Raw genomic sequence first — 56,881 nt, 5'->3', positions numbered from 1 at the left:
GCGGGGCACGGGTCCCGCCGCCGCGCCGGCCGTCGTCAGGCCAGACCCTTGAGCATCCCCTTGAAGTAGAGCTGCGGCAGCCCGTAGCGCTTGAGGAACCACATATCGGTGCGCTCCCGGGTGGTGTCGATGAACGGGATCGACGGGGTGGGCTCCAGGTCGTAGTCGAACTCTGCGAGCAGCATCTTGTGCCGGGCGGTGACCAGGGGGCAGGAGGTGTAGCCGTCGTAGCGGGCGGTGCCGGGGCGTCCGCGCAGACCGGCGAGGAGGTTGGCGACGACGACCGGGGCCTGCTTGCGGATCGCGGCACCCGTTTTGGACGTCGGCAGATTGGCGACGTCGCCCAGGACGAACACGTTCGGGAAATCAGGGTGTTGGAGGGTTTCCCGGTCGGCCTTGACGTACCCGTACGGGGAGGCGGGGTCGGCGAGCGGGCCGTCGGCCAGCCATGCGGGGGCGCGCTGCGGCGGTACGGCGTGCAGCAGGTCGTAGCGGATGGTCTCGTCCGTGCCGGTGGTGTGGTCGGTGATCACCGCCTCGCGCGCCGCGCCGTCGAGCCGGGTCATCTCGGAGCTCAGCCGCACCTCGATGCCGTACCTCCGGGCCGTCTCCGTCAGCGCGCGGGAGAAGACCGGCACCTTGAACATCGCGGGCTCCGGGAGCACCAGGATGGTGCGGATCGCGTCCAGTACACCGCGCTTGCGCCAGTGGTCGGCCGCCAGGTACGCGATCTTCTGCGGGGCGCCGCCGCACTTCACCGGCCCGGACGGCATGGTGAACACGGCCGTGCCGCGCCGCATCCGACGGATCAACTCCCAGGTGAGCGGGGCGAGATCGGGCCGGTAGTTGCTGCTCACCCCGCCGTGTCCGAGGGCCCCGGCCAGGCCGGGCACGCCGTCCCAGTCGAGGTGCAGGCCGGGGCTGAGGACCAGCCGCCCGTAGGAGAGGACCCGGCCGGAGGCGGTGGTGACCGTACGGGTGGCCGGGTCGACGGCGGTGGCGCGCTCACGCAGCCAGCGCACGCCGGGTGGCATGACGTCGGCTTCGGTGCGCAGTGCGGCGCGCAACGGGGCCTGTCCGCCGCCGACCAGCGTCCACAGCGGCTGGTACCAGTGCGTTTCGGAGGGCTCCAGCAGTGCGATGTCCCGGATTCCGGCGCGGCGTAACCGGGCGGCGACGGTGATGCCTGCGGTGCCGCCGCCGACGATCAGGACCTGGTGGTGGGACGGGGCGGCGGGTGCGGGGGCCATGTGTTTCCTCCTGGTGGGTGGAAAGGGTCGGTGGAGTGGTGGGTGGGCGAAGTGACGGGCGGGTGGCGTGGTGGCGGCCGGGGCGGTCAGGGGGCCCAGAGGCGGGGGAGTGCGGCGGCCGCCATGGAGACGGCGAGGACGGTGACGAGGCAGGCGAAGGCCGTGGTCAGGGTCTGCGGGCGCAGGCGGGTGGTGAGGCGGTTGCCGAGGTGGCTGCCGACCGCCGCGCAGGCCGCGAAGCCCGCCAGCAGCGGCCAGTCCGGCGCTCCGGTGCCGGCCCGGGTGCCCAGCGCCGTAAGGGAGTTGATGAGGATGACGAGGAGGGAGGTGCCGATCGCGGCCGGCATCTCCAGGCCCAGGACCAGAGTGAGGGCCGGGACGACGACGAAGCCGCCGCCGACCCCGAAGAAGCCGGTGAGCAGCCCGACGGCGGAGGCGGTCACGGCGAACCGGGCGGGACGGGTGGGGTGGGCGGGACGGGTAGGGCGCAGGGGATGCGCGGGGCCGGGCTGCGGGTGACGGGCGGGGCCGGTGCGGCCAGGGGAAGGGGCCGGATCCGGGGTGTCCCGGAAGGGTGCGGGCTCAGGGGCGTCCGGTAAGGGCATGGGCTGCGTGAGATCTCGTAGGGGCACGGGCTCCGCGGCGTCCCGTAAGGGCGCGGGCTCCTCGGGGTCGCGTAAGGGCGCGGGCTCCTCGGGGTCGCGTAACGGCCGTGAAGGCACCTGCTCCGCCGGGTCCCGTAAGGGCACAGCCCCCGTCGGGCCCCCTGAGGACGCGTTCTCCGTGGGTATCCGTAAGGGGCGGGCGCCGACCGCCGTCCGGCGCTCGCGCAGCACCCGTAACAGCAGCGTCGCCGCCACCACGAGCAGCAGACCGGCGAAGGCGGCCATCAGCACCGCAGGGTCCAGCGCCGCGCTCCACCGGGAACCGAGGTAGCTGCCGGCCGTACCCAGCGCCCCGAAGGCCGCACCGGCCGCCCACCGGACCCGCCCGGCGCGGGCGTGGCAGGCCATTCCGGTCACCGCGCCGACCGTGACGACGATCAGCGCGCCCGCGGTCGCCTCGTGCGGCGACTGCCCCAGCAGATAGACCAGCGCGGGCACCGCCAGCACGGAGCCGCCGCCGCCGAGCGCGCCCAGCAGCACCCCGATCAGCAGTCCGCACGGCACCGCCGCGGCGGCTATGAGGACGGACACGAGGCCCGCGGCGCAAGGGCGACGGCCGGGCTTGCGTCGGACCACTCCGCGACGAAGGTGAACCGGTCGCCGCGGACCACCGTCTCGCGCCACTCCACCGGCCGCTCCCCGGCCCGCCCCAGCCGTTCGATGGTGAACGCCGCCTCCCGGTCGGCGAGCCCCAGCAGCCACGCCTGCCGGATGTCCGGCAGGAACGGCTGGATCCGCTCGCGGCCGCCGGTGACCTTCACCCCGCAGCGGCGCGTCAGTTCGCCGTAGAGCGAGGTGTGCCCGAAGTCGGCGTCCAGCAGCGGCTCGGCGACCTCGGCGGGCAGATACGCGGTGTCGTGGGCGAGCGGTTCGCCGTCCGCGAGCCGCAGCCGCTCCAGTACGACCAGCGGCGCGTCCGCCACCAGCCCCAGATGCCCGGCGATCGTCCCGTCCACGGTCCGCTCCAGCCGCAGCACCTCGCTGCGCTGGTCCACGCCCTGGCCCTCCAGCTCGCGGAAGAGGCTGTAGAGAGAGCCCAGTGGCTGCTGTATGCGACGGGTGTCCAGCCGGCTGGTGCGGCCGCGTTCGGCGATCACCAGGCCGTCGGCGCGCAGCTTGCGCAGCGCCTCCCGGACGGTGTGCCGGCTGACCTCGTACTCGCCGGTGAGCCGGTGCTCGGCCGGGAACTCCGCGCTGAACTCGCCGGTTTCCATCCGGCGGCGCAGATCGTCGAAGAGCTGGGCCCACAGGGGCAGCGGCGAGCGCCGGTCCAGGGGGCGCGGGCCGTGCGCGCCATCCGGCGGCTCGGTCGTCATGGTGGGTTCCTCCGCGGGCGTACGGGGTGGTGAGGGTGCGGTCGGTGATGCCGGGTCAGCCGGGGCGAGGCCGCCTGGGGCGCCGCATCTGGCACGAAGTCACCTGTGACCCTGCGGTGCGACGTCACGTGCGACGCCTGAGGCGAGGTGGGCGAGGCGAGGTCGTGCGGGTGCGTCCGAGGGCGGGGTCCCTCGTGTTCGTCTGATGGGCGGTCATATGGGCGCCGGACGGCGGCCCCGGCTTGTTCGCCCGCCACCCGGCTCCCTAATGTACGTACATCCGTGCATCCGCACAACGCACTCTGCCCGAGCGGGCCCCAGCCGCCGCGCACGGGCCCCGCGCACCCCTGGAGGCCGACCGTGCACTTCGCGCAGTACTACCTCGACTGCCTCTCCCAGGCGTCGTATCTGATCGGCGACGAGACCACCGGACGCGCCGTCCTCGTCGACCCACGCCGCGACATCGACGACTATCTGCACGACGCGGAAGCCGCCGGCCTGCGCATCGAACTCGTCATCGAGACGCACGTTCACGCCGACTTCCTCTCCGGCCACCTCGAACTCGCGCGGGCCACCGACGCCGCCATCGCCTTCGGCGAAGCCGCCGAAACCGGCTTCCCCATACGGCGGTTACGGGACGGCGAGCGCATCTCGCTCGGGGCGGACGACACCGAGGGGGTCACCCTCACCGCCCTCGCCACCCCTGGCCACACCCTCGAATCCATCTGTCTGGTCATCCGCGAACACCCCGACGACGAGGTGCCGTTCGGCGTGCTCACCGGTGACACCCTCTTCGTCGGCGATGTCGGCCGCCCCGACCTGCTCTCCGCCGCCGGACACTCCCCGCACGACATGGCCGTCCGTCTGTACCGCTCCCTGCACACCAAACTCCTGACCCTCCCGGACGCGACCCGGGTCTTTCCCGCACACGGCGCCGGTTCCGCCTGCGGCCGCAGCCTCTCCACCGAGACCAGCTCCACCATCGGTGACCAGCGCCGCCTCAACTACGCCCTCCAGCCCATGCCGGAGGCCGACTTCGTCCGCCTGGTCACCGCGGGCCAGCCCGCCACCCCCGGGTACTTCGCGCACGACGCGGCCCTCAACCGCGACGGCCACCCCCTCCTGGACCCCGGCCCGCCGGCCGCGCTCACCCTGGACGAGGCGCTCGCGGCCCGCGACCGGCAGGGCGCCGCCCTCCTCGACTGCCGCCCGTCGGCCGCCTACACCCGCGCGCACCTGGCCGGTTCGCTCCATACAAGCCTGGACACCCGGTTCGCGGAGTACGCCGGCAGCGTGGTCGCCCCGGGCACCCCCGTCGTGCTGATCGCCGACCCCGGTACGGAGCAGGAGGCCCGCCTCCGCCTCGCCCGCATCGGCTACGACCGCGTCCTGGGCCACCTGTCCGACCCGGCCGCCGTACTGGAGCGCACGCCCGCCCTCACCCGCCGCAGCCGCCGCGTCCGCCACGACGAACTCGCCCTGGAACAGCCGCAGCCGGGCGATGTCGCGGCGGTCGGCGCAGCAGTACCCGGTGCACCCGCGGCCGGCGCCCCGGGGCCCGGCGCGCCGGCACCCGGTGCACCAGCGGCCGAAGCGCCCGCGGTCGGCCTTCAGTTGATCGACGTCCGCAACCCGGCCGAGTACGAGGCGGGCGCCCTCCCCGGCGCCCGCAACATCCCGCTGGCCGGCCTCTCCCAGCACCTCACCGAACTGGACCCGGCCCGCCCGGTGGTCCTGTACTGCCGCAGCGGCGGCCGGTCGGTGATCGCGGCGGCACTGCTGGAGGCGCGCGGGTTCGGCGATGTGTGCGACGTGGTGGGGGGATACGAGGCGGTGGTGGCGGCGGCCGTGGGGTGAGCGCGCCATCGGTGGGCCGCTACCTCAGCCGCGACGCCCCCGCCGGCGACGCCCCCGCCGGCGACGCCCCCGCCGGCGACGCCCCCGCCGGCGACGCCCCCGCCGGCGACGCCCCCGCCGGCGACGCCCCCGCCGGCGACGCTCCGGCTGGCGACGCCCGCGCCCCCGTACGAGCACCAGGGCCGCGGCGGTGACCAGGCAGGCGGCGGCGGGGAGGGCCAGGGACGGGCGGCCGCCGCCGCTGCGTGTCGTGGCAGTACCGGCGAGGGCGAGCCCGACCCCCGCCGTGGCTGTCATCACGGCCTTGGTCACGCCGGACGCCTCCCCCGCGCGTTCGCGGCGTACGACCGCCTGGGTGCCGGTGAGGGCGAGCCCGCCGGCCACGCCCAGCGGCGCCGCGGCCCCCGTCGCGGCCGGCAGCAGGGCGGACGTGTCCGTAGCGTGCTCGCAGGCCCCCAGCGCCACCGCGGCGGCGGCCAGGCAGAGCGCCATCACCGGCACGGCCGCCGCGGGACGCACCCGGCCGGCCGTCGGGCCGCCGGCGGCCAGCGCGGCGGCGGGGGCGAGAAAGGCCACCCCCGCGGCCGGCCCCGACCACCCCTGGGTCCGCTGCAGCATCACAGGGACGACGTACAACAGCGTCACGATCGCGGAGTTGGCGACCGCACCGGCCACGGTCAGCGCCACGTAAGGGCGGTTACGGAACAGCGCAAGGTCCACCAGCGGGGCGGGGGAGCGCCGCTCGGCCCGTACGAACAGCGCGCCGAGCAGCGCCGCGCCGGCCACCCAGCCCCAGGCCGCGGTGTCTTCCAGCCAGCGGGCCAGACAGGCCAACACGCCCGTGGCGGTGACCGCTCCGGCGGCGTCGAGGGAAGGGCCGGCCGGAGCGCGGGACTCCGCCGCCCGGCGGGCGCACAGCGCGGCGGCCAGGGCGAGCGGCACCGTCAGCCAGAAGACGGCCCGCCAGGACACCGACTGGGCGAGCATGCCGCCGAGCAACGGCCCGCAGACGGTGGCCAGTCCGGCCAGCCCCAGCGCACGGCCCGTCACCCGGCGCGCACACCCCGGCGGACAGGCGTTGGTCAGCAGGGCCAGCCCGACGGGCATGATCAGCGCGCAGCCGGCGCCCTGCCCCACCCGCGCCGCCACCAGCAGCGGCAGCGACGGTGCCAGCGCGCACAGCACGGCGGTGACAGCGAAGAGGGACAGACCGAGGATCAGCATCCGGCGCCGCCCGTAGAGGTCGCCGAGACGGCCGGCGACCGGCATCAGGGAACCGGCGGCCAGCAGATAGCCGCTGACGACCCAGGGCGTGGCGGTGGCCGAACCGTGCAGGGCATCGCGGACGGCGGGGAGCGCCGGGGCCAGCGCAAAGGAGTCCAGCTGGACGCAGAAGGCGCCGGTGGCGACGGCGGCCAGCGCCCAACGGGCCTGCGGGCCAAGGCGGGTGCACGGGCCGTGGCGGGTGTGTGTGCCCAGGCGGGGGTGCGGTTCGGGTTTCGGCATGACGGGCATCGGGCCGCCTCTCACGGGTCCGGCTCTCGCATCTGCGGAGGGAAACGGGAAAAAGGAGGGGAGAGGGGGGATGAAGTGCACCGGAGAGGGGCAGGACGCCTGGGGCGCAATGTGCGCACCGGCCGAAGGGGCTGTTGCGGTGAGCCGAGCGGCCCGGCGCGATATGCGGGGGCCGGGTGCGGTGGAGCCGGAGTGCCTGCGAGGCGGCGGAGGAGCACGCTGCGGTGAGCCGGAAGGCCCGGCGCGAGTGCGGCCGCGCGGGTGCGGGAGAGGCGGGCGCAGGCCTCATACAGCGGACGTTCAGCGAACGTTGATCGGTGATCTACATCCTGATCCGCATGTTGCGCCGTATGACCTCAGAGCATGCAGATGACGCCCGGGAAGTGCAAGAACCGGAGGCGTCACGAATCGCCCTCACCTGGAGCGGGGAGCCCGGGCGCCAGGAGGAGTTGACGCACGGCATGCTCCTCGACCAGGCCGAGCGGGCCGCGGCCACGCTCACCCGGCTCGGGGTACGGCCCGGCGACCGGGTCGCGGTGCATCTGCCGCTCGTGCCCGAGTCGGTGATCGCCACGCTCGCCTGCGGCCGGCTGGATGCGATACGCACCACGCTGCCGGTCTCGTTGACGGTGCCCGAACTGGTCGCACGGACGCGTGAGTCCTCGGCCCGGGTGCTGATCACGGCCGATGCGGCGTTCTGGGACGGGGCCGTACGGCCGGTGAAGGCGCTGCTCGACCATGCGCTGGCGCGGGGCGCGGCCGCGGGGGGCGCGCCGGACCGCACCGTGCTGGTGGTGAACCGGTGCTCGCGGCCGGTCTCCTGGAAGCCGGGCCGCGACCTGTGGTGGCACGAAGCACTGGGCGCCCGGCCCGTCACCCGCTGACGGGGCAGCTGACGGGGCCTTCCACCCCGGGCACGGACGGTCCGCGCCCCAGGAGAGGGCGCACCCTTCGCTTGCCGAGGGCGCATCCTTCACCTGCCGACAGCGCACCCTTCACCCGCTAAGGCCACAGAACAGGCCAGGTGCCTCGTCCGTGCCTAGCGTGGGGTACGTGCCACAGCACTCAGATGCCCCACCTGCCCCGGCTGCGGACCCGGAGGCACCAGTGGCGCCGCCTCGGCCGAGGCCTCCGGTGCTCCATGCGACGCCGGTGGGCTCGGCCGTTGTGTTTCTCGTGATCCTCGCCATCGCCCTGGGCGGCCGCCTGCTGCCGCACGTCCACCCCGCACTGCTTCCCGAGGTCGCGCTCACCGCCTTCCTCGCTCTCGGCGTCGCATTCCGCCCTACCGCCCGGGTCAACGAACCGGCCGCCCGTCGACTTCTCCGACCGGGCCGCCGCACCCTCCCCCGACCGGAAAGGCCGCCGTCCCATGGCCCGCCATGAGTACGCACACCCCCGCCACCCCCTGCCCGGCTCCGACCGGAACCGGCCCCTCAGGCGCAGCCACGCCTCACAGAGCCCGCCGACCCGCCCCCGGGACGGCCACCGCCCGCACCCCATACCCACCCACGACAAGGGCCGCTAGAGGGAGACGCCCCCTACGAGGAGACGCCCCTGAGGCGGAGACGCGCCGTCCCCGGTGCGAGAGGGTTCACGGCCTGTCTCCCGCGCGCCGCGCGTGGCTGCCGGTATCCCGCCGCCCTGTGCGACGGACGGCAATGACACGATGGCGCAATGGCGACAAAACCCATGGACTCCTCGGCACACTGCCCCGCAGATCCCGAGCCGTGGACAGGTGGGGAAACGCTGCACGAGGACCTTCGCGCGGCGCGGACGAGGGTGTACGACCCGTGTGGCTTCACCTGCTCCCGTCCGGTGCCCGAAGCGGAGAGCGCCGAGTACGCGGCACATGAGTTCACCCTCGATGGTTCCTGCGTCAGGTTCCGGGTGGCCAAGACGACCCCGACGAAGGCCGGGCAGTTCGTCACGGTGTGGAAGCGGTGCCCCGGAGGGCCCATCCAGCCCTTCGACGCCGGGGACCCGGTCGATCTCTTCGTCATCAGCAGCCGCCAGGACCGGCAGTTCGGGCACTTCGTCTTCCCGCGCGACGTGCTCGCCGAGCGGGGCATTGTTTCCCGCAACGGCTCGGGCGGCAAGCGGGCGTTCCGCGTCTACCCGCCGTGGGTGGAGACCGCCAATCGCCAGGCCCGCAGTGCACAGGCATGGCAGGTGGACCACTTCCTGCCGATCGGTGCGGACGGCCCCCTCGACCAGGCCCGTGCCCGAGCGCTCTATCACCCGTGACCGACGGGCCCCGTGCCGAACGGGAGCGCTCGTGGCGCGCCCGTACCCTGGAGGGGTGAGCACCACCCCCGAACCCGAGTCGGCCCCCGCACCCGAGGACGCGTCCGAGGCCGCGCAGGCCCCCGCGCCCGCGCCGGCTGCGCGCCCGGCCCGCAAGCCCGCGGCGAGGCTGATCTTCGACGACCCGCTGAACCAGCAGTCCTCGGACGACACCGACCGTGGCTGGGGCGAGCGCCCGAGCGGCAGTGACAGCGCCGCCGACCTCGCCCGCTTCCTCGACGAAAAGCCGCCCCACCACCTCTGAGCGAGGCGAGGGGGCGGCGTGTGCCGGCCGCCCTGGGCGCCCGCTACTGCTGGGTCTTCTGCGCGCCGATGATCCCCGCGGTGGCGGACGGGTCGGACGGCGGGCCGGTGCGCTGCGCGAGCAGCGCATCGCGGATCTCGATGAGCAGCTCGACCTCGGTCGGGTTCACGGGGATGTCGTCGGCTCCCCTCTTGGCTGCCTGGCGCTCCTTCCACTTGGTGATCGGAAGGATCATGAGGAAGTACACGACCGCGGCGGTGATCAGGAACGTCAGGGCGGCGCTGAGCACCGAGCCCCACAGGATGTAGATGCCGTCGGTGAATTCGCCCGTCTTCTTGTCCGTGTGGCAGACGGTCAGGCAGGCCTTGTAGTTGTCGAGGTTCTGCGAGCCCAGGGCGCCGATGATCGGGTTGATCACGCCCTTGACCACGGCGTTCACGATGTTCGTGAAGGCAGCACCGACCACGACCGCGACCGCGAGTTCGATGACGTTGCCGCGCATCAGGAATTCCTTGAACCCCTGAAGGACGCCCTTGCTCTCGCTCACCTGACAGCCTCTTTCCACGCTCACTACGGATGGTGCACAAACACTCAGCACCGCAACTTACGGCAGGGCGGGGCGGAGGTGTCCAGTCGTCGACCACTTGATCTCGGGGCACCGGTCACCGCCCTCCCGCCGCCGCAGCCGACGGACAGCCGGGGGCGGGTGCGGCTCGTACGGCACCGTACGACGCTCCGCCGGCCAGTACTGCGGCGGCCGTCGCCAGTCCCGCGGCCAGCAGCCGCCGCTGCGCACTCCGTCCTCCCCGGCGCCGGCCGCCACCGGCCCGTACGGGAGGGAAGTGCGGCACTTCACAGGGCGGGGGAGCAGGGAGCGGCGGGGAGAGGAAGGCGGGGTCGGTGTGGTGAGGGGGCGGGGAAGAGGCACGGGGCATGGTGGGCACCGCCTGTGGTGAGGGGTTCGGACGAACCGGCGATCACCACCGTGCCGGAATCCGCACCGGCCCGCTCCGGGCTGTGGACGACCCCGCCCCTGGGGACAACCCGGCCACCCGGGAGAGGGAGGCCGGGCCGTCCGTCGCGGCGTCCGGGGCGCTACGGCAGGTCGATGCCCAGGTCCCAGCCGGTGTGCACCTCGGTGCACAGGCAGTTGCGGGCGGCGTTGTCAGGGAGGCCGGAGACCGCGTCGAACAGGACCTCGCGCAGTCGGCCGACGTTCTCGGCGAAGACCCTGAAGACTTCCTCGTGGGAGACGCCGTCGCCGGTCTCGGTGCCCGCGTCCAGGTCGGTGACCAGCGCCAATGACGTGTAGCACAGGCTCAGTTCGCGGGCCAGCACGGCTTCGGGGTGGCCGGTCATACCGACCACCGACCAGCCCTGTGCGGCGTGCCAGCGCGACTCGGCGCGGGTCGAGAAGCGGGGGCCTTCGATCACGACGAGGGTGCCGCCGTCGACCGGCTCCCAGTCCCGGCCACGGGCGGCCGTGAGGGCGGCCTGCCGTCCGGTGGGGCAGTACGGGTCGGCGAAGGTCAGGTGGACGACGTTGGGGGTCTTCCCGTCGGGGAGCGGTTCGCCGTCGAAGTAGGTCTGGGGGCGGGCCTTGGTGCGGTCGACGAGCTGGTCGGGGACCAGGAGCGTGCCGGGGCCGTATTCGGCCCGCAGGCCGCCGACCGCGCACGGGGCGAGGACCTGGCGCACCCCGAGCGAGCGCAGCGCCCACAGGTTGGCGCGGTAGTTGATGCGGTGCGGCGGGAGGTGGTGGCCGCGGCCGTGCCGGGGCAGGAACGCCACCTGGCGGCCGGCGATCTGTCCCAGGAACAGCGAGTCGCTGGGGCTTCCGTAGGGGGTGTCCACCGTGATCTCGGTCACGTCGTCGAGGAAGGAGTAGAACCCCGATCCGCCGATAACGCCAATCTCCGCGTCAGCCATGCCGGTCACACTATCGGGGCGCGGCGGCCCGGGGCGGGCGGGTGGCGGAGGCGAAAGGAAGCCGTAAGACAGCGGACCCCGCCGTCGGTGACGGCGGGGTCCGAAGAGCTGTGGGTCAGGCCGCGGAGCTGGTGCCCGAGGAGCTGCCGGAGGACGACGAGGCGGCCGGGGCCGAGGACTTGGTGTCCGAGCTGCCGGACGAGGAGCCCGACGTGTCCGAGGAGGACGTGCTGCCCGCCGCGGAGGGGTTCTTCGCGGGACTGCTGCTCGACGACGAGCCGCGGCTGTCGTTGCGGTAGAAGCCGGATCCCTTGAAGACGATGCCGACCGCGGAGAACACCTTCTTGAGGCGTCCGTCGCAGGCGGGGCACTCCGTGAGCGCATCGTCGGTGAACTTCTGCACCGCCTCGAGGCCCTCGCCACACGCGGTGCACTGGTACTGGTAGGTCGGCACTTGTCTTCCTCCTGGCACTCTCACTCGATGAGTGCTAACGACGCTCCATCTTGCAGTATTCCCGGCCGACAGTCCACCGTGACCGGCCCACGGTGACCGACTCCACGTCCCGTCAGGTGCGCGCCAGCTCCCGCTCGCGGTCGTCGGAAACGGCCGGGACCTGGGCATCCGTGCTGTGCGCGGGGCCCGCGGCGGTCCTCGTCGAGGAGCGCGGCAGCAGGTGGGCGCGGAGCGCCAGCAGCACCGTCAGGGCCAGCGCCGTACCGGCCAGCGGCACCAGGAACCCGGTGCTCGGCCCGAAGCGGTCGGCGAGCTGGCCGGCCGAGGTGGCCGCGGCCGCCTGGCCCAGCGCGACCGCGCCGGTCAGCCAGGTGAAGGCCTCGGTGCGGGCGGCGGCCGGCACCAGCGACTCCACGAGGGTGTAGCCGGTGATCAGGGCCGGGGCGATGCACAGGCCGACGACCAGTCCGACCGCGCCGAGCAGCGGCACCGCGGTGACCGCCCACAACGGGGTGGTCGCCAGCGCCAGCAGCCCGTAGGCGACCAGCAGCCGGCGCCGCGGGCCGACCTTCCAGGCGATGAGGCCGCACGCGATACCGGCGAGCATGTTGCCGCCCGCGAAGATCCCGTAGAGCACGCCGTTGATGCCGGGCTGCCCGATGTGCTGGGTGAACGCGGTCAGCGAGACCTGCATACCGCCGAAGACGGCGCCGATGCCGAGGAACGCCACGATCAGGACGCGTACGCCGGGCACCGACACCGCCGAGACGCGCGGCCGGTCGCCGGCCCGGTGCCGGTGCACCGGCGGCTGGCTGCGCCGCTGGGAGGCGAACAGCAGCCCGCCGGCCAGCGTCAGCGCGGCCTCGGCGACCAGTCCGGCCGCCGGGTGGATGCCGGTGCACAGCGCTGTCGCCAGCACCGGGCCGACGACGAAGGTGAACTCGTCGGTCACCGACTCGAAGGCGGCGGCCGTCGGCATCAGCGGGCTGCCGCCGAGCCGGGAGGCCCAGCGGGCCCGCACCATCGGGCCGACCTGAGGGGTCGAGGCGCCCGTGGGGACGGCCACCGCGAACAGCGCCCACAGGGGCGCGTGGGTGAGAGCGAGGGTGATCAGTGCACAGACGCCGGCGACGTGCACCAGTACGCCGGGGATCAGCACCGCGCGCTGGCCGAAGCGGTCGGCGAGCTTGCCGCCCTGCGGGGCGAACAGGGCCATCGAGACACCGGTGGCGGCGGACACCGCGCCTGCGGTGCCGTACGAGCCGGTGGTGGATTCGACGAGCAGCACGATGCCGATCGTCAGCATGGCGAAGGGCTGCCGGGCCAGAAAGCCGGGCAGCAGGAATGTCCATGCACCAGGGGTGCGGAGCAGTGAGCCGTAACCGGTACGGGAGTCCTTGACCGCGGATGCCACGGCCGGGCCTTTCTGCCGCCTGGTAGCGCGCCACCCGCGAGGTCGTCACGGGTACGCGCCGAGAGCTGTCCTCTCGCGCAGGACCGAGTGATACCGCGTGGTCCGCACCGGGAGGGTGGCTGCGTGTGGCAGGGGACCGCGGCCGCCGAGCGGTCGCGCCAGCTCTGCATCAGGCAGAGTTGGTTCGTCGATGTTGCGTCTTCATACTACAGGCCGCTGTGCGCGAAGCCCTGGGATTAGCCAGGGCTCCACGCACATTTTCCTTGGTATCCGTGGAGATCTGCACCACATTTCCGGCTCTACGCCGGTTCCGCCGGACGTCAGCGGGGGCCGTGCCTGCGCCGCCCCGAGGAGCCGTCCGTGCCCAGCCAGCCGGCCAGCTTGCCGCCCTGCGAGACGGCCTGGAGCCGCCGTTCGGCCGCGTCGCGCACCGGGTCGGTGGCGACCACCAGCAGTTCGTCACCGCGCCGCAGCACCGTCGAGGGCGACGGCACGAAGCTGGAGCCGTCCCGGACGATGAGGGTGACCGCGGCGCCCGCGGGCATCCGTAGCTCGCCGACCTCGACGCCGTGCATACGGGACGAGGGGCCGATGGACGTGGACAGCAGATGGCCGCGCAGCCGCTCCAGGGGAGCGGACTCGATGCCCAGGTCGGCTGCCTCCTCGTCCTCGCCCAGCCGCAGCCGCCTGGCGAGCCACGGCAGCGTCGGCCCCTGGATCAGGGTGTAGACGACGACCAGGACGAAGACGATGTTGAATACGCGGTCGCTGCCGGGGACATCGCCCACCATCGGGATCGTGGCCAGCACAATCGGTACCGCGCCGCGCAGCCCGGCCCACGACAGCAGGGTCTTCTCCCGCCAGGGCACCCGGAACGGCAGCAGCGCCACGAAGACGGACGTCGGCCTGGCCACCAGTGTCAGGATCATGCCGATCAGCAGCGCGGGCACGAAGTCGTCGAGCAGGTTGTGCGGGGTGACCAGCAGGCCGAGCAGTACGAACATGCCGATCTGGCCGATCCAGCCGAGGCCTTCGGCGAAGCCGCGGGTGGCCGGTGAGTGCGGCAGCTTGGCGTTGCCGAGCACCATCGCGGCCAGATAGACGGCGAGGAAGCCCGAGCCGTGCGCCAGCGCACCGGCCGCGTAGGCGGAGACCGCGATGGCCATGACGGCGATCGGGTACAGGCCGGACGCCGGCAGCGCCACATGCCGCAGGCCATACGCGCCGAGCCAGCCGAAGGCCAGTCCGATGGCGGCGCCGATCGCCAGCTCCAGGGTGATCTCACCGAGCAGGGCGTACCAGTGTTCGACCGGTCCCGCGGTGGAGAAGGCGACGACGAGGATGACCACGGGGGCGTCGTTGAAGCCGGATTCGGCTTCCAGTACACCGGTCAGGCGGGCCGGCAGCGGCACGCTGCGCAGCACGGAGAAGACGGCCGCGGCATCCGTGGAGGACACCACGGCGCCGATCAGCAGCGCCTGGCGCCAGTCGAGCCCGGCCAGATAGTGCGCTCCGGCCGCGGTGACCCCCACGCTCACCGCGACGCCGACCGTCGACAGTGCCACCGCCCTGGGCAGCGCCGGTTTGATCTCTTTCCACTTGGTGCCGAGTCCGCCCTCGGCGAGGATCACGACCAGCGCGGTATAGCCGAGGAGTTGGGTCAGCTCGGCGTTGTCGAAGACGACACCGCCCAGGCCGTCCTGCCCTATGGCGATGCCTATCCCCAGGTAGATGAGCAGGCTGGGGAGCCCGCTGCGCGAGGAGAGCCGTACCGCGGCAACCGCGATGAGCAGTACGAGCGAGCAGAGCAGCAGGAGTTCGTTGAGGTGGTCGACAGACAGGAGCTGGTCCTTCCTCGCACGGGTTCCGGAGTGGTCTTTCCTTACCGTATCTAGTTACTGAGACTAACAATTTACCATTGCTTGAAGGTTGAAGGTGCTGGTGGTGACTCCGCGTAGGGGTCGCCGAACCCGTGCGCCTATGGTTGCTCCAGCACTCCCACCCTGCCCCTCGAAGGACAGAGATGCCCGCCAACAAGTCCGGCCCAGTCCCCAGGAAAAAGAAGGGGCGGCGCGGCCGCCTCGTCGCGATCACGGTCGTGCTGCTGCTCGTGGCGGGCATCGGCTTCGGCGCGTTCTGGGGTGTCAGTACCGTCCGCGCCTCGTTCCCGCAGACCACCGGCTCGCTCAAACTCCCGGGCCTGACCAACCCGGTGGACGTCACGCGCGACGCCAACGGCATTCCGCAGATCTACGCCGACAGCGACGAAGACCTCTTCCGCGCCCAGGGATACGTCCAGGCCCAGGACCGCTTCTGGGAGATGGACGTCCGGCGCCACATGACCGCCGGCCGGCTCTCGGAGATGTTCGGCAAGGGCCAGGTCAAGACCGACTCGTTCCTGCGCACCCTCGGCTGGCGCCACGTGGCGCAGAAGGAGTACGACACCAAGCTGTCGCCCAGCACCAAGAAGTACCTCCAGTCCTACTCGGCGGGCGTCAACGCCTACCTCAAGGACCACGAGGGCTCGGCGGCGTCCCTGGAGTACGCGGCGCTGGACCTCGAGAACGACTACAAGCCCGAGAAGTGGACGCCGGTCGACTCGGTGGCCTGGCTCAAGGCGATGGCCTGGGACCTCCGCGGCAACATGCAGGAGGAGATCGACCGTTCCCTGATGACCAGCCGCTTCACCCCGGAGCGGATCGCCGAGCTCTACCCGGCATATCCGTACAAGCGGAACAAGCCGATCGTCGAGGGCGGCGCGGTCGACCCCGCCACCAAGAAGTTCTCGCCCAAGGGTTCGGCGAACAGCACCCCCGCCGGCGCCACCACGGGCGTCCAGTCGCAGCTGTCCTCGCTGTCCAAGACCCTCGACAAGGTCCCGGCGCTGCTCGGCCCCAACGGCAACGGCATCGGCTCGAACTCCTGGGTCGTCTCCGGTGCGCACACCACCACCGGCAAGCCGCTGCTCGCCAACGACCCGCACCTGGCACCGCAGATGCCCTCGCTCTGGTACCAGATGGGCCTGCACTGCCGTACCACCGGCCCCAAGTGCAACTACGACGTCTCCGGCTTCACCTTCTCCGGTATGCCCGGCGTCGTCATCGGCCACAACCAGGACATCTCCTGGGGCATGACCAACCTGGGTGCCGACGTCACCGACCTCTACCTGGAGAAGGTCAATGCCGACGGCTACCTCTACGACAACAAGCAGCAGCCCTTCATAACCCGCAAGGAGACCATCAAGGTCGCCGACGGCGAGAGCCACGAGATCACCGTCCGGTCCACCAAGAACGGGCCGATCGTCTCCGACCGCGACGGCGAACTGGCCAATGTCGGCAAGGACGCCCCGGTCGGCAACGCCGCACCGGACCGCGGCGACGGCTACGCCGTTTCGCTGCGCTGGACCGCGCTGAACCCCGGCAAGTCCATGGACGGCGTCTTCGAACTCAACCGCGCCAAGGACTGGAACGGCTTCCGCAAGGCCGCCGGGCACTTCGAGGTCCCCTCCCAGAACCTGGTCTACGCCGACACCAAGGGCAACATCGGCTACCAGGCCCCGGGCCAGATCCCGGTCCGCGGCAAGGGCGACGGCCACTTCGACGGCACCTACCCGGCGCCCGGCTGGGACCCGAAGTACCAGTGGACCGGCTACCTCCCGCAGAAGTCCCTGCCGTACGAGTACAACCCCCAGCGCGGCTACATCGTCACCGCCAACCAGGCCGTCACCGACGAGAAGTACCCCTACCTCCTCACCAAGGACTGGGGCTACGGCTCCCGCAGCCAGCGGATCAACGACCTGATCGAGTCGAAGATCAAGGACGGCGGCAAGGTCTCCACCGACGACATGCAGGCCTTCCAGAAGGACAACAGCAGCGAGATCGCCCGGCTGCTGACGCCCTACCTGACGAAGGTCGACATCAAGGACAAGTACGTCCGCGACGCCCAGCAGCTGCTGGAGGGCTGGGACTTCAGCCAGGAGCCCGACTCCGCCGCGGCCGCCTACTTCAACGCCGTCTGGCGCAACACCCTCAAGCTCGCCTTCGGCAACAAGATGCCCAAGGAGCTGCGCCCCGACGGGCAGTGCCTGACCGTCCGCCCGGCGGACGAGACCGGCCCCGCCGACGAGAGCGACAAGTACATCCGCGAATGCGGCGAGCGGGACGGTGACTCCGCCCAGCCCGACGGCGGCGACCGCTGGTACGAGGTCGTCCGCGGCATCCTGGACCACCCGGACAACGCCTGGTGGAAGACCGAGGACCGGCCCAACCGCCCCGGTGACAAGAACCGCGACCAGCTCCTGGCACACGCCATGAAGGACGCGCGCTTCGAGCTGACCTCCAAGCTGGGCAAGAACATCGACAACTGGAGCTGGGGCCGGCTGCACCAGATGTTCCTGAAGAACCAGACCCTGGGCACCGACGGCCCCGGCTTCCTCCAGGGCCTGTTCAACCGCGGCCCCTGGAACGTCGGCGGCGGCGAGGCCGCGGTCGACGCCACCGGCTGGAACGCCGCCGGCGGCTACAAGGTCACCTGGGTCCCGTCGATGCGGATGGTGGTCAACCTCGCCGACCTCGACAAGTCCCGCTGGATCAACCTCACCGGCGCCTCCGGGCACGCCTACGACGCGCACTACTACGACCAGACGGACAAGTGGGCCAAGGGCGAGCTGCTGCCCTGGGCGTACAGCCAGGACGCCGTCAAGAAGGCGGGCAAGGACACGCTGACCCTGTCGCCGTAGGGGCGGGCGGCGCTCCTGCCGTCACGTGCTGATCGCTGCGCCGTCGGGCGGGCCGGAGATTTCCGGCCCGCCCGACGCGTTTTGGACCCCGCTCCGGCCGCGGCTCCCGGCCCGCCCGTATACGGCCCGCTTCAGTCCTCCGTACGGGCCCCCGGCGCCGTGAACCGGTGCACTGCCGAGGGGGTCACCGCGGCATGCACATGCCGGTCGTGTACCTCGGCCGGCACCTCGGCCAGCACCTCCGCGTCGTAGAGCAGCACCACCAGCGACGTCCGCGCGCCGGCCCGTTCCAGCCGCGCCAGCACCCGGTCGTAGGAGCCGCCGCCGCGGCCCAGCCGCAGCCCGCCGTGGTCCACCGCGAGCCCCGGCAGCAGCACCACATCCGCTTGTGTGACGGCCTCCGGGCCCAGCCGGGGCCCGTCCGGCTCCAGCAGCCCGCGGCCGGCCCGTACGAGCCGCTCGGCGCCCTCGTAGAGCGCCCAGTCCAGGTCGTTGTCCGCCAGCAGGACGGGCAGCAGCACCCGCACCCCGGCCGCCCGCAGCCGGTCCAGCAGGGCGCGGGTGGAGGGCTCGCCGCCTATCGAGACATAGGCGGCCACAACCGGCGGGGTGCCGGGCCGCGGGGAGACCGGCGCGGCCAACTCGTCCAGCTCCAGCGTCCGTCGGGCCAGCGCCTCGCCCGTCACGGCGACGACATCCGGCGGCAACGCTCTCCTCACCTCCAGGAGATGTCGCCGCAACCTGCGCTTTCTATCGTGATCAATGCTCACTGTGCGCCCTTGCTCCCGCTCTCATGCTCTATTCACCAGACCCTCATCATCGTTCCGATAGGGCCGGTTATGGTGTCGCGCATGACCCCATCGCACGCACGGATCAGCAAGGCTGTCATTCCCGCAGCCGGCCTCGGCACCAGGTTTCTCCCCGCCACGAAGGCCACGCCCAAGGAGATGCTCCCGGTCGTCGACAAGCCCGCCATCCAGTACGTGGTGGAGGAGGCGGCCGCCGCCGGACTCTCCGACGTTCTGATGGTGACCGGCCGCAACAAGCGCCCGCTCGAGGACCACTTCGACCGTAATTACGAACTCGAAGAGGCCCTGCACCGCAAGGGCGACGAGTCCCGGCTCGCCAAGGTGCAGGAGTCCAGCGACCTGGCGACCATGCACTACGTACGGCAGGGCGACCCCAGGGGTCTGGGCCACGCCGTGCTGTGTGCCGCACCGCACGTGGGCGACCAGCCCTTCGCGGTCCTCCTCGGCGACGACCTGATCGACCCCCGTGACCCGCTGCTGGCGCGCATGGTCGAGATACAGGAGCAGTACGGCGGCTCCGTCATCGCCCTCATGGAGGTCGACCCGGCGCAGATCCACCTCTACGGCTGCGCGGCCGCCGCCCCCACCGGCGACGACGATGTCGTGGTCGTCTCCGACCTGGTCGAGAAGCCCGACCCGGCCGAGGCCCCCAGCAACCTCGCCATCATCGGCCGCTACGTCCTCGACCCGGCCGTCTTCGAGGTGCTGCGCAAGACCGCCCCCGGCCGCGGCGGCGAGATCCAGCTCACCGACGCCCTCCAGGCGCTGGCCGCCGACCCCGCCCTCGGCGGACCGGTGCACGGTGTGGTCTTCAAGGGCCGCCGTTATGACACCGGCGACCGCGGCGACTATCTGCGTGCCATTGTCAGACTGGCATGCGAACGTGAAGACCTGGGCCCGGACTTCCGGACCTGGCTGCGCAGTTACGTCACCGAGGAGATGTAAGACGTTGAACGGCACCACCGGCCAGACCCGCCACCAGGACCGCGTCTGGTCGGTGGCCGAGCATCTCGAAGACGTCCTGTCGAAGATCGCCCCGCTGGACCCGATCGAGTTGCAGATCCTCGAAGCCCAGGGCTGCGTCCTGGTCGAGGACATCACGGCCCCCGTCGCCCTGCCGCCCTTCGACAACAGCTCCATGGACGGCTACGCGGTCCGCTCCGCCGACGTCGAGGGCGCCACGGAGCAGGCACCGGTCGCCCTCACCGTCATCGGCGATGTCGCGGCGGGCAGCGGCGAGCTGCCGGAGGTCGGCCCCGGCCAGGCCGCCCGGATCATGACCGGCGCCCCGCTGCCGCCCGGCGCCGAGGCCGTCGTCCCCGTCGAATGGACCGACGGCGGCACGGGCGAGGGACCGGCCGCCGCGATGCGCGCCCACAGCGCCGCCCCCCAGGACGCCGCCGGTGAGGTCCGCGTCCACCGCCCGGCTGCCGCCGGCGCCCACATCCGCGCCCGCGGCAGCGACGTCACCGAAGGCGAGCCGGCCCTGTCGGCGGGCACGGTGCTCGGCCCCTCCCAGATCGGTCTGCTCGCCGCCATCGGCCGCGGCACGGTCAAGGTGCGCCCCCGCCCCCGCGTCGTGGTGATGTCGACCGGCAGCGAACTCGTCCAGCCCGGCGAGGCGTTGGGCCCCGGCCAGATCCACGACTCCAACAGCTTCCAGCTCACCGCCGCCGCCCGCGCCGCCGGCGCCATCCCCTATCGCGTAGGTGCCGTCGCCGACGACGCCGAGACCCTCCGCTCCACCCTGGAGGACCAGCTCATCCGGGCCGACATCCTTGTCACCAGCGGCGGGGTCAGCGTCGGCGCGTACGACGTGGTCAAGGAGACCCTGACCGCCCTGTCCGCGGAGGACGGCACGGTCGAGTTCCGCAGGCTCGCCATGCAGCCCGGCAAACCCCAGGGCTTCGGCCTCATCGGCCCCGACCGCATCCCGCTGCTCGCGCTGCCCGGCAACCCCGTCAGCTCGTACGTCTCCTTCGAGCTGTTCGTCCGCCCCGCCATCCGCGCCCTGATGGGCCTGCCCGAGGTGCACCGCGCGGTCACCCCCGCCCGCTGCACCGACGCCCTCGCCTCCTCACCCAAGGGGAAGCGTCAGTTCCTGCGCGGTTCCTACGACGCCGACGCCGGCACGGTCACCCCCGTCGGCGGCGCCGGCTCCCACCTGATCAAGGCCATGGCGCACGCCAACGCGCTGATCATCGTCCCCGAGGAGACCACGGAGGTCGCCGCGGGCGCGGACGTGGACGTCGTCCTGCTCGGGTAGCCCGCTGCCGCCGGGGGTACGGTGTCGTCCCACAGGCGGCAGTTTGGTACCGGGAGAACGATGAGCAGCGGCCAGCAACACCTCACCCACCTCGACGCGGCGGGCGCGGCGCGGATGGTCGACGTCTCCGAGAAGGATGTCACCGCCCGCACGGCCAGCGCCCGCGGCCGCGTCCTGGTCTCTTCGCAGGTCATCGAGCTGCTGCGGGGTGAGGGCATGCCCAAGGGCGACGCCCTGGCCACCGCCCGGATCGCCGGCATCATGGGCGCCAAGCGCACTCCCGAGCTGATCCCGCTCTGCCACCCGCTGGCCGTCTCCGGCGTCAAGGTGGACCTCTCCCTCACCGACGACGCCGTCGAGATCACGGCCACGGTCAAGACCACGGACCGCACCGGCGTCGAGATGGAGGCGCTGACCGCCGTCTCGGTCGCCGCCCTCACGGTCGTCGACATGATCAAGGCCGTCGACAAGGCCGCGGTGATCTCCGACATCCGCGTGGAGGAGAAGACCGGCGGCAAGTCCGGCGACTGGAGCCGGTCATGAGCCACGACCGCGCCCTGGTCGTCACCGCCTCGCACCGCGCCGCGGCCGGCGTCTACGCCGACAAGAGCGGCCCGCTGCTCGCCGAGGGCCTGGCCGCCATGGGCTTCGAGGTCGACGGCCCGCAGGTGGTGCCCGACGGCGACCCGGTGGCGGCCGCCCTCCGCGAAGCCGTCGCCTCCGCCCGGTACGCCGTCATCCTCACCACCGGCGGTACGGGCCTGACGCCCACCGACCGCACCCCCGAGGCCACCCGCGGGGTCCTGGACTACGAGATCCCCGGCATCCCCGAGGCGATCCGCGCCGCCGGCCGTGCGAAGGTCCCCACCGCCGCGCTCTCCCGGGGGCTGGCGGGCGTCGCCGGTACGACCCTGATCGTCAACCTCCCCGGCTCCTCCGGCGGGGTCCGCGACGGCCTCGCCGTCCTGACGGACCTCCTGCCGCACGCCGTCGACCAGATCCGCGGCGGCGACCACCCCAGACCGTCCGGGAGCCCGAGCTGAACGCGCCCTGGCCGGTGGTCCTCACGGACGGAGCGGTGACCCTCCGTCCGATAAAGCTGCGCGACCAACGGGCCTGGCGCGACGTCAACCGCCGTAACCGCGACTGGCTGCGCCCCTGGGAAGCGACCATCCCGCCGCCCCCGCCCGGCCTCGCACCGCCGCACCGCCCCACGTACCGTCAGATGGTCCGCCATCTCCGTGCCGAGGCACACGCCGGCCGGATGCTGCCGTTCGTCGTCGAGTACCGGGGCCAGTTGGTGGGCCAGCTGACGGTCGCGGGCATCACCTGGGGCTCCATGTGCTCCGGCCACGTCGGCTACTGGGTCGACCAGGAAGTCGCCGGCCGCGGTGTCATCCCGACGGCCGTGGCGCTCGCCGTCGACCACTGCTTCCGGTCCGTGGGACTGCACCGCATCGAGGTCTGCATTCGCCCGGAGAACGTCCCCAGCCGCCGGGTCGTCGAAAAACTCGGTTTTCGCGAAGAGGGCATCCGCCCGCGCTACCTCCACATCGACGGCGCCTGGCGCGACCACTTGGTTTTCGCCCTGACCGCCGAAGAACTGCCCGAAGGCCTGCTCAACCGCTGGCGCAGGGAGAAGCCCAGTACCCCCGGCGCATCCCACAAATAAAATAAACGTTCGAATGCATTCCCTGATTGACCGGATTGGTGGAGGCGCTGATCTCTACCATCACAAAAAAGTTCGAGATATCAGCCAGATCGTGCGACACACCGGCTCAATTGGCGGATGGCCCCCTGCAAACCCCTCTACCGTGTGAGTCGTGAGAAGCAGCGGCCTCATCTACGCAGTCATCGTCGGGGCCTGGGCCGCCTACTTGGTGCCGATGTGGCTCCGTAGGCAGGACGAGCTCAACGAGGCCCGTCCGACCGAGCGCTTCAGCACCGCCATCCGGCTGCTGTCCGGACGGGCGGCCATGCAGCGGCGTTACGACAAGGCGCACGGGGAGTACCCCGCCGACGATGCGGGCGACGACGTGGACCCGGACGCCACGGCCGACGAGGCCGCCGCCCGGGCCTTCGGCGACCCCGCTCCGGCGGAAGCGCCCGACGCTCCCCACACCCGTGTGCAGGCCGCCCCGCCGCGCCCCTCCGCCGCCGAGCGGACCAAGCGCGCCAAGGTCCTCGCCCGGCGCCGGCGCACCACCACCATCCTGTTCCTCACCTTCACCGCCGGCGCCATCGTCGCCGCGGTCGGCGGCCTCCCCTTCCTCTGGGCCCCCGCCCTCCCCGCCCTCCTCCTGACCGCGTACATCATTTACCTGCGCGCCCAGGAGCGGCGGCGCTTCACCTTCACCATGGACCGGCGCAAGGCGGAGGCGGCAGCGCAGCGGCTGCGGGAAGGCAGGTCCCGCCCTCAGCAGGCGGCCGACCAGCCGCCTGCCGACGAGCACCCGGCCGCCGCCCGCGTTGACCCCCCGGCCGACGCCGCCCCGGAACCGCCCCGTCCCGCCACCCCCGCCCACACCGCGGGACGCCGGGCCCTGGTCGAGGAAACCGACCACGCCGAGTGGGTCGACCAGCAGCGCGAACGCGAACGCCCGCGGCCCGCCGCCGGCAGCTGGGAGCCGGTCCCGGTCCCCCTGCCCACATACGTCACTGCCCCGGTCGCCCCCCGCGCCACCAGCCACGTCGACCTGGACGCCGAGGACGCCTGGAGCTCCGCCCGCTCCAGCGCCGCCCCCGACCACCCCCAGCCCGACCCCCAACAGGACCGCCCCACCCACCCCGGCCGCCGCACCCGCGGCCGCACCCCGCTCTTCGACCAGTACGAGAACGAGGACCGGCCGCGCGCGGCGAACGAGTGACGGCCCTCCGCTGACCAGCACCGGAAGCGATTTCCGAGCACCGCGACCGAGATGCTAGAGTTTCACTCGTCGCAAGGGCCTGTGGCGCAGCTGGTAGCGCACCTCGTTCGCAACGAGGGGGTCAGGGGTTCGAATCCCCTCAGGTCCACAGACAAAAACCGTTCCCGAGTCAGCTTGGGAGTGGTGGACGGGATCCCGCCGATCGAGATGATCGGGCGGGATCTTTGTCGTTTCCGGGGGCGTTCGCGTCTGTCCGGGGTGGTGGAGGGGGCGGGCCGCGGTGACGGGCGTGCTGATCGGCCGTCATCCGGTTGCGTGAGCAGGATGGCCGGCCTCCGTGGGTGGCCGGGGCCGGCCAATTCGCTACCTGGGGGTGCTGGTTGCCGCGTGGCGCTGTCGGGCGGCGCCGGGCGGATTCGGGGGCAGGTATGCCGTCGCTGTCGGGAGGCGGCGCCTGCCGGTTATGCGTCGCGCAGGAAGGCCAGGACGGAATCGGTCTGACCGAGGATTGCGTGGCCGGTCTCGGGCAGGAGGTTCACGGTTGCGTGGGGGACGCACTGCCGTACGCGCCGGGCGGTGCCCCCGGAGTCGAACAGCGCGTCGCGGGCGCCGGCTATCACCAGTACGGGCATGGTCAGGCGGCGCAGTGCGCTGTCGGGGAATACGGGCAGCCGTTCCGTGCGCGGCTTGAAGTGCGAGAAGGTCAGCATCACGTGGTCGAGGACGGGCCCGGTCTGGGGTGTGTCCAGGCCGGTCACGGCTCGCGTCGAGCGAAGTGCCCCCCGGCGTCCGAAGGGGCGCAGGAGCAGGGCCTTGAACAGCCAGCCCACCTTCTGCCTTCCGACGCCGCCGGGGCACAGCAGGGCCAGGCGGGTCACCCGCTCCGGCCGGCGGGTGGCGTAGTCCAGCGCCAGCCAGCCGCCGAGGGAGGTCCCGACGACCGAGGCGCCGGTGATCCCGAGGCCGTCCAGTACCTCGTCCAGCCACCGCGCATGGGCGTCGGAGGCCAAGGGCGGGCGGGACGGCGCGCTCAGGCCGGGCTCGCCGATGACGTCGAGGGCGTAGGTGCGGAAATGCCGTGCCCAGGAGGCGATGTCGTCCTGCCACATCGTCGCGTTCGCCCCCGAGCCGTGCAGCAGCAGCACGGGCGGTGCGTCTTCGGGGCCGGAGACGACGGCGAAGGTCTCGCCCTCGCGGGTCGGGATCCGGACATGCTCGGCGGGGACCGGCCAGCTGCGCAGCATCTCCCGGTAACGCCGCTGGATCTCGCGCGCGCCGGCCTCGGACTTGTAGATCGTGCTCACGATGAGAGCACCCCCTCGATGTAGTCGAACAGCCGGGCGGTGACGCCCAGGCCGCCCAGGACAATGATCTTCATCCGGGCCCGTTCCGCGTCGTAGGCCGTCTCGACCCGCAGTGGCTCGTCCTCCGGGCGACGGTTGGCTGCCGCGCCCATCAGGAGGGTGGTCACACGGTCGGCCGTCTCGGCGCTGATCGCGTCGATCTCCACGATGCTCGACACCTCGGTGTGCCGCTGTTGCCCTGCCGTCTCGCTCGGGGGCGCGGGCACCGGACGCCCGGTGAACGCTTCCAGGTCCTCGTGCGCGATCCGGTACTGCTTGCCGATGCGGACCGCGGGGAGCCGCCCGTCCCGCACGTAGCTGCGGATGGTGCGGACGTGCAGCCCCAGGCGCTCGGCGACTTGTTCCACGGAGTAGAAGCGTTCGTTCACGAGACTACTCTAACCTTCCCTATGGGGGGATTGGATAGGGAAGGTTGAGGAAGGTTAGGGAGGGTTAGCGGGTGAAGGTGCGTGAGGTGAGGCGGACGCCGTGTTTGGCCAGGTAGGCGAGGGGGTTGATGTCCGTGCCGTAGCGGCGGCTCTTGCGCACCTCGAAGTGGAGGTGGGGGCCGGTGGCGCGGCCGGTCGCGCCGCTGTAGCCGAGGCGGGTGCGGGCGTGGACCTTCTGGCCGGGGCGGACGGTGATGCGGGAGAGGTGGCCGAAGAGGGTGTAGCGGCCGTCCTTCATCCGGATCGTCACGGCTTTCCCGTAGGCGCCTGATCTCCTGGCGAGGACGACGGTGCCCGATCCCACGGATCTGACCCGGGTGCCGGGGCGGACGGCGAGGTCGATGCCGGTGTGGTGGCCGGCGTGCCAGGTGCCGCGGATGCCGTAGGGGGCGCTGATGCGGTGGTGGGTGGTCGTGGGGTGGGTCCAGGTGCCGGCGGGGGCGGCGGGGGCGGCGTGGGCCACCTGGGAGGCCGTCAGTGTGAGGACGGAGCCCACGGCCGCCGTGGCTATGGCGTGGAGCAGCATTCTGCGAAGCGGGGGGCGTTTGCGGAATGTGGTCATAGTGGTGAGCCCACGCCTTGTGACGGGTGGTCGCATCCCGGGGCGGGGCCACGGGCCGCCGAACGGGTGGAGGTTGGCGCGGAGGAGGGGCCTGGCCGCTCCGGGCGTCCGGATGGGTGAGGGGGTCAGACCCCCAGCCGCGCGACCGCCTTGATGACCTCGTCGGCGCCGTCCTCGGCGGCGAGACGGCGGGCGGCCTCGGTGGCGTGGTCACGGCGGGCGGGGGAGGTGACGGCCTGGGTGACGGCGTCGGCCAGGCGGGCGACGGCGTTGTCGGCGGACAGGTCGGCGAAGGGGACCGGGGCGGTGGCCGCGCCCAGGGAGGCCAGGCGGGCGGCCCAGAAGGGCTGGTCGGCGGTGACCGGGACCGGGACGGTGGGGACGCCCGCGCGCAGACCCGCGGCGGTGGTGCCGGCGCCGCAGTGGTGCACCACTGCGGACATCCGGGGGAAGAGGAGGGCGTGCGGGACGTCGCCGATGGTGAGGAGGTCGGCGTGCTCGGGTGTGTGCCGGGTGGTCAGGCCCGCCCAGCCGGACTGGAGGATGCCGCGGACCTCGGCGCGGCGCAGGGCGGCTGCCGCGAGGGTGCTCAGGCGCTCGCCGTCGCCGCCCGCCATGCTGCCGAAGCCGAGGAAGACCGGGGGTGGGCCCGCGGAGAGGAAGTCCTCGACGGTGTGCGGGAGTTGGGTGTCCGGGGCGTGCCAGGGCCACCAGTTTCCGACGACGTCCAGGCCGGTACGCCAGTCCGCGGGGCGGGGCACCAGGACCTCGCTGAAGCCGTGCAGGACCGGCCGGCCGGCGGCTTCGGTGCGGCGGCGGACCGTACGGGGAGTGGCGGGCGGCAGACCGAGGCGGGACCGGAGGTCGCGGGTCGCGTCCGCGTAGAGGCGGTCGATGATGCGGAGCGAGAGGCGGCCGGCGGCGCGGTTGCCCCAACGGCCCAGCGAGCGGCCGCCGCTGACGACCGGGGCGAAGTCGCCGGTGGGGGCGCCGGGTACGAGGGGCAGGTCCAGGGACGGGATGTCCAGCGCCTCGGCGAGGTGATGGCCGAGTGGTGCGGTGGTGGCGGAGAGCAGGAGGAGGCCGGTGTCCTCGTGGGCCGCGTCGGCGATCCCGCCGCCCAGTTCCTTGACGAAGGCGGCGGCCTGGCGCATGAGGGCGCGTTTGCTGCCGGGGGCGGCGGGCCGTGCCTGGCCGGGGCGGCGGGTGCGGGGGTCGGCCGGCAGCCGGCGGAACTCCAGGCCGGCGGCCTGGACGAGGGGGGCGTAGGTGTCGTGCGTGGCGAGCGCGACCTCGTGGCCGGCGTCGCGGAGCCGGGCGCCCAGGCCGGTGTAGGGGGCGACATCGCCGTACGAACCGGCGGCGGTGATCAGGATCTTCGTCATGGGGCGGTCCGCTTTCGCTTCGCTTCGGGGCAGGGGAGGGCGGCCAGGGAGGGGAGGGGAGGGGGACGCGCGTTCGGCGGTGGGCATGGGGGCGCCCGTGCCGTGTTCAGGACTCGTGCAGGCTCGTTCAGCCGTGCGCAGGCTCGGTGGTTCAGGCGTCGTCCGCCGGAGACCGGCGTACGGCGTTGGCGTGTACGGCGGTGCGCAGGTACGGGGCGAGGCCGGGCCGTTGTTCGGTGGGCGGGACGGCCAGGGCGAAGGCGCGGGGATCGGTGACGAAGCCGTCGGCGATCCGGCCGTGCACGTCGGTGGGGCACGGGGTGAACCAGCGGGCGATGTGCTGCCGGTGTTCCTCGGCGAGGTCCATGGCGCGCTCGCCGTCCGCCGGTTCCCCGGCGTCGAAGACGGCGGTCAGCCGCAGGCGCCAGTCGGCGGCCTCGGCCATGATCTTCGCCCAGTCCTCCTTGGAGTGCTCGGCGGCCCGTGCCATCGACCGCTGGTAGCTCTCGCGGTGCTGCCACTTCAGATGGGCCTGGGTGGCGTAGGTGAGGTCGAAGGTCACCTCGCCGAAGACCTCGAACCGCTCCTCGGGTGACAGTTCCACGCCGGTCTGCTGGACCTCCATGGCCTGCTCGGCGACCTCGACCAGCCGCTGGAGCTTGCTGATCTGGTCGTTGAGGAGGCGGTGCCGGGCGCGGAGGTGATCGAGGGCGTTGGCCTGGGGGTCCTCCAGGATCGTGGCGATCTCGTCGAGGGGGAAGCCGAGCTCCCGGTAGAAGAGGATCTGCTGGAGCCGGGAGAGGTCGGCATCGTTGTACAAGCGGTAGCCGGCGGGGCTGCGGTCGCCGGGGGAGAGCAGGCCGGCCTTGTCGTAGTGGTGCAAGGTCCGCACCGTGATCCCCGCGAAGCCGGAGACCTGCCCGACCGAGTAGCTCATCGCAGCGCCTTTCGTCCCGTCCTGTCCGGCCGTCGTGTCCGGTCGGCCCGTCCCTCCGGCGGTGGTGTCACCGGTGGCGGGGCGGGGCCGTTCGTCAGGCTGGGGCCTGACGTGGCGTGAGGGTCAAGCGCGGCCGGTACGGGCGGCGGGCCGTGGCGGGGCGAGCAGGCGGAAGCGCGCCCCGCCCCGCTCAACCGTCCGGATACCGGTCCTGGAGTACCGAGTTCACCAGCGCCTGGACGTCCTCCCGGTCGAGCCCCTCCGTGCGGGCCCGGTCCATCCAGGAACGCAGCTCCTCACGCAGCAGGGCGTCCGCCGCGGACTCGGGGCGGGCGAGCGTACGGCTGACGAAGGTGCCGAGACCGGGGCGGGGTTCGACCAGGCCCTCGCGCTCCAGTTCGCGGTACGCCTTGAGGGTCGTGTTGGGGTTGACCTTGGTCGTGGCGGCGACCTGCGCGGCGGTCGGCAGGCGGTCGCCCTCCACCAGGATGCCCAACCGCAGTGCCTGCTGGACCTGTTGGACGATCTGGAGGTAGGTGGCGACGCCGCTCCGCCGGTCGATTCGGAACTCGACGACGCTCACCACCTCTCTGCTTCTTCCGCCTGTCGCGCCCGGTGCGCCGCCGGGGCCGCGCGGCCCGACCGCTTGATGATCGGGCCGGCCGTGCCGGGTGTCAAAGCGCCGCCCGGGGGGTGCCACGTACGGGCGGAACCCGCGGTCCGGCACCCGCACCGTCCGTCGTGCGCCACGCCGTTCAGAGGGGCCGCCGGTGCGCCCGCCACACGACGAACGTGAGCACCACGGCGGCCAGCGCCAGCAGAATTCCCGCGCCCAGCCACTGCATCCCCGCCATCTGCCCGTAGTCGAAGTACTGGGTCACCCGGTTGACGATGCCCAGCTTGGCCCGGCAGGACTCGGCGTCGCCGTGGACGCAGGTGCCGTAGCCGTAGAGCTTGCCGTCCGCGGTGGACACCCAGTCGTCGATCCGTACGGCGTCGGGCGGCAGGTCGGGGCCGTCGCCGTCGTAGGGGTAGCTGACGCTGCGCAGGGTGCCCAGGCGGCCGATCAGCAGCTCGGACCAGATCAGGGACGTGACCAGGGCGAAGACGGCGGTGGCCGCCATGGCCCGCACCACCCGCTTGACCAGCATGCCGAGGGCGATACCGCAGACGGTCAGGAACAGGGTCCGGGCGACGGGAACGGGACCGGTGCTCTCGAAGGCCCCGCCAGTCAGCCAGTCGCCGCCCATGGCCAGGTTGTGTGCCGGCGTCCACAGCCAGGTGAAGGCGGCCGACAGCAGGGCGGTGCACAGCACCGCGACGGTCAGCGGCAGGGCGAGGGTGGCGGCCACCCAGCGGCCGCAACTCACCGACTGGGTGCTGACCAGCTTGATGGTGCCGTGTTCCTGCTCGCCGGCGATGAGCGGAGCGCCCAGGAAGACGCCGATGAGGACGGGCAGGAACTCCAGCAGCTGGCTGCCGGTGGCGAACAGCCGGCCGTAGGTGTTCTGGAAGTCGTTGGCCAGCCGCCCCTCGGTGTCGGGGGTGGCCCCCCGGGCGTGCAGGAAGTCGATCAGGCCGCTGTGCTGGTAGGCGAAGGTCGCGCAGCCCACGACGGTGACCAGCAGGGCGAGGCGCAGGAACGTGCGGTGCCGGCGCCAGACCAGCCAGGGCAGGCCGTGCAGCAGTTCACGGCGGGCGGCGGGGCCGCTGCCGGGGGCATCGCCGGGCTCCACCGCGTTCGCCGCTTCGGCTCCCGTGGTGCTCGTCCTGGTCACGCGGCCGCCTCCCGCGGTCCGCCGACGCGGGCATCGTCCGCGATCAGAGTGGGTGCTTCGGGCGACCGCAGATAGGCCAGCAGGACCTCCTCCAGGCTCGGCACCAGCACCTCCCAGCTGTCGGAGACCGGGCCGCGGGGCCGGACCAGGGCGTTGAACTGCCGCCCGGTGACCCGGGCTTCGACCACGGTGTGCCGCTGTCGCAGCTCCTCGGGCACCCCGTCGTCGCCCTCGGCCACGCCCGTCACCAGCAGGTGCGCGGGCACCAGCTCCTCGGTCTGGCCCGCCATCCGCAGCCGGCCCTCGGTGAGGACGAGGAGGTAGTCACACATGACCTCCATCTCGGCGAGCATGTGGGAGGACATCAGGACCGTCGTGCCGTGCTCGGCGGCCTCGGCCATCAGCAGCCCCGACAGCTCGTGCCGGGCGAGCGGGTCGAGGTCGGACATCGGCTCGTCGAGCAGCAGCAGCTCGGGCCGCTTGCCGAAGGCGAGGGCGAAGGCGACGCGGGTGCGCTGGCCGCCGGAGAGGGTGCCGATGCGGGCGGTGAGCGGCACCTTTCCGGACCGTACGATCCGCTCGGCGAGCGCCTGGTCCCAGCGCGGGTTCAGCTCCTTGCCGAGCCGCAGGGACTCGGCCACGGTGAAGCGCGGATAGAGGGGCTTGTCCTGCGCGAGGAAGGCGACCCGCTCCAGAACGGCCGGGTCGGAGACCGGGACGCCGAACAGCTTCAGCGTCCCGGTGGTCGGCTGCACCAGCCGGGTCGCGGTGCCCAGGAACGTGCTCTTGCCCGCCCCGTTGGGTCCGACGAGTGCGCAGATGTGGCCGGCGGGGAGCCGGAAGGAGCAGTCCCGCAGGGCCCAGCCGCGGCGGTACTTCTTCCCCAGTCCTTCGGCCTCGATGGCCCATGGGCTCGGGTCGCTCACCCGGATCCCCCCTTTAGCTAGTTGATTAGTGGAATGAGTATGCGGAGCGTCCCTCGGGCGTGTCAACAAAACGGGCCCCGGCCGACGGGGCCCAGGGGCCGCCCGCCGGCGGGGCCGAGGGCGCCGCCGTCCGCTCAGGCGTCCGCCACCAGCGACTTCGCCATGCACCGGCTTTCGTCGTACGTCCGGTACAGCCCGAATTTCTCGACCAGCGCATAGCCGCTGGAGGCGTACAGTTCCAGCGCTTCGGGCTGCTCGGTGCCGGTCTCCAGCACCATGCGGGAGCGCCCCGCGGCCCGTGCGTCCGCTTCCAGGGCGGCCAGGATCTGCCGGGCCAGCCCCCGCCCGCGCGCCTCCGGGACCACGAACATCCGCTTGATCTCGGCGTCGCCGAGCGCGTACCCCTCCGCGGTGTCCTCCTGGCGCCGCCATCCGCCGGTGGCCAGCGGGCGGGCGCCCTCGTAGGCGATCAGATACGTACCGTGCGGAGGGGTGAACATCTCCGGGTCCAGCGGCGTCACGTCGCCGTCGCCGTAGCGCCGGACGTACTCCTGCTGGACCAGCGCATCGAGCGTGACCGCGTCGGGGTGGTCGTAGCGGACGGGACGTATCTCCATTCCAGAAATCGTACGGGTGAGCGGGTGCCCGGCGCGACGAGGTCCCGGGGGTGGGTATCGTGCCGGGATGCTCACCGTGACCTCTGTGAATGTGAATGGACTGCGCGCCGCGGCCAAGAAGGGCTTCGTCCCGTGGCTGGCGGGGACCGCGGCCGATGTGCTGTGCCTCCAGGAGGTACGGGCCGAGACGGCCCAGCTTCCGGAGGAGGTGCGGGAGCCCGCCGGATGGCACGCCGTCCATGCCCCGGCGGCGGCCAAGGGGCGGGCCGGGGTCTCGCTCTACACCCGGCGGGAGCCGGAGCGGGTGCAGGTGGGCTTCGGGTCGGCGGAGTTCGACGGCAGCGGGCGGTATGTGGAGGCGGACCTGCCCGGGGTGACCGTGGCCAGCCTCTATCTGCCCTCCGGTGAGGTCGGTACGGAGCGGCAGGACGAGAAGGAACGCTTCATGGCGGAGTTCCTGCCCTACCTCGTCGAGCTGCGGAAGCGGTCCGCCGCGGACGGCCGCGAGGTGGTGGTGTGCGGTGACTGGAACATCGCCCACCAGGAGGCCGACCTGAAGAACTGGAAGGCCAACCAGAAGAAGTCCGGCTTCCTCCCGGAGGAGCGTGGCTGGCTGAGCGACGTCCTCGACGAGACCCGGGGCGGTTACGTGGACGTGGTCCGCGGCCTGCACCCGGACACCGAGGGCCCGTACTCGTGGTGGTCCTACCGGGGCCGCGCCTTCGACAATGACGCGGGATGGCGCATCGACTACGCCATGGCCACGCCCGGTCTGGCGCAGCGGGCGGTGAAGGCGTTCGTGGAGCGGGCGGCCAGCTATGACCAGCGGTGGAGCGATCACGCGCCGGTAACCGCGGTGTTCGAACTGTAGGACTCCGGGCGAAGGGTAAGGCTGCGGACGACCCGCACGGGCACCGCTGGTGAAGGACCGGTGAGGAAGGGAATTCCTGCGGGTCTCGCACGGTGGGCATCCGGTGGCACATGCCCACCGGATGCCTTAGCGTGCATTGGCGTGTACATGACGCGGCTGTGGTTCGCCGCCATTCAGGGGGTCTGTTTCTTCATGCGTTCGGCAACCGTACTTCTGCTGCTTGCTGCCCTGCTCGGGGCCGCACCGGCCACGGCCGCGTATGCGGAGCCGTCGAACGGCTCGGTCTCGTACGTCGCGAACGGGCGGGGCGGGAGCGGCAGCCACAGTGCCCCCGGCGGCCGTCACGCCGATCTCGGCAGCGCCGGCGTCAGCAAGGTGGAACTCGCCTACAGGAGCCGCAGCGTAGGGACGCACAGTCGCTCCAGCCTGAAGGAGCCGTGGGAGGTCATCCTTGTCCTCGTCGTCTACGTTGGCTTCTTCGGCTACGTGGGCTACCGCGTCGTCAAGAAGGTGCGAGGGTTCTTCCGGCGGAACGCCTGAAGCCCGGCGCCCGGGAAGTGGCCGGCCATGACCGGCGGTGGCCCGGCCGCGCGCCGGTGACGGTGGTCTTCGACCGCTGAGGGCCCTCCTGGGGGCGGAACGCCGTAGCGCCTCCGGGGGACCGTGCCCGAAAGCCGAACGGCCCGCCGGGTATCCGGCGGACCATCACACGGGGTGGGGCTGTTTGCTCAGTGGCGGGTGAAGATCATGAGGCCGCCGTTGTCGGGACGCTCGATGTAGCCCTTGGCCGCCCAGTTGATCCAGCCGCCGTCGCCCTGGTTCGTGAACTCGCCGTCCTCGAACACCCAGATGCCGTAGGTGACACCGTCGTAGGTGGTGGTGGCGAACGTCTTCACGCCGTTGAGGTTCTCCTCATACGGCTGCTGGAGGTTGTGGACCATGACGTTGTACTGACCGCCGGCCGCGTAGTACGCCGACTCCATGAGGCCCTTGACGAAGCCTTCGCGGTTCTGGGCGGTCTTGATCGACGCCTCGATCTTGTTGGCGATGCCGAGAACGTCGACGTTGACGTTCAGGCTCGCGCCGATGGTGCCCGTCGGTCCGCCCTTGGCCGCCGCGGCGGGGGCTGCCGGCGCGGCCGACGCCGTCGCCGGGAACGCCACAGCAGTGCCGCACAGCGCCGCGCACAGTGCGGCTGCGGCAACGCTCTTCTTCACGATGTTCTTGGTGGACATGGTTCTCCTCCATGTGTACGGATGGCAGTCCTCTCTGCTCCCCGAACGGGGTCCCGGGGAGCAGAGAGCCGGCCGGTGCAGCCGCCAGGGGAATTGCCACTGCGACCGGCACAGGAACGATGTTTCGCGGCGTCGCTCATGAACTGCTCACGCTGTGATCACGTACTTCGCAGGTGGCCCGCATATTTCACTGACTTTTCGTCAACTCAGGTGCTGTGTCCACATAGTGAGAGCGGGTGAGCGAAACGGAACCCGACCTTTCCTTCGGTGGTCTTTGCAGGGAAAAGGGCGGTTTGCTGTGCGCACATTCGGCGGCACGAACTTGAGGTCACAATGGTTCAGTTGCGGCTACTAGGGCCGGTTGAAATTGAAGTGAACAATGGGCGACTGCTGAGTCTGGGAGCGGGCCGACTGCGCACCGTGGCCGCGATTCTGATCAGCGAGGTCAATCAGGTGATCCCGGTGAGCAGAATGATCGACCTGGCGTGGGACGCGGATCCGCCGGCCAGAGCGAGAGGCGTGGTCCACAATCACGTCCACCGTTTGCGGCAGTTGCTGGCCGGCCAAGCCGAAATAGTCACCCGCGGCCAGGGGTATGTGCTGATCGCCGATCCGTGGGCGGTGGATGCCAACCGGTTCCAGAACCTGGTGTCCGGCGCCCGCGAGGCCGAGCCGCGGACCGCCGTCGCCAAGCTGCGCCAGGCCCTCGGTCTGTGGCGTGGCGAGGTGCTGGCGGATGTGCCCGGCGACCGGGTGCGGCGGACGCTGGGAGTGGGCCTGACCCAGGCGAGGGTGGCGGCGCTGCAGGAGCTCGGAGAACGGCTGTTGCTGCTCGGCCGGTACGGGGAGCTGATCACGGAGCTGACCGCCTGGCTCGCGGAGCATCCGCTGCACGAGGAGCTGACCGCGCTGCTGATGCGTGCCCTCCAGGCGAGCGGCAGACAGGCCGAGGCCCTCGATCACTTCCACCGGACCAGGCGGCATCTGAAGGACCAGCTGGGCATCGATCCCGGCCCGGCGCTCAGCGAGACGTATCTGGCGGTGCTCGGCGGGACGCCCGCGGTCGCGCCGCACTTCCCCGGCCGTCCGTCGTCCGGGCCCGGCCCCGCCATGCCGTACGCCCCCGACCGCCCGCCGGCGCCGCTGCCTTCCGTCGCCCAACTCCCGCCGTGCATACCGGACTTCTGCGGGCGCACCGGGGAGATCGCCGCGCTGGACCAGAACCTGGACCGGGCGCCGAGGCCGGACTGTGTGGTGCTCGCGGGCGGGGGAGGGGCCGGCAAGACCACGCTGGCGGTGCACTGGGCGCACCGCCTGAAGGCCGAGTTCCCCGACGGGCAGCTCTTCGTCGACCTGCGGGGTTTCGAGCGTCCCCCGATGCGCCCGGGAACCGTGCTGGGGATGTTCCTCCAGGCGCTGGGAGTGCCGGACGCGAAGATCCCCGACGCCGTGACGGAGCGCTCGGCGCTGTACCGCTCACTGCTCGCCGGACGGCGGATGCTCGTGGTGCTGGACAACGCCGGCACCGCCGAACAGGTACGCCCCCTCCTGCCCGCGACACCGGGCGCGCTGGCCGTGGTGACCAGCCGAAGGCGGCTGAGCGGACTGATGATCCGCGACGGGGCGGCGCTGGTCACGGTGGGGCCGTTGCCCGCGGACGAGGCTCTGGAGCTGCTGGGCACCGCGCTGGGGCGGCAGCGCATCGCGGCGGAGGGAGCCGCTGCCCGGGAACTCGTCGAGCGGTGCGACCGGCTGCCGCTGGCGCTGCGGATCGCCGCCGCACGGCTGATGGCACACGCCGGCTGGTCGCTGGCGGACTGGACGAAGAAGCTGGCCGATGAGGGCCACCGGCTGTGTGAGCTGTCCGCTGCCGATCCGGACCTGTCCATGGAAGCCGGCCTCTACCTCAGCTATCGCGCGCTGACGAGCGGTGCCGCGCGGCTGTTCCGCCTCCTCGGGCTCGTCCCCGGCCCGGATGTGGAGGTCCACGCCGCCGCGGCCCTGGCCGGACACGATCTGGAGCGCACCCGCCGTCATCTCGCCGAGCTGTGTGAGGCGCACCTTTTCGAGGAGCAGGCCGAGGGGCACTTCGCGCGGACCGGGCTGGTGCGCATCTACGCCGCCAAGCTCGTCGCGTCCGAGGAGACGCCGGCCGACCGGGAGCTCGCCCGGCAGCGGCTGTTCGCCCACGCCGCACGGTCCCGGCTGTGGCCCGGATGAGCCACCGCCGCCCGGCGGCCCCCCTCACTCCTCCGTCTGCCCCTGCTCCCGCAGCCACTCCGCCAGCTCCGCCCGCACGCGGCGGTCCACGGCCATGGAGAGCTCGGCCTCGACCACGCCCTTGGAGAGCGGGCGGAGCTTTTCGATGGTCTCGGCGATGTGATCGACCTCGTGGGGGCCGGGGGGCTCGCCCGCCGAGGCGCGTGCGAGGACCTCGGAGAGGACGTGGGTGCGGATGAGGGTGGTGAAGATGCCGGCGAGGGCGTCGGCGTGGACGCGTACCTGGCGGCCGGCTTCGAGGACGGCGGCCAACGGGACGCCCTTGCTGACGAGTTCGGTCGAGGCGTCCAGCAGGCGGCGGCTGATGTGGACGAACTCGTCGCCGTCGACGGCGAGATAGCCGATGTCCAGGGACGCGGTGAGGTTCTCGGCGGTGATGTCCTCGCTGAAGTGGTCGGCGAGTTCCTCGGGGGTCAGGCGTACGGGCGTCTCCTCGGACCAGGGCGGGAGGAGGGGGTTCTCCAGGCCGAGGAGTTCGCCCACGTCGCGGCCGGTGTCGAAGGCCGAGAGGAGTTCCCCGATGCCGCCGAGGGTGTGGCCGCGCTCCAGGAGGGCGCCGATGGTGCGCAGTCGGGCGAGATGGTGCTCGTTGTACCAGGCGATCCGGCCCTCGCGGCGCGGCGGCGGGATGAGCTTGCGCTCGCGGTAGAAGCGCAGCGTACGGACCGTGATGCCGGCTTCCCTGGCCAGGTCGGCCATGCGGAATTCGCGCACCGGGGGGTGTGCCGCGGGTTCCGTGCGCGCGTCCTGGGGGTTTTCGTTCGCTGCCACGGACCCAGCCTATGCCGGGGGTACGACGCGCGGTCCGGGGTGCACCCGGCGGTAACTCCTGTCGCCCCACCCCTACCGCTCGGTACGTAGCTGCCCTACTCTCCAACTGTGCCAGTGGTTGCTGGCGCGATGGGGGCGGTCGTGATGGCGGACGTCGCGGCCCCGAAGATGGCAGTGGAGTACGTCGAACTCGGGAGGCGGCTAAATGGCCGAGCGCGAGCGCAGGCATGTGCGGGTTGCGGTGATCGGATCGGGGTTCGGTGGTCTCGGCGCGGCCGTCCGGCTGCGGCGAGAGGGGATCACCGACTTCGTGGTCCTGGAGCGGGCCGGTGCGGTGGGCGGCACCTGGCGCGACAACAGCTATCCGGGATGCGCGTGCGATGTGCCCTCGCACCTGTACTCCTTCTCCTTCGCGCCCAACCCGGAGTGGCCGCGGAACTTCTCCGGGCAGCCGCACATCCGTGCCTACCTGGAGCGGGTCGCCGACACCTTCGGACTGCGTCCGCACCTGCGCCTCGACTCGGAGGTGCGGAGCCTGCGCTGGGACGCGGAGGCGCTGCACTGGGAGGTGGAGACGGCCGTCGGGCCGCTGACCGCGGATGTCGTGGTGTCCGCGACCGGGCCGCTGTCGGATCCCAAGATTCCCGACATACCGGGGCTGGACACCTTCCCCGGCAAGGTCTCGCACTCCGCCCGCTGGGACCACGACTACGACCTGCGCGGCAAGCGCGTCGCCATGATCGGTACGGGCGCCTCGGCGATCCAGATCGTGCCGGCCATCCAGCCGGACGTGGAGCGCCTCACGCTCTTCCAGCGCACCCCGCCCTGGGTGCTGCCGCGCGCCGACCGCAAGATCAGCACGGCCGAGAAGTGGCTGCACACCAAGCTCCCGGCGACCCGGGCCGCGCGCCGCGGGCTGTTGTGGAGCATCCGCGAGCTCCAGGTCAGCGCCTTCACCAAGCGCCCCAATGAACTGGGTCTGCTCGAATTCCTGGCCAGGAACCACATGAAGAAGGCCGTCAAGGACCCGGTGCTGCGGGCCGCGCTCACTCCCGACTACCGCATCGGCTGCAAGCGGATCCTGCTCTCGAACACCTATTACCCGGCCCTGGCGCAGCCCAACGTGGATCTGGTCGCCGCCGGGCTGAAAGAGGTCCGCGGCAGCACGCTCGTGGGGTCCGACGGGAGCGAGGTGGAGGCCGACGCGATCGTCTTCGGCACCGGGTTCCATGTGACGGACATGCCGATCGCCCAGCGCGTCACCGGCGCCCACGGCACGACGCTCGCCGAGGAGTGGAAGGACGGCATGGAGGCGCTGCGCGGCGCCAGCGCGGCCGGCTTCCCCAACTTCCTCACCCTCATCGGGCCCAACACCGGCCTCGGGAACAGCTCGATGATCCTGATGATCGAGGCGCAGCTGAACTACCTGGCCGACTTCATGCGCCAGCTGGACGTCCTCGGCGGGAAGATCGCCCTCGACGCCCGGCCGTCCGCCGTACAGGACTGGAACCGCAGGATCCAGCAGCGGATGACCCGCACGGTGTGGAACACCGGTGGCTGCGACAGCTGGTACCTGGACGCCAACGGCCGCAACACCACCGTCTGGCCCGGCACGACCGGGGAGTTCAAGAAGGTCACCCGGCAGGTCGACCTCGCGGAGTACGAGGTGCTGCGGCCACCGGCCGGCAGGCCCGCGGGCCGGTCCGCCGGCACGCACACGGAGGTGGCCGCATGAGCCGCCGCCCCGGACACGTCACCACCGGCCCGTACGCCCCGCCGGTGCCGCGTACGACGCTGACCGTCACCTCGGCCGACGGCGCCCGGCTGTACGCCGAGGTCCACGGGCCCGAGGACGCCCCGGCCGTCGTCCTGGCACACGGCTGGACCTGCTCGACCGCCTTCTGGGCCCCGGTCGTCCGCGAGCTGGCCGCCGGCCACAAGGTCGTCGTCTACGACCAGCGCGGCCACGGCCGCAGCCCCGCCGCCGGTCCGGCCGGCCACAGCACCCATGCGCTCGCCGACGACCTGGTGGCCGTACTGGAGGCCACCCTGCGGCCGGGCGAACGCGCCGTGGTCGGCGGCCACTCCATGGGCGGTATGACGATCATGGCCGCCGCCGGCCGGCCGCAGCTGCGCGAGCGGGCCGCCGCCGCGCTGCTGTGCAGCACGGGAAGCGCCGAACTGCCCGCAGAATCAAGGGTGTTCCCGCTGCGCAGCCCGCAGGGCCGCCGCCGTGCGCACCGGCTGATGCTGCACTCACGGATGCCGCTCGGCCCCGTGTCGCCAATCGCCAGGAGCGCCCTGAAGTACGCCACCATGGGCCCCGGCGCCACCGCCGAGCAGATCGAGGCCTGCGCGCGCATCGTGCACGCCTGCCCGCCCGGGGTACGGGCCCGCTGGGGCAAGGTGCTGGCCGGACTCGAACTGACCGGCGGCGTCGGCAGGTTGGAGCTGCCGACCGCGGTCATCGCGGGCACCGCCGACCGGCTCACCCCGCTGGTGCACGCCCGCAGGCTCGCCTCCGTCCTCCCCGACTGCCGCGGTCTGACCGAGCTGCCGGGCCTGGGACACATGACGCCGATCGAGGACGCCGTCTCGGTCGCCGGCCGGCTGCGCGCGCTCGTCGACGGCCATCTGCGGACGACGGGAACCCGTATCGAGGCCACGGCGGAAGCGGCCGACGCGACTGCCGAAGTTCCCCGCACCCCGCGGCAGAAGAAGGAGAAGACCGCATGAGCGCGAGCAGGAACCTGGAGGGCCAGGTCGTCGTCGTGACCGGTGCGGCGCGTGGGGTCGGTGCGCTGCTGGCCCGGAAGCTGTCGGCGCGCGGTGCGACGCTCGCGCTGGTGGGCCTGGAGCCGGACGAACTGCGCGGTGTCGCCGCGTCGCTGCACGGCCCGGCGCACCACTGGCATGCCGATGTCACCGACCACGAGGCGATGGCCCGGGTGGCGGGCGAGGTCAAGGACCGCTTCGGGAAGGTCGATGTGGTCGTCGCCAACGCCGGGGTGGCGACCGGCGGCCCGTTCACCGACTCCGACCCGGTCTCCTGGAGGCGGGTCATCGAGGTCAACCTCATCGGCGGCGCGGTCACCGGCCGCGCCTTCCTGCCCGCATTGATGGCCTCCCGCGGCTACTTCCTCCAGATCGCCTCGCTGGCCGCGATCACCCCGGCCCCGATGATGACCGCCTACTGCGCCTCCAAGTCGGGCGTCGAGGCGTTCGCGCACAGCCTGCGTGCCGAGGTCGGCTACAAGGGCGTACGGGTCGGCGTCGGCTATCTGAGCTGGACCGACACCGACATGGTGCGCGGCGCGGACCAGGACGACATCATGCGCGAGCTGCGCTCCCGGCTGCCCTGGCCGTCGAACAAGACCTATCCGCTGGGCCCCGCCGTCGACCGGATCGTCGCGGGCATCGAGCGCCGTTCCGCGCATGTCTACGGGCAGTGGTGGCTGCGCGGGATGCAGTCGCTCCGCGGGTATCTGCCCGCCCTCATCGGGTCGGTGGGCCGGCGGGAGATGCGGCGGTTCGGGGACCGGCTGGACGGGATGCGGGTCGGGCTGGTGGGTGCGGGCGGTGAGGCGGACGAGAAGGCGCGGGCGGACCGGTGAACGGGCGGCGGGCGGCCTGAAGAGCCTCTGAGCTGGGCCTGAGCGGCTCGTGAGCGGCTTTGCGCATCACGGAGCGTAGTCAACCGTGATCGAAATGCGAGCAATGTCCGGGCGTGTCACGCTGAACGGGGCCCAACCCCCCTACACCCCACTAGGAGTGAACAGCATGGGCATCAAGGACCAGTTCCAGGACAAGGCCAACGAGCTCAAGAACCAGGCGCACAAGGCCGCGGGCGACGCCCGCGAGCAGGGTCACGAGCGCGGCGGTCAGCGTCAGGACCAGGAGCGCGGCGGTCAGCGCCCGGACCAGGACCGCGACCGTCGCCAGGGTGGCCAGGAGCGTGGCCAGCAGCCGCGTGAGCGTGGCCAGCAGGGCAACCGCCCCGCCCAGGACGCGATGGACGCCGCCGAGGGCCGCTTCCAGAGCTGACGTGGCTCGTCCTGAACAACACGCGCGACGGCGTACGCGTCATGCGTGAAGGGGCGCACCCGGTCGACCGGGTGCGCCCCACCAGTTTTGCCGTGCTTCCCGGCCGCCGTGCCTACGAGGCCGGCCGGCGCCGCACGTTCAGCCGGTGACCTTGAGCTTCGTCGGCCGGCCGTACTGCTCGGCCTTGGCGAAGAGGTTCTTGATGTGGGCCGGGTGGGGGGTGTTGGCGGGGCCAGTCCAGCTGCGGCGGGTGCCCCGGCCGGGAAGAATACGACCCCCATGTAATGACCACGTGACAGCGACGCGCTCCGCCGCCCCGGACCGGGATCCGGGTGTCCGGGCAGGTCGGAGGGGGTGCCGGTCTGATCAGGGCAGGCTACGGCGAGGCCCTCCGCGAGAGGGGGAGGGGCTGCGGAGAGGGTGTTGTGACCGCGCCTGGCTGACCTTCCGCCAGATGACGCAGCGACCCGTGAGGTGTGCGCAGTTGACCGGTTTCAGGCCGTCCCGTCGTGACCCGACCGGGCCAGTGGTCCCGCCGTGACTCGCCCCGGCCCGTCCCGCCGTGACTCGCCCCGGCCCGTCCCGCCGTGACTCGCCCCGGCCCGTCCCGCCGTGACGTGCCCCGGCCGGTGGATCCCGCCTCAACCAGACCGGTCCGGTGGCCGGTTCAGGCCCCGGGCGCCTCCGCCGTGCCGTCGCTCCGCGGTGGCAGCGCGGGCCGCCGCCGGTCCGGCGCGTCCGACAGGTCCGGAGGCGTCGCCGCCGGATGCCGCTCCAGCAGCTCCAGCACCGTCCGCACCGCGACGCCCAGTTGGGGGTGCCGGCCCTCGGCCCAGTGCAGCGGGGAGCGCAGCGCCTCGATGTCGACCTCGACGCCGTGGTTCTCCACGCCCCAGCCGTAGAGCCGGAACCATGCGGCGTTCATCGGGACGGTGATCGCGGTGCCGTCGGCGAGCCGGTGCCGGCCGGTCATCCCGACCACCCCGCCCCAGGTGCGCATGCCGACCACCGGGCCCAGGCCCAGCAGTTTGAAGGCCGCGGTGATCATGTCGCCGTCGGACGAGGTCATCTCGTCGGCGACCGCCACGACCGGGCCGCGCGGCGCGTTGCTGGTGTACGAGACGGGCTCGGCGTCGCGGGTCAGGTCCCAGCCCATGATGGTGCGGGTCAGCTTCTCGATCACCAGCTCGGAGATATTGCCGCCCGCGTTGCCCCGTACGTCCACGATCAGCGCGGGCCGGGAGACCTCCATCCGCAGATCGCGGTTGAACTGCGCCCAGCCGGAGCCGCCCATGTCGGGGATGTGCAGATAGCCGCACCGGCCGCCGCTCAACTTCCGGACCACCGCGCGTCGTTTGGCCACCCAGTCCTGGTAGCGCAGCGGCCGCTCGTCGACCAGCGGGACCACCGCGACCCGGCGGGGCGGGCCGTCGCCCTCCGGCGGGGAGAAGGTGAGCTCCACGGTCGTGCCGCCGGCCGCGGCGAGCAGCGGATACGGCCCGGCCACCGGGTCCACCGGGCGGCCGTCGACATGGGTGAGCGCCGCCCCCTCGCGGATGCCCGTACCGGCCAGCGGGGAGCGGGCCTTGGAGTCCGAGGACTCGCCGGGCAGGATCCGGGTGACCACCCAACGGCCGTCCCGGCAGACGAGGTTGGCGCCGAGCAGTCCCATGGCGCGCTGGTAGTGCGGCGGTCCCTCGTTGCGCCGGGCGCCGACGACATAGGCGTGCGAGGTCCCCAGTTCGCCCATCACCTCGCGCAGCAGATCGGCGAACTCGTCCGGGGAGGCGACCCGGTCCAGCAACGGCCGGTACTGCGCCAGTACCGCGTCCCAGTCGATGCCGCACATCTGCGGCTCCCAGAAGTACGCCCGGGTGATCCGGCCCGCCTCCTCGAACGCCTGGTGCCACTCCGCCACCGGATCGACATCGTGCAGGATGCGCCGCAGGTCCAGGAAGACCGTGGAGTCGCTGTCCGGCTGTTCGGTCGCCGGTACCGCACGCAGCTCGCCCTCGTCGTTGACGACCAGCCGGGAGCCGTCGCCGCTGAGCGCGAACTCGTCGAGGGAGCTGGTGAGTTCGGTGCGCCGCGCCTTGGTCAGGTCGAAGTGTTCGAGGGTGGGCCGGCCCGAGGTGTCGGCCGGGTTGGCGAAGGTCTCGCCCAGCGCGCCGGAGATCGGCCAGCGCAGCCAGACCAGCCCGCCGCCGCTGACCGGCTCCAGGGAGGAGTACTTGGACGCCGCCACGGGGAACGGGGTGACGCGGTTCTCCAGCCCCTCCACCTCCACCAGCACGGGCCCCTCGCCCGACGGCGGCGGAATCTCGTCCGGGTCCAGACCGCCCGCCGCGGGCCGTCCCTCCGGGGAGAGCGCGAAGGGGGAGGGGGTCGCCGACGACAGCGGTACGAGATAGGGGCGGCAGCCCAGCGGGAACGACAGATCGCCGGTGTGCACGTCGTAGACCGGGTCGAAGCCGCGCCAGGACAGGAACGCCAGATAGCGGCCGTCGCGGGTGAAGACCGGCTGCTCGTCCTCGAAGCGGCCGTTGGTGACGTCCAGGATGTGCCGGTCGGCCAGCCGGGCCATCTTGATCTGCCGCAGCGTCCGGCCGATGCCCGGGTGCGACCAGGTCAGCCAGCGGGAGTCGGGGGAGAACGCCAGGTCGCGGACCGGTCCGTTGGTGGAGCGGATCAGCTCGGTGACCTCGCCGGGGGCCGTCTCCTCCTCGCTCGTGCCCTCCTCCGGCCGGGCCACGTCCACCAGCAGCAGCCGGCCGTCGTTGGAGGCCACCGCCAGCCGTTCGCCGTCCGGTGCGGAGGTCATCTCGTGGACCCGGCCCAGCTCACCGGCGGCCAGCCGGCGCGGTTCGCCCGGCGCGCTCGCCCGCGGCAGGTCGGTGATCTCGATGGCGTCCTCGCCCTCGGCATCCGTGACATAGGCGATCCGGCCGGTGGAGCCGAGCATTGCGGGGAGCCGGACGCGTACGCCCGGGGTGTCGTGGATCGTGCGGGCGGGGCCGTCGCGATGGGTGAGCCAGTACAGGCTGCCGCGTACGCCGACCGCGCTGGCCCGGCCGGTGGTGTCCACCGCGAGCGAGGTGACATGCGAGGCCGCCGGGACCTGGTAGGTCCGCCGGCCGGCCCGCGGGCCGCCCAGGCGCACGGTCAGCTTGCGCGGTACGGCGTCCGGGCTCAGATCGTCGATCAGCCAGAGCTCGCCGGCGCACTGGTAGACGATGCGCGAGCCGTCGCTGGAGGCGTGCCGGGCGTAGAAGTCGGCGTGGTCGGTGTGCCGGCGCAGATCGGTGCTGTCGGGCAGACAGGAGTAGACGTTGCCGATGCCCTCGTGGTCGGAGAGGAAGGCGACCCGGCCGCCGACGAACATCACCGAGTCGAGGTGCCCGCGCAGGTCCGGCAGCAGCCGGGTGCCGTGCAGCCACATGCGGCCCATCGCGCCGCCCCGGTAGCGCTTCCAGGAGGCGGGCTCGTGCGGCGGCTTTCCGCTCAGCAGCAGGGTGCGGCGCTCCCCTTCGAAGTCCGCGACCGCGATGTCGGAGACCGGCCCCCAGGGCAGCTTGCCGCCGGGGCTGCCGTCGGTGGGCACGCTGTAGGCCCACGAGTAGTACGAGAACGGCTGGCCGTGCGAGGAGACCGCGAGGACATGGGCCTGGCCCTCGTGGTCGGGGGGTGACCACCCGCAGACCCGGGCATCGGTGCTGCCCCAGTAGGTCAGCCGGCGGGCCGGGCCGCCGTCTACCGCCGCGAGGTGGACCTCCGGGTCGAGGCTGCGCCAGGTGGTGAAGGCGATGTGCGCTCCGTCGGGGGAGAAGCGGGGGTGGCCGACGCGGGTGCGGTCCACGGTCAGCCGCCAGGCACGGCCCGGCTCCTGGCCCTCCGGGGCGATCGGGGCGATCCACAGGTCGTCCTCGGCGGCGAAGCAGAGCAGGTCGTCGTGCAGATGCGGATAGCGCAGATACGAGCCGTCGGACGGTCCCGGCGGGCCCGGCGCGGCCGCCATCCGGCGCAGTCGCCCGCGAGGCTTGGCGGGGTACGGCTCCGGGCGCGGCCCGACGTCCTCGGGTGCATCGCTCACGTACCCATCGTTTCGGGACGGGGGCGCGGCGGCAACTCGGTCACCGGCTTCCGGCACGGGGCGCGGGTGGTCACCGCCGCCGCGGTCATCATGATCAGCGTCTTCGCCGGCTTCATCGGCTCCTCGGACTCGATGATCAAGATGATCGGCTTCGGCCTCGCCATCGCCGTCTTCTTCGACGCCTTCCTCGTCCGCATGGCCGTCGTCCCCGCGGTCCTGGCGCTGCTGGGCCGCTCCGCCTGGTGGCTCCCGCGGTGGCTCCGGAAGCTGCTGCCGAACGTGGATGTCGAGGGCGAGGGCCTGCGTACGCAGCTCGCCGGCACCGGCACCGCCGACGGACCGGACGCGCGCGCCGCACGCGAACCGGCGCGCGTCTGACGGGTTGCCACCATGCGTGCGCTGACGCAGATGTGACGTCGCGCCAGAGAGCCCGGCGACGGCCTCCCGTGGGGACGGGGCCGTCGCCGGGCCGGGTGCGGGTGAGGGGGCCGGGCCCCGGGTGCACCGCGCGGCCGGGTGCGCCGCACTCCTCGCGCTCGTACGTTTGTTCCCTTGGGTGAATGGGTGCAGGTGGGACCCGCCTGCATGGCCGCCGTGGCCGTTTCGCATCATGGGCGCTCTTGCAACTTATTTGCAGGAGGCACCACCATTGGTGGGTTGCAGAGCCTGAAGCGGAGAAGCCTGAGATGCACGTACCCGATGGATTCATCAATGCGCCGGTGTCGGTCGCGACCGGTGCGGTCGCCGCCGTCGCGGTGGCGGTCAGCCTGCGCGGCGCCCGGCGCGAGCTGGAGGGTGCGGGAGCGGGCGGTGTCGCGGGGGCGGAGCGCACCGCGCCGCTCGCCGGACTGGTCGCCGCCTTCATCTTCGCCGTGCAGATGCTGAACTTCCCGGTCGCGGCGGGCACCAGCGGGCATCTGCTGGGCGGTGCGCTGGCGGCGATACTCGTCGGCCCGTACACCGGTGTGCTGTGCGTCTCGGTCGTGCTGCTCATGCAGGGCGTGCTGTTCGCCGACGGCGGGCTGACCGCGCTGGGCGTGAACATCACCGATATGGCGATCGTGACGACCGTCGTCGCCTACGCCCTGTTCCGGGGGCTGGTGAAGGTGCTGCCGCGGCGGCGCCGCTCGATCACCGTGGCCTCGTTCGTCGCCGCGCTGGTCTCGGTGCCGGCGGCCGCGGTGGCCTTCACCGGCCTCTATGCGCTCGGCGGGACCGCGGACGTGCCGATCGGCAAGGTCTTCACCGCCATGGTGGGCGTGCATGTGCTGATCGGGATCGGCGAGGCGACGATCACCGCCCTGACGGTCGGCGCCGTGATCGCCGTACGCCCCGACCTGGTCCACGGCGCACGCGGCCTGACCAAGCCGCTGGAGCTGCGCACCTCGCCGCTCGCCACCCCGGCCGGCGAGCCCGTACCGGCCGCCGCTCCCGCTCCCGCGTCCGCAGCCCCCGCCGCCCCGCGCCGTTCCGCCCGTCGCGTCTGGCTGGCCGGGGCCGCCGCCGCCCTGGTGTGTGCGGGCGGCGTCAGCTACTACGCCTCCGCCAGCCCCGACGGCCTGGAGAAGGTCGCCCACGATCACGGCATCGACGCGAAGGCCGAGGACCACGCCGCCAAGGACTCCCCGCTCGCCGACTACAGCGTCAAGGACATCACCAACCCGCGGCTGGCCGGCGGCCTCGCCGGCGTCATCGGGGTCGGCGCGACGCTGGCCGTCGGAACGGGCGTGTTCGTCGTCCTGCGCCGCCGCAGGAACACCGGTGCCGACGGCCAGCCGGCTACGGGCGCCGAGCGTCCCTCGGAGAACGTCTGAGATGGGGGCCGGCCATGCGCACAAGCTGTACCGGCACGGGCATTCGCCGGTCCACGCCCTGCCGGCGCACTGCAAGATCGCCGCGGTGTTCTGCTTCGTCCTGATCGTCGTCTCCACCCCGCGGGAGGCGCTCTGGGCGTTCGGGCTCTATGCGCTGCTGATCGCGGCCGCCGCCGGGGCCGCTCGGATCCCGGCCGGCTTCCTGCTCAAGCGGCTGCTGATCGAGGTGCCGTTCGTCGCCTTCGCGCTGCTCATGCCGTTCGTCGCCGAGGGCCCGCGGGTCGCGGTCCTCGGGACGAGCCTGAGCCAGTCCGGGCTGTGGGGCGCCTGGAACATCCTGGCCAAGGGGACGCTGGGCGTCGCCGCGTCCGTGCTGCTCGCCTCCACCACCGAACTGCGCGAACTCCTGCTGGGCCTCCAGCGGCTGAGGATGCCGCCGCTGCTCGTCCAGATCGCGTCCTTCATGATCCGCTACGGCGATGTGATCACCGACGAGATGCGCCGGATGCGGATCGCCCGGCTCTCCCGAGGCTTCGAAGCGCGCGGCGTCCGTCACTGGGGTGTGCTCGCCAAGTCCGCCGGCGCCCTGTTCATCCGCTCCTACGAGCGCGGTGAGCGCGTCCACCTGGCCATGGTCAGCCGCGGCTACACCGGCACCATGCCCCAGACGACCGAGACCACCGCCACCCGCACACAATGGACCCGCGCGGCCGCCCTCCCCCTCGCCGCGCTCGCCGTCTGCCTCCTGGGATGGACCCTTTGAGCACCACCGCCCCCGCCCCCTCCCTCGCCGTCTCCCGGCTCGCCTACGCCTACCCCGACGGCCACCAGGCGCTCTTCGGCGTCGACCTCACCGTCGGCCGCGGTGAGCGGGTCGCCCTGCTCGGGCCCAACGGGGCCGGCAAGACCACCCTCGTCCTGCACCTCAACGGCATCCTCGAAGCGGGCGCAGGACGCGTCGAGGTCGCCGGGCTCCCGGTCGCCAAGGCGCACCTCGCGGAGATCCGCCGCCGTGTCGGCATCGTCTTCCAGGACCCCGACGACCAGCTGTTCATGCCCACCGTCCGCGAAGACGTCGCCTTCGGTCCGGCCTCCTCCGGGCTGCGCGGCGCCGCACTGGAGGAGAGGGTCACCGAGGCGCTCACCCAGGTCGGCATGGAGGACTTCGCCGACCGGCCGCCGCACCATCTCTCCTTCGGCCAGCGCCGCCGGGTCGCCGTCGCGACCGTGCTGGCGATGCGGCCGGAGATCCTGGTCCTCGACGAGCCGTCCTCCAATCTCGACCCGGCCTCCCGCCGTGAACTCGCCGACATCCTCCGGTCGTTGGACGTCACGGTCCTGATGGTCACGCACGATCTGCCGTACGCGCTGGAGCTGTGCCCGCGCTCCGTCGTGCTCTCCGGAGGCGTGATCGTGGCCGACGGGACCACCCAGGAGTTGCTGTGCGACGAGGAACTGATGCGCACCCACCGGCTGGAGCTGCCCTTCGGGTTCGATCCGCGGTCGGTCGACGTTCCGCAATGACCCGCCGCTGAGCCGTTCCCGGTGAGACGCTCCCGGTGAGAAGCGCCCGTGACGCTCCCGTGTGACGAACGCCACGGGCCGCGGTCCTGGTCATCAGCACTGATCCGCGCGTTGCACCATGGATGGGTCACGAATGCGACGGATGAGTGGGAAGCAGGAATCAGTGGTGGACGTCCAGGGCACGGTCGAGGACGGCTTCGAGCCGGTCCGGGACGCCTTCATGGCCAACTTCGCGCGGCGCGGTGAGCGGGGCGCGGCGGTCACCGTCTACCGGCACGGACACAAGGTCGTGGACCTGTGGGGCGGCACGAAGGACGGTGACACGGACCCGGACGCGGCGGACACCGCGCCCTGGGAGGCCGGTACGGCCCAGGTGATCCGGTCCGCGACCAAGGGCATCGCCGCCCTCGTCCCGCTGCTGCTGCACCAGCGCGGACAGCTCGACCTCGATGCGCCGGTCGGCACGTACTGGCCCGAGTTCAAGGCCGCCGGCAAGGAACGCGTACTCGTCCGCCATCTGCTCTCGCACCGCGCCGGGCTGCCCGTCCTGGACACCCCGCTCACCCCGGAACAGGCCATCGACGGCGTCAGCGGCCCCGCCGCCCTCGCCGCCCAGGCACCCGCCTGGGAACCCGGCACCGACCACGGCTACCACGCGCAGACCTACAGCTGGCTGATCGGCGAGCTGGTGCTGCGGGTCACCGGCCGCACCCTCGGCAGCTGGATCGCCGAGGAGATATCCGGGCCGCTCGGCCTCGATCTGTGGATCGGCCTGCCCGAGGCGGAGCAGTCCCGCGTCGGCCGGCTGGCTTCCGTCGGGACCCCGGCCCCGCCCGCCGCGACCGGGCTGCGCGTCCGCCCCAAGCAGTCGGTCGCCGACGCGTACGCCGATCCGGACTCGCTCACCAGCCGTGCCTTCGCCGCGATCACTCCGGCGCCCGACGAGAACGCCCCCGCGTACCGGGCCGCCGAGCTGCCCGCCTCGGCCGGTATCGCCACCGCCCGTTCCCTGGCCCGCTGTTACGCCGCGCTCATCGGGGCCGTCGACGACCACCCGCGGCTCTTCGCGCCCGCGACGCTCACCCTCGCCCGGACCGAGGAGTCCGCGGGGCTCGACCGCACCCTCCTGGTGCAGACGCGGTTCGGCCTGGGCTTCATGCTCCACGGACCGGCCTCGCCGCTCCTGGCGCCCGGTTCCTTCGGCCACCCCGGCCGCGGGGGCGCGCTGGCCTGCGCCGATCCGGAGACCGGGCTGGCGTTCGGCTATGTCACCAATGGCATGCAGCGGAATGTGACGGCGGATCCTCGGGCGCAGGCGCTGTTGCGGGCGGTTTCCCACGTTGCCGGGGGAGCCCGCCGTACCTCGTCTGTTGTTCTCGACCCGTGTTCCTGACCCGCCTCCGGCGGGGGAGGCGGTGGGGCGGCGTCCCTGCTGGTGGCGGGTGCCGCCGGGCCCCTGTTACGGGGCACCGCCGGTCCTGGTGGTGAACGCCAAGCACGACCTGGCGGCCCCGCCGGCGGGTGCGCGGCGCAGGGCGCAGGAATTCCCGGAGGGACGGCTCGCCGTCGTCGACAGGGTGGGCCACCGGCTCTACCGCAAGGACCCGTCGGGGCGCCTCCCGGTACAGGCGATCGACACCTGTCTCCTTACGCTGAAGACCCCGCCCCCGGGCACGGCCTACCCCTCGAACCGAGAGGCCGACGGGCGGTATCTGCCGGCGGCCGGGTGTGATGTTCCCGCACCCGGCCACACGGGAAGCGGGACCAGGACTGTCCGTTGCGCGACGAGGGAGCCCGATGAAGATAGTGATACCCGGCGGAACCGGTCAGGTGGGCAACATCCTGAACCGTGCGCTGAGCGCCGCGGGCCATGAGGTCGTGGTGCTGACCAGACGTCCGGTGCGGGAGGGGGAAGTGCACTGGGACGGTGCGACGCTCGGCCCCTGGGCGGCGGCGGTCGACGGCAGCGACGTCGTGATCAACCTGGCCGGACGCAGCGTCAGTTGCCGCTACACCCCGGCCAACCTCCAGGAGATGATGAGCTCGCGGGTGGACTCCGCCCGGGTCGTGGGCGAAGCGATCGCCGCGGCCGCCCGCCCGCCCCGCGTATGGCTTCAGATGAGCACCGCCACCCTCTACGCCCACCGCTTCGACGCCCCGCACGACGAGGCGACCGGTGTCGTCGGCGGCTCGGAGCCCGGCGTCCCGGGCTACTGGGCGTACAGCGTCGAGATCGCCGAGGCCTGGGAGCGGGCACAGGAGCAGGCCAGGACACCGGACACCCGCAAGGTCGCCCTGCGCTCCGCCATGGTGATGAGCCCGGATCGCGGCGGGGTGTTCGACGTCCTGCTGCGGCTGGCGCGGCTGGGGCTCGGCGGCCCGGTGGCGGGCGGCGCACAGTATGTGTCCTGGATACATGACCGCGACTTCGTCCGCGCGGTCGAGTTCCTGACCGACCGCGGCGACCTCACCGGGCCGGTGAATCTCTCCGCCCCCGCTCCGCTGCCGCAGCGCGGGTTCATGCGTGCGCTGCGGGCCGCCTGGGGTGTCCCGGTGGGGCTGCCGGCCACCAAGTGGATGGCCGAGCTGGGCGCATTCGCGCTGCGTTCCGACACCGAACTCCTGCTCAAGAGCCGACGGGTGGTACCCGGCCGGCTGCTCGAAGCGGGGTTCGCCTTCGAGTACGACGCGTGGCCGGAGGCCGCGAACGACCTGGTACGGCGCGTCCGCGGCGCACGAGCCGCCGGCTGAGCCGTCCCTCAGCCGGTGTGCAGCATCAGGCCGATGCCCACGACCATCAGGCCCGCCGCGGCGATACGGGGGGCGCCGAAGCGTTCCTTGAAGAAGAGGGCGCCGATGGCGGCGCCGACGATGATGGACGACTCGCGCAGTGCGGCGATGGGGGCGAGCGGGGCGCGGGTCTGGGCCCACAGGACCAGGCCGTAGGCGAAGACGGAGAGCACCCCGCCGGCCAGCCCGCGCAGCGCGAAGGGGCGGAGTTCGGTGAGGAGCCGGCGGCGGCGGACGGCGAGCGCGTAGGCGGGGATCACGATGCCTTCGAGGATCATCAGCCAGGCGATATAGCCGAGGGAGCTGCCGGAGGCGCGTACACCCAGGCCGTCGACGGTCGTGTAGGAGGCGATGGCGAGGCCGGTGGCGAGGGCGGCGATGATGGCCGGCCAGTGCGGCTTGGTGCCGGAACCGCGGATGCCCCAGAGGGCGACGCCCACCAGCCCGGCGGAGGTCAGGGCGACACCGGCCAGGGCCCAGGCGTCGGGGACCTCGTGGACGAAGACGGCGGCCAGGACCGTGACGACCAGGGGCGCGGTGCCGCGGGCGATGGGGTACATCTGCCCGAAGTCGCCCAGGCGGAACGACTGCATCAGCAGGGCCTGGTAGACGATGTGCAGCACGGCGGAGGCCAGGAGGTAGGGCCAGGCGCCGGCGGCGGGCAGCGGGGTGAAGAAGGCCGCGACGAGGCCGCAGAGCGCACCGCCGCCGCCGACCAGGGTGAAGGCCAGGAGCTGGTCGCGTATGCCGTGGGCGATGGCGTTCCAGCTGGCGTGGGTGAGGGCGGCTGTCAGGACGGCCGCGACGACGAGCGGGGTCACGCGGTGCGCTCGCGCACGTCCACGATCCGGCCCTGGGCGTACGCGATCAGGGACGCGGGGTCGAGCGGGAAGACGGCGTGCGGGGTGCCGGCGGCGGCCCAGACCGTGTCGTGCGCGAGCAGTCCGCGGTCGGCCAGCACGAGGGTGCGGGTGCGGTGGCCGAAGGGCGGTACGCCGCCGATGGCGTATCCGGTGGTCTCGCGGACGAGGGCGGCGTCGGCGCGGCCGACCTCGGTGGCGCCGAGTTCCGTGCGTACGCGTTCCACGTCGACGCGCGAGGCGCCGTCCATGAGCACCAGCACCGGCTGCCCGTCCACCGCGAAGATCAGCGACTTGACGATCTGGGCGAGGTCGCAGCCGACGGCCGCGGCGGCCTCGGCGGCGGTTCGGGTGGCCTCGGGGAAGCGGCGGACCTCGACGGTCAGGCCCAGTTCCGTGAGCGCTTCGGCGAAGCGGGGGTGAGCCGGGGAGGGGGTGGTTTCCTGGGCGGTGTCGGACCGGGAATCGCTCATGGCCCGCACGCTAGCGAAAGCTGTACGGGCCATGCGAACGGAATCCGGTCGATGAGACGAGAGGCACCCCGAGGGGCGCCCGGCCTCGTCAGCCGGCGGTGAGGATGGCGCGGACCACCGGGCCCGCGTTGGAGCCGCCGTGGCCGCTCGCCGGGACGACGGCCGCCGCGGCGACGTCGTCGCGGTAGGCGGAGAACCAGGCGTTGGGCTTCTTCTGGTTGTCGACCTCGGCAGAGCCGGTCTTGGCGCCGATGTCACCGCTGACCCCGGCCATCGCCTCGGCGGCCGTACCGGAGGTGGCCGTCAGCTTCATCAGCGACTTCAGACCGCTGAGGGTGGACGGCTTCATCGTGCGGGACGCCTTGGCGAGCGTCCGGTTGTCCAGCGAGGGCGAGACGATGTACGGCTGGTGGAACGAGCCGGCGCGGACGGTCGCGGAGAGCGAGGCGACATTGAGGGGGTTCATCCGCACCCCGCCCTGGCCGATCAGCGAGGCCGCCATCTGGGCGTCGCTCTGCACCGGCACCGCGCCGTCGAAGGTGGGGATGCCGGTCTGCCAGTTCAGGCCGATGCCGAAGACGTCCCGGGCCTCCTTGGTCAGATCGTCGTCGCTGAGGTGCTTGGCCTGCGAGATGAAGGCGTTGTTGCAGGACGCCGCGAAGCTCTGCGCGAAGGTGCCGTGCGGGATCTCGGACTTGTCGAGGTTCTGGAACTTCCAGCCGCCGACCGTCACGTACTTGGGGCACGGGTGCGCCTTGCCCGGCGAGGTCATGCCCTTGTCCATCAGCATCGCCGCGGTCACGATCTTCATCGTCGAGCCGGGGGCGAGCGACCCCTGCGTCGCCATGTTGAAGCCCTTTTCCGGGGAGTTGGCGAGCGCCAGGATCTCACCGGTGCTGGGCTTGACCGCGGCCGCGGAGGCGGACTTCTTGCCCTTGACCGCGCGCTCGGCCGCCGCCTGGAGCTTGGCGTCCAGGGTGGTCTTGAGGGTGCCCGGCGTCCCCTTGGAGAGCACCTTCAGCGTCTTGTCGGGCAACTGGTCGGCCGGCTTGGCGCTCTTGGCGCGGTGGATGAACAGCTCCACGCCGGGCTTGCCGTCGGTCTTGTCGCCGTACTTGTCCCGCAGGCTGTCCAGCACCCCGGCCAGCGCCGGATGCGCCTCGGGGGTCAGCGCGGCGCCGTTGCGGTCCACTGCCTTGATCGGCGGCGCCTCGGCCTCGCCCGTACGCAGCTGATCGCCCTTGGCCAGGCCCGGGTGCAGCATCGCCGGCTGCCAGGCGATCTGCGGCTTCCCGGTGGTCTTGTCGCGCTGCACGGTCGCGGAGGTGCGGTACGAGTACGCCGCCTTGGTGCCCTTGTAGTCGATCTGCGCGGCGACGGTGTACGGCACCTTGCCGCCGGTCGGCGCGCCCGGCTTCAGCGCCACCTTCGAGAACCGTGCCTGCTTGCCGAGGGACTGCAGCGCGGCCTTGCACTTCTCCGGGTCGTTCGTGAGTCCGGCCGCCTTGGCCGCGTCGCCGGACTGCCAGGCGGTCAGGAACTCCTGTGACGTCGTCTGGACTTCCTTGGCCGACACCGGGCCGGTCGGCACCTCGGGCGAGCCGTCGCCCGCCTTGCCGTCCGCCGATCTGACCTCCTGCGGGGACTCGTCCGAGCCGCCGAACAGCGTGAAGCCGCCCACGACTCCCGCCACCAGGGCCACCGATCCGCCGATCAGCCCGTACTTCACCTCACGGCGCATGCCACGATTCCCTCCCAGAGCCTCGTCCTTGAATACGCACACAAGAACGTGCACCGCACTCTAAGGGACACGGGGAGGCCGTGAGTCTCGATCAGGGCACGGTCCGGTGACGCGCTGTTGTACAGCTGTTACAGACTTGTCGAACTGCCTCCGGACCGCCCCTGATCGCCGTACCGGGCCCCGTCGCTCACACCCAGGTGTCGAACCACATCCGGTGGTGCCAGGCCGACTTCGGGATCGGCATTCCCGTATAGAGCGGATGGAAGTAGATGAAATTCCACACGATCAGGAGCACCAGGACACCGGCCCCGACCGCGCCGATCGTGCGGCGGCGCTCGGCCGAGCCCGGCGGGCCGATGATCGCGCCGATCATCATCGCCAGCGCCAGACACAGGAACGGGACGAACACCACCGCGTAGAAGAGGAAGATGGTCCGCTCCTGGTAGAGGAACCACGGCAGATAGCCCGCCGCGACCCCGCAGACGATCGCCCCGGCCCGCCAGTCCCGCTTGAACAGCCAGCGGTAGAGGACATAGAGGAGCGCGAAGCAGGCCGCCCACCACAGCAGCGGGGTGCCCAGCGCCAGCACCTCACGGGCGCAGCCCTCGGCCGCCGTGCAGCCGTCCTGGCCGGCCTTGGGGTCCTCGTAGAAGTACGAGACCGGGCGGCCCAGGACGAGCCAGCTCCAGGGGTTGGACTGATAGGTGTGCGGGGTGGTCAGTCCGGTGTGGAAGGAGTAGACCTCGGTCTGGTAGTGCCACAGGCTGCGCAGCCAGTCCGGCAGCCAGGTCCAGCCGCCCGTCCGGCCGTCCGGTGTGGTCGCCCAGTCGCGGTAGTAGCCGCCCTTGGTGGCGATCCAGCCCGACCACGACGCGAGATACGTGGCGAGGGCGACGACGACCGTGGCCCCGAAAGCGGGCAGGACATCGCGGCGCAGGGCCGAGCGGAACGGGCGCCGGGCGCCTGCCGTACGGCGTGCCGCGACATCCCACAGCACCGCCATCAGGGCGAAGGCCGCGAGGTAGTAGAGGCCGTTCCACTTCGTCGCGGCGGACAGGCCCAGGCAGAGCCCGGCCACGATCCGCCACGGCCGCCACCCCAGCCGCAGCCGGTCACCGACCTTCTCGTCCGGGCGGGCCACACCGTCCGGGCCGAGCGGCAGCGCCGCCGCCAGCCGGGCTCTGGTGCGGTCCCGGTCCACCAGCAGCGCACCGAACGCGGCCACCACCCAGAACATCACGATCAGATCGAGCAGCGCGGTCCGGCTCATCACGAAGTGCAGACCGTCCACCGCCAGCAGGGTGCCCGCCAGGCAGCCCAGCGCCGTCGACCGCATCATCCGGCGGCCGATACGACAGACCAGCAGCACCGAGAGGGTGCCGAGCAGCGCCACCATGAAACGCCAGCCGAAGGGGTTCATCCCGAACGCCCACTCGCCGAGCGCGACCAGCCACTTGCCCATCGGCGGGTGGACGACATACGAGTGCTCGGGCGAGAGCAGCAGCTGCGGCGGATGCCCGACCAGCGCGTCATTGGCGTTCTTGGCCCAGGTGCCCTCGTAGCCGTACTGGAGCAGCGACCAGGCGTCCTTGGGGTAGTACGTCTCGTCGAATATCACCTTCCGCGGGCTGCCCAGGTTCCAGAACCGCAGCACCCCCGCGAACAGCGTCACCAGCAGCGGACCGGCCCAGCCCGACCGGCGTGCCAGCCGGGCCGCGGCGTCCGGGCCCGCGCCGAACACCGCCCACAGGCGTCCGCTCGGCTCGGGGAAGGCGGGCACCAGCCGCGCGCGGACATCGCCCTGCGAGCGGACGGGATATCCGAAGCGGCGCAGTCGCCGCTGCCACACGGGGGGCTGGTCGGCCAGCTCCGGGGCAGGCCGCGCGGCGGCGTCGGTCGCGGTGGTGTCACTCGTCACCGGGCCATCGTAGGGAAGCCGCCTGTGGACCGGTGGGGAGCGCCACCAGGCGATACCGACGGATCGGCGTGCGGCGGTGTCCTGGGAGGATGGGGAGGTGACTGGATTGCTGGTACTTGCAGGGACGCCCATCGGTGAGATCGCGGACGCGCCGCCGCGGCTCGCCACCGAGCTGGCCGCCGCCGATGTGATCGCCGCCGAGGACACCCGGCGGCTGCGCCGGCTGACCCAGGCGCTGGAGGTGCAGCCGTCCGGCCGGGTCGTGTCGTACTTCGAGGGCAACGAGGCGGCCAGGACGCCCGAGCTGGCCGACGCGCTGGCCGGCGGGGCGCGGGTGCTGCTGGTCACGGACGCGGGGATGCCCTCCGTCTCCGACCCCGGCTACCGGCTGGTCGCCGCGGCGGTCGAACGCGGCATCAAGGTCACCGCCGTACCGGGCCCCAGCGCGGTGCTCACCGCGCTGGCCGTCTCCGGTCTGCCCGTGGACCGCTTCTGCTTCGAGGGTTTCCCGCCCCGCAAGGGCGGCGAGCGGCGCTCGCGGCTGCGCGAGGTCGCCGACGAGCGGCGCACCCTCGTCTACTTCGAGGCACCGCACCGCCTGGACGACACCCTCGCCGCGATGGCCGAGATCTTCGGTGCCGACCGGCGCGCCGCGGTCTGCCGCGAGCTGACCAAGACGTACGAGGAGGTCAAGCGCGGGCCGCTGGGCGAACTCGTGCCCTGGGCGGCCGAGGGGGTGCGCGGCGAGATCACCATCGTGGTCGAGGGGGCCCCGGAGAGCGGGCCGCAGGATCTGGACGCCGACGAGCTGGTGCGCCGGGTGCAGGTCCGCGAGGAGGCCG

Annotated in this window: 51 protein-coding genes, 1 tRNA gene and 1 pseudogene (1 of these 53 running past the window's edge); 27 read left to right on the top strand and 26 right to left on the bottom strand. The window is 72.3% G+C overall.

Annotated elements, in window-relative coordinates; genetic code table 11:
* Positions 1-35: 35 nt before the first annotated feature.
* The 3 genes from K7C20_RS15675 to K7C20_RS15665 all read right to left on the bottom strand — a co-directional run bounded on the left by K7C20_RS15675 (position 36) and on the right by K7C20_RS15665 (position 3,231).
* Complete coding sequence (locus K7C20_RS15675; protein WP_030082720.1) at positions 36-1,250, bottom strand: NAD(P)/FAD-dependent oxidoreductase; 1,215 nt, start codon at positions 1,248-1,250, stop codon at positions 36-38.
* Positions 1,251-1,336: 86 nt separating this feature from the next.
* A complete protein-coding gene (locus K7C20_RS15670; protein WP_246655306.1) occupies positions 1,337-2,446 on the bottom strand; it encodes a TSUP family transporter in 1,110 nt (369 codons plus the stop codon).
* Positions 2,431-3,231, bottom strand: a complete 801-nt coding sequence (locus K7C20_RS15665) for a GntR family transcriptional regulator (RefSeq protein WP_053208504.1) — start codon at positions 3,229-3,231, stop codon at positions 2,431-2,433. Before K7C20_RS15665 ends, K7C20_RS15670 begins: the two co-directional genes overlap by 16 nt.
* Before the next feature lie 360 nt (positions 3,232-3,591).
* Here K7C20_RS15665 and K7C20_RS15660 point away from each other — a divergent pair, with 360 nt between their 5' ends.
* Positions 3,592-5,088, top strand: coding sequence for an MBL fold metallo-hydrolase (locus tag K7C20_RS15660; RefSeq protein ID WP_053208503.1), 1,497 nt, complete (start codon positions 3,592-3,594; stop codon positions 5,086-5,088).
* Positions 5,089-5,112: 24 nt separating this feature from the next.
* On the opposite strand, the gene K7C20_RS15655 is transcribed toward K7C20_RS15660, so the two are convergent.
* Entirely contained in the window at positions 5,113-6,594 is a 1,482-nt protein-coding gene (locus K7C20_RS15655; protein ID WP_246655305.1) for an MFS transporter, read from the bottom strand.
* A gap of 359 nt (positions 6,595-6,953) precedes the next feature.
* Here K7C20_RS15655 and K7C20_RS15650 point away from each other — a divergent pair, with 359 nt between their 5' ends.
* From K7C20_RS15650 to K7C20_RS15640, 3 genes are all read left to right on the top strand, one after another.
* Positions 6,954-7,487 carry an AMP-binding protein gene (locus tag K7C20_RS15650; protein WP_245170941.1) on the top strand — a complete coding sequence of 178 codons (534 nt, stop codon included), beginning with the start codon at positions 6,954-6,956 and terminating at the stop codon, positions 7,485-7,487.
* A gap of 793 nt (positions 7,488-8,280) precedes the next feature.
* Positions 8,281-8,850: a MepB family protein gene (locus K7C20_RS15645; protein ID WP_048829567.1), complete on the top strand. Its 570-nt coding sequence runs from the start codon at positions 8,281-8,283 to the stop codon at positions 8,848-8,850.
* Positions 8,851-8,905: 55 nt separating this feature from the next.
* Positions 8,906-9,154 (top strand): hypothetical protein, encoded by a 249-nt coding sequence (locus K7C20_RS15640; protein WP_030082699.1) that lies wholly within the window; start codon positions 8,906-8,908, stop codon positions 9,152-9,154.
* A 43-nt stretch (positions 9,155-9,197) separates the two neighbouring features.
* Here the strand turns inward: K7C20_RS15640 and mscL are convergent, their stop codons facing one another.
* The 5 genes from mscL to K7C20_RS15615 form a co-directional block, all read right to left on the bottom strand.
* Positions 9,198-9,701, bottom strand: a complete 504-nt coding sequence (gene mscL / locus K7C20_RS15635) for a large conductance mechanosensitive channel protein MscL (RefSeq protein ID WP_030082697.1) — start codon at positions 9,699-9,701, stop codon at positions 9,198-9,200.
* 548 nt (positions 9,702-10,249) lie between these two features.
* Positions 10,250-11,083, bottom strand: a complete 834-nt coding sequence (locus K7C20_RS15630) for an S-methyl-5'-thioadenosine phosphorylase (RefSeq protein WP_030082695.1) — start codon at positions 11,081-11,083, stop codon at positions 10,250-10,252.
* A gap of 115 nt (positions 11,084-11,198) precedes the next feature.
* Entirely contained in the window at positions 11,199-11,537 is a 339-nt protein-coding gene (locus K7C20_RS15625) for an FmdB family zinc ribbon protein (RefSeq protein ID WP_030082693.1), read from the bottom strand.
* Between the two features lie 112 nt (positions 11,538-11,649).
* Entirely contained in the window at positions 11,650-12,951 is a 1,302-nt protein-coding gene (locus tag K7C20_RS15620; protein WP_053208501.1) for an MFS transporter, read from the bottom strand.
* Between the two features lie 320 nt (positions 12,952-13,271).
* A complete protein-coding gene (locus K7C20_RS15615) occupies positions 13,272-14,792 on the bottom strand; it encodes a potassium/proton antiporter (protein WP_078952825.1) in 1,521 nt (506 codons plus the stop codon).
* A 182-nt stretch (positions 14,793-14,974) separates the two neighbouring features.
* On the opposite strand from K7C20_RS15615, the gene K7C20_RS15610 reads away from it, so the two are divergent.
* Positions 14,975-17,689: a penicillin acylase family protein gene (locus tag K7C20_RS15610; protein ID WP_053208499.1), complete on the top strand. Its 2,715-nt coding sequence runs from the start codon at positions 14,975-14,977 to the stop codon at positions 17,687-17,689.
* A 131-nt stretch (positions 17,690-17,820) separates the two neighbouring features.
* Here K7C20_RS15610 and K7C20_RS15605 read toward each other — a convergent pair whose 3' ends face one another.
* Positions 17,821-18,429: a 5-formyltetrahydrofolate cyclo-ligase gene (locus tag K7C20_RS15605; protein ID WP_107083320.1), complete on the bottom strand. Its 609-nt coding sequence runs from the start codon at positions 18,427-18,429 to the stop codon at positions 17,821-17,823.
* A gap of 111 nt (positions 18,430-18,540) precedes the next feature.
* Between K7C20_RS15605 and galU the strand changes: the two genes are divergently transcribed.
* From galU to K7C20_RS15570, 7 genes are all read left to right on the top strand, one after another.
* Complete coding sequence (galU, locus tag K7C20_RS15600) at positions 18,541-19,443, top strand: UTP--glucose-1-phosphate uridylyltransferase GalU (protein ID WP_030082674.1); 903 nt, start codon at positions 18,541-18,543, stop codon at positions 19,441-19,443.
* Between the two features lie 4 nt (positions 19,444-19,447).
* Positions 19,448-20,764, top strand: a complete 1,317-nt coding sequence (gene glp, locus K7C20_RS15595; protein WP_030082672.1) for a molybdotransferase-like divisome protein Glp — start codon at positions 19,448-19,450, stop codon at positions 20,762-20,764.
* A gap of 60 nt (positions 20,765-20,824) precedes the next feature.
* The gene (moaC, locus tag K7C20_RS15590; RefSeq protein ID WP_030082670.1) at positions 20,825-21,307 is read left to right on the top strand and encodes a cyclic pyranopterin monophosphate synthase MoaC; all 483 of its coding nucleotides are present in this window, start codon (positions 20,825-20,827) and stop codon (positions 21,305-21,307) included.
* Positions 21,304-21,807: a MogA/MoaB family molybdenum cofactor biosynthesis protein gene (locus K7C20_RS15585; protein WP_030082668.1), complete on the top strand. Its 504-nt coding sequence runs from the start codon at positions 21,304-21,306 to the stop codon at positions 21,805-21,807. Before moaC ends, K7C20_RS15585 begins: the two co-directional genes overlap by 4 nt.
* Positions 21,804-22,436 (top strand): GNAT family N-acetyltransferase, encoded by a 633-nt coding sequence (locus K7C20_RS15580; RefSeq protein WP_209443844.1) that lies wholly within the window; start codon positions 21,804-21,806, stop codon positions 22,434-22,436. The genes K7C20_RS15585 and K7C20_RS15580 overlap by 4 nt, the downstream gene beginning before the upstream one ends.
* Positions 22,437-22,587: 151 nt before the next feature.
* Positions 22,588-23,631, top strand: a complete 1,044-nt coding sequence (gene sepX / locus K7C20_RS15575; protein WP_222892612.1) for a divisome protein SepX/GlpR — start codon at positions 22,588-22,590, stop codon at positions 23,629-23,631.
* 75 nt (positions 23,632-23,706) lie between these two features.
* A tRNA-Ala gene (locus K7C20_RS15570) sits at positions 23,707-23,779 on the top strand.
* Between the two features lie 313 nt (positions 23,780-24,092).
* On the opposite strand, the gene K7C20_RS15565 is transcribed toward K7C20_RS15570, so the two are convergent.
* The 9 genes from K7C20_RS15565 to K7C20_RS15525 all read right to left on the bottom strand — a co-directional run bounded on the left by K7C20_RS15565 (position 24,093) and on the right by K7C20_RS15525 (position 31,628).
* Complete coding sequence (locus tag K7C20_RS15565; protein WP_030082660.1) at positions 24,093-24,935, bottom strand: alpha/beta fold hydrolase; 843 nt, start codon at positions 24,933-24,935, stop codon at positions 24,093-24,095.
* Positions 24,932-25,363, bottom strand: a complete 432-nt coding sequence (locus tag K7C20_RS15560) for a helix-turn-helix domain-containing protein (RefSeq protein ID WP_030082657.1) — start codon at positions 25,361-25,363, stop codon at positions 24,932-24,934. The genes K7C20_RS15565 and K7C20_RS15560 overlap by 4 nt, the downstream gene beginning before the upstream one ends.
* Positions 25,364-25,427: 64 nt before the next feature.
* Entirely contained in the window at positions 25,428-25,949 is a 522-nt protein-coding gene (locus K7C20_RS15555; protein WP_246655304.1) for a M23 family metallopeptidase, read from the bottom strand.
* Positions 25,950-26,110: 161 nt separating this feature from the next.
* A complete protein-coding gene (locus K7C20_RS15550) occupies positions 26,111-27,370 on the bottom strand; it encodes a glycosyltransferase (RefSeq protein ID WP_053209348.1) in 1,260 nt (419 codons plus the stop codon).
* A 151-nt stretch (positions 27,371-27,521) separates the two neighbouring features.
* Entirely contained in the window at positions 27,522-28,307 is a 786-nt protein-coding gene (locus K7C20_RS15545) for a MerR family transcriptional regulator (protein WP_030082651.1), read from the bottom strand.
* A 190-nt stretch (positions 28,308-28,497) separates the two neighbouring features.
* On the bottom strand, positions 28,498-28,893 hold the full coding sequence (locus tag K7C20_RS15540; RefSeq protein WP_030082649.1) for a GntR family transcriptional regulator: 396 nt from the start codon (positions 28,891-28,893) through the stop codon (positions 28,498-28,500).
* Positions 28,894-29,062: 169 nt separating this feature from the next.
* Positions 29,063-30,085 carry an ABC transporter permease subunit gene (locus K7C20_RS15535; RefSeq protein WP_030082647.1) on the bottom strand — a complete coding sequence of 341 codons (1,023 nt, stop codon included), beginning with the start codon at positions 30,083-30,085 and terminating at the stop codon, positions 29,063-29,065.
* Complete coding sequence (locus K7C20_RS15530) at positions 30,082-31,011, bottom strand: ABC transporter ATP-binding protein (protein ID WP_053209349.1); 930 nt, start codon at positions 31,009-31,011, stop codon at positions 30,082-30,084. Before K7C20_RS15530 ends, K7C20_RS15535 begins: the two co-directional genes overlap by 4 nt.
* Positions 31,012-31,145: 134 nt before the next feature.
* Positions 31,146-31,628, bottom strand: coding sequence for a GNAT family N-acetyltransferase (locus K7C20_RS15525; protein WP_030082641.1), 483 nt, complete (start codon positions 31,626-31,628; stop codon positions 31,146-31,148).
* Positions 31,629-31,695: 67 nt separating this feature from the next.
* On the opposite strand from K7C20_RS15525, the gene K7C20_RS15520 reads away from it, so the two are divergent.
* Both K7C20_RS15520 and K7C20_RS15515 read left to right on the top strand, forming a co-directional pair.
* The gene (locus K7C20_RS15520) at positions 31,696-32,499 is read left to right on the top strand and encodes an exodeoxyribonuclease III (protein WP_030082639.1); all 804 of its coding nucleotides are present in this window, start codon (positions 31,696-31,698) and stop codon (positions 32,497-32,499) included.
* A 192-nt stretch (positions 32,500-32,691) separates the two neighbouring features.
* Positions 32,692-33,039 (top strand): hypothetical protein, encoded by a 348-nt coding sequence (locus K7C20_RS15515; RefSeq protein ID WP_150127249.1) that lies wholly within the window; start codon positions 32,692-32,694, stop codon positions 33,037-33,039.
* Positions 33,040-33,227: 188 nt separating this feature from the next.
* On the opposite strand, the gene K7C20_RS15510 is transcribed toward K7C20_RS15515, so the two are convergent.
* Positions 33,228-33,734, bottom strand: a complete 507-nt coding sequence (locus tag K7C20_RS15510) for a stress protein (protein ID WP_048829563.1) — start codon at positions 33,732-33,734, stop codon at positions 33,228-33,230.
* Between the two features lie 372 nt (positions 33,735-34,106).
* Here K7C20_RS15510 and K7C20_RS15505 point away from each other — a divergent pair, with 372 nt between their 5' ends.
* Positions 34,107-35,954 (top strand): AfsR/SARP family transcriptional regulator, encoded by a 1,848-nt coding sequence (locus tag K7C20_RS15505; protein ID WP_245171232.1) that lies wholly within the window; start codon positions 34,107-34,109, stop codon positions 35,952-35,954.
* A 24-nt stretch (positions 35,955-35,978) separates the two neighbouring features.
* Here K7C20_RS15505 and K7C20_RS15500 read toward each other — a convergent pair whose 3' ends face one another.
* On the bottom strand, positions 35,979-36,785 hold the full coding sequence (locus tag K7C20_RS15500) for a MerR family transcriptional regulator (RefSeq protein WP_409351308.1): 807 nt from the start codon (positions 36,783-36,785) through the stop codon (positions 35,979-35,981).
* 205 nt (positions 36,786-36,990) lie between these two features.
* Between K7C20_RS15500 and K7C20_RS15495 the strand changes: the two genes are divergently transcribed.
* The 4 genes from K7C20_RS15495 to K7C20_RS15480 all read left to right on the top strand — a co-directional run bounded on the left by K7C20_RS15495 (position 36,991) and on the right by K7C20_RS15480 (position 40,829).
* The gene (locus tag K7C20_RS15495; protein WP_030082634.1) at positions 36,991-38,520 is read left to right on the top strand and encodes a flavin-containing monooxygenase; all 1,530 of its coding nucleotides are present in this window, start codon (positions 36,991-36,993) and stop codon (positions 38,518-38,520) included.
* The gene (locus K7C20_RS15490) at positions 38,517-39,521 is read left to right on the top strand and encodes an alpha/beta fold hydrolase (protein ID WP_053209351.1); all 1,005 of its coding nucleotides are present in this window, start codon (positions 38,517-38,519) and stop codon (positions 39,519-39,521) included. Before K7C20_RS15495 ends, K7C20_RS15490 begins: the two co-directional genes overlap by 4 nt.
* Entirely contained in the window at positions 39,518-40,399 is an 882-nt protein-coding gene (locus K7C20_RS15485; RefSeq protein WP_030082633.1) for an SDR family oxidoreductase, read from the top strand. Before K7C20_RS15490 ends, K7C20_RS15485 begins: the two co-directional genes overlap by 4 nt.
* 166 nt (positions 40,400-40,565) lie before the next feature.
* Positions 40,566-40,829 carry a hypothetical protein gene (locus tag K7C20_RS15480; RefSeq protein WP_030082632.1) on the top strand — a complete coding sequence of 88 codons (264 nt, stop codon included), beginning with the start codon at positions 40,566-40,568 and terminating at the stop codon, positions 40,827-40,829.
* 667 nt (positions 40,830-41,496) lie between these two features.
* Here K7C20_RS15480 and K7C20_RS15475 read toward each other — a convergent pair.
* The gene (locus K7C20_RS15475; protein WP_053209365.1) at positions 41,497-44,844 is read right to left on the bottom strand and encodes a S41 family peptidase; all 3,348 of its coding nucleotides are present in this window, start codon (positions 44,842-44,844) and stop codon (positions 41,497-41,499) included.
* Between the two features lie 84 nt (positions 44,845-44,928).
* Here K7C20_RS15475 and K7C20_RS15470 point away from each other — a divergent pair.
* The 7 genes and pseudogenes from K7C20_RS15470 to K7C20_RS15440 all read left to right on the top strand — a co-directional run.
* A pseudogene (locus K7C20_RS15470) lies at positions 44,929-45,297 on the top strand (MMPL family transporter); the annotation flags it as partial.
* A gap of 308 nt (positions 45,298-45,605) precedes the next feature.
* Positions 45,606-46,733: an energy-coupling factor ABC transporter permease gene (locus tag K7C20_RS15465; protein ID WP_053209352.1), complete on the top strand. Its 1,128-nt coding sequence runs from the start codon at positions 45,606-45,608 to the stop codon at positions 46,731-46,733.
* Position 46,734: 1 nt separating this feature from the next.
* On the top strand, positions 46,735-47,496 hold the full coding sequence (gene cbiQ / locus K7C20_RS15460) for a cobalt ECF transporter T component CbiQ (RefSeq protein WP_030082620.1): 762 nt from the start codon (positions 46,735-46,737) through the stop codon (positions 47,494-47,496).
* Positions 47,484-48,257, top strand: coding sequence for an energy-coupling factor ABC transporter ATP-binding protein (locus K7C20_RS15455; RefSeq protein ID WP_030082617.1), 774 nt, complete (start codon positions 47,484-47,486; stop codon positions 48,255-48,257). Before cbiQ ends, K7C20_RS15455 begins: the two co-directional genes overlap by 13 nt.
* 142 nt (positions 48,258-48,399) lie before the next feature.
* Positions 48,400-49,650, top strand: a complete 1,251-nt coding sequence (locus tag K7C20_RS15450) for a serine hydrolase domain-containing protein (RefSeq protein ID WP_209443940.1) — start codon at positions 48,400-48,402, stop codon at positions 49,648-49,650.
* A 22-nt stretch (positions 49,651-49,672) separates the two neighbouring features.
* Complete coding sequence (locus tag K7C20_RS15445) at positions 49,673-50,131, top strand: alpha/beta hydrolase (protein ID WP_343236131.1); 459 nt, start codon at positions 49,673-49,675, stop codon at positions 50,129-50,131.
* A complete protein-coding gene (locus K7C20_RS15440) occupies positions 50,055-51,008 on the top strand; it encodes a TIGR01777 family oxidoreductase (protein ID WP_030082614.1) in 954 nt (317 codons plus the stop codon). The genes K7C20_RS15445 and K7C20_RS15440 overlap by 77 nt, the downstream gene beginning before the upstream one ends.
* Before the next feature lie 8 nt (positions 51,009-51,016).
* Here K7C20_RS15440 and K7C20_RS15435 read toward each other — a convergent pair whose 3' ends face one another.
* The 4 genes from K7C20_RS15435 to K7C20_RS15420 form a co-directional block, all read right to left on the bottom strand.
* Positions 51,017-51,868: a DMT family transporter gene (locus tag K7C20_RS15435; RefSeq protein WP_030082613.1), complete on the bottom strand. Its 852-nt coding sequence runs from the start codon at positions 51,866-51,868 to the stop codon at positions 51,017-51,019.
* Positions 51,865-52,380 carry a YbaK/EbsC family protein gene (locus tag K7C20_RS15430; protein WP_030082612.1) on the bottom strand — a complete coding sequence of 172 codons (516 nt, stop codon included), beginning with the start codon at positions 52,378-52,380 and terminating at the stop codon, positions 51,865-51,867. Before K7C20_RS15430 ends, K7C20_RS15435 begins: the two co-directional genes overlap by 4 nt.
* A gap of 88 nt (positions 52,381-52,468) precedes the next feature.
* Positions 52,469-54,121 (bottom strand): penicillin-binding transpeptidase domain-containing protein, encoded by a 1,653-nt coding sequence (locus tag K7C20_RS15425; RefSeq protein WP_030082610.1) that lies wholly within the window; start codon positions 54,119-54,121, stop codon positions 52,469-52,471.
* A 187-nt stretch (positions 54,122-54,308) separates the two neighbouring features.
* A complete protein-coding gene (locus tag K7C20_RS15420; RefSeq protein WP_030082608.1) occupies positions 54,309-56,039 on the bottom strand; it encodes a dolichyl-phosphate-mannose--protein mannosyltransferase in 1,731 nt (576 codons plus the stop codon).
* A 97-nt stretch (positions 56,040-56,136) separates the two neighbouring features.
* Here K7C20_RS15420 and rsmI point away from each other — a divergent pair, with 97 nt between their 5' ends.
* Positions 56,137-56,881, top strand: the 5' portion of a protein-coding gene (rsmI, locus tag K7C20_RS15415; RefSeq protein WP_053209354.1) for a 16S rRNA (cytidine(1402)-2'-O)-methyltransferase. It continues 143 nt past the right edge of the window; only the first 745 of its 888 coding nucleotides appear in the window; its start codon is at positions 56,137-56,139; its stop codon lies off the right edge, out of view.

Origin of the sequence: Streptomyces decoyicus (genome assembly GCF_019880305.1) — a bacterium.
GTDB lineage: Bacteria > Actinomycetota > Actinomycetes > Streptomycetales > Streptomycetaceae > Streptomyces > Streptomyces decoyicus.
The sequence above is the reverse complement of the archived record's forward strand: the minus strand, read 5'-3'. Positions and strand labels throughout refer to the sequence as shown.

What these genes read in the sequence shown, in the direction of transcription:
- K7C20_RS15675 (WP_030082720.1), bottom strand. Translation starts at nt 1,250, where the DNA reads ATGGCCCCCGCACCCGCCGCCCCGTCCCACCACCAGGTCCTGATCGTC.
- K7C20_RS15665 (WP_053208504.1), bottom strand. Translation starts at nt 3,231, where the DNA reads ATGACGACCGAGCCGCCGGATGGCGCGCACGGCCCGCGCCCCCTGGAC.
- K7C20_RS15655 (WP_246655305.1), bottom strand. Translation starts at nt 6,594, where the DNA reads ATGCCGAAACCCGAACCGCACCCCCGCCTGGGCACACACACCCGCCAC.
- K7C20_RS15650 (WP_245170941.1), top strand. Translation starts at nt 6,954, where the DNA reads ATGACCTCAGAGCATGCAGATGACGCCCGGGAAGTGCAAGAACCGGAG.
- K7C20_RS15645 (WP_048829567.1), top strand. Translation starts at nt 8,281, where the DNA reads ATGGCGACAAAACCCATGGACTCCTCGGCACACTGCCCCGCAGATCCC.
- K7C20_RS15630 (WP_030082695.1), bottom strand. Translation starts at nt 11,083, where the DNA reads ATGGCTGACGCGGAGATTGGCGTTATCGGCGGATCGGGGTTCTACTCC.
- K7C20_RS15610 (WP_053208499.1), top strand. Translation starts at nt 14,975, where the DNA reads ATGCCCGCCAACAAGTCCGGCCCAGTCCCCAGGAAAAAGAAGGGGCGG.
- galU (WP_030082674.1), top strand. Translation starts at nt 18,541, where the DNA reads ATGACCCCATCGCACGCACGGATCAGCAAGGCTGTCATTCCCGCAGCC.
- moaC (WP_030082670.1), top strand. Translation starts at nt 20,825, where the DNA reads ATGAGCAGCGGCCAGCAACACCTCACCCACCTCGACGCGGCGGGCGCG.
- K7C20_RS15585 (WP_030082668.1), top strand. Translation starts at nt 21,304, where the DNA reads ATGAGCCACGACCGCGCCCTGGTCGTCACCGCCTCGCACCGCGCCGCG.
- K7C20_RS15555 (WP_246655304.1), bottom strand. Translation starts at nt 25,949, where the DNA reads ATGCTGCTCCACGCCATAGCCACGGCGGCCGTGGGCTCCGTCCTCACA.
- K7C20_RS15550 (WP_053209348.1), bottom strand. Translation starts at nt 27,370, where the DNA reads ATGACGAAGATCCTGATCACCGCCGCCGGTTCGTACGGCGATGTCGCC.
- K7C20_RS15545 (WP_030082651.1), bottom strand. Translation starts at nt 28,307, where the DNA reads ATGAGCTACTCGGTCGGGCAGGTCTCCGGCTTCGCGGGGATCACGGTG.
- K7C20_RS15525 (WP_030082641.1), bottom strand. Translation starts at nt 31,628, where the DNA reads ATGGAGATACGTCCCGTCCGCTACGACCACCCCGACGCGGTCACGCTC.
- K7C20_RS15520 (WP_030082639.1), top strand. Translation starts at nt 31,696, where the DNA reads ATGCTCACCGTGACCTCTGTGAATGTGAATGGACTGCGCGCCGCGGCC.
- K7C20_RS15515 (WP_150127249.1), top strand. Translation starts at nt 32,692, where the DNA reads ATGCGTTCGGCAACCGTACTTCTGCTGCTTGCTGCCCTGCTCGGGGCC.
- K7C20_RS15510 (WP_048829563.1), bottom strand. Translation starts at nt 33,734, where the DNA reads ATGTCCACCAAGAACATCGTGAAGAAGAGCGTTGCCGCAGCCGCACTG.
- K7C20_RS15495 (WP_030082634.1), top strand. Translation starts at nt 36,991, where the DNA reads ATGGCCGAGCGCGAGCGCAGGCATGTGCGGGTTGCGGTGATCGGATCG.
- K7C20_RS15490 (WP_053209351.1), top strand. Translation starts at nt 38,517, where the DNA reads ATGAGCCGCCGCCCCGGACACGTCACCACCGGCCCGTACGCCCCGCCG.
- K7C20_RS15485 (WP_030082633.1), top strand. Translation starts at nt 39,518, where the DNA reads ATGAGCGCGAGCAGGAACCTGGAGGGCCAGGTCGTCGTCGTGACCGGT.
- K7C20_RS15480 (WP_030082632.1), top strand. Translation starts at nt 40,566, where the DNA reads ATGGGCATCAAGGACCAGTTCCAGGACAAGGCCAACGAGCTCAAGAAC.
- K7C20_RS15475 (WP_053209365.1), bottom strand. Translation starts at nt 44,844, where the DNA reads ATGGCGGCCGCGCCGGGCCCGCCGGGACCGTCCGACGGCTCGTATCTG.
- K7C20_RS15465 (WP_053209352.1), top strand. Translation starts at nt 45,606, where the DNA reads ATGCACGTACCCGATGGATTCATCAATGCGCCGGTGTCGGTCGCGACC.
- cbiQ (WP_030082620.1), top strand. Translation starts at nt 46,735, where the DNA reads ATGGGGGCCGGCCATGCGCACAAGCTGTACCGGCACGGGCATTCGCCG.
- K7C20_RS15455 (WP_030082617.1), top strand. Translation starts at nt 47,484, where the DNA reads ATGGACCCTTTGAGCACCACCGCCCCCGCCCCCTCCCTCGCCGTCTCC.
- K7C20_RS15450 (WP_209443940.1), top strand. Translation starts at nt 48,400, where the DNA reads ATGAGTGGGAAGCAGGAATCAGTGGTGGACGTCCAGGGCACGGTCGAG.
- K7C20_RS15440 (WP_030082614.1), top strand. Translation starts at nt 50,055, where the DNA reads ATGAAGATAGTGATACCCGGCGGAACCGGTCAGGTGGGCAACATCCTG.
- K7C20_RS15430 (WP_030082612.1), bottom strand. Translation starts at nt 52,380, where the DNA reads ATGAGCGATTCCCGGTCCGACACCGCCCAGGAAACCACCCCCTCCCCG.
- K7C20_RS15425 (WP_030082610.1), bottom strand. Translation starts at nt 54,121, where the DNA reads ATGCGCCGTGAGGTGAAGTACGGGCTGATCGGCGGATCGGTGGCCCTG.